The following is a 56,817-nucleotide window of genomic DNA, read 5'->3' on the forward strand; positions in this document are numbered from 1 at the left end:
TTGAGGATCTTCTGCTTGCTCTCGTCGGGGACGTACCAGAGCGCGTCCTTGACGTACATGTTGGTGACCAGCAGCTGGGGGCGGGCCTTGGCGTACTTCTCAAGGTCGAACTCGCCGAAGGCGTTGCCGATGATCTCCACCTTGGAGATGTCCAGGTCGCCCGCGATCACGTCCGGCTTGCCGTTCTTCTTCTTGGTCGGCCCGAAGACGCCCACGATCTTGTCGCCGACCCCGTAGTCGTGCAGCGCGGCGGCGGTGCCGGTGTAGGCGACGATGCGGTCGGGGACGGCCTTGAGGCTGACCTTCTTCTTGCGGCCGTCGGTGAAGGACCAGCCGTCGCCCTTGGAGTCGCCCGAGCCGGACCCGGAGTCCTCGCTCCCGCAGGCGGCGAGCAGCGCGCTGAGTCCTGCGGCACCACCCGCGGCCAGCAGACCACGACGGGAAAGACGGGGCATAGAGGACGAGCTGGGCATTTAGTGGCCTTCTCTCAACGCGCTGACGGGGCGACCATGGGGGTCGAAGTCGCAGTTAGGCTAACCTAACCAAAGTCGTTGTTGTCCAGTGGCCGGAAGCCAGCTCTTCCGGTCCCCGACCGGAGCCCGTACGTGACCCTCACCAAGTCCCCCCAGGTCCGCGGAGGTTCGGCGACCGGTCAGGAACAGTCCGCACGCGCTCGGCCCCCGCTCGCACGTGCCGCCGGCCTGATCGCCGCCCTGCTCCTGTTGCTGCTCGTCGTCTTCCTCAGCCTCGCCGTCGGCGCCCGCCAGCTCACGCTCGGCGAGGCGTGGTCGGGGCTGTTCGACAGCGGCTCGAAGGCCTACACCGTCGTCCACGAGATGCGCCTGCCGCGCACCTTCCTCGGGCTGCTCGCCGGTGTCGCCCTCGGTCTCGCGGGCGGCGTGATGCAGGCCCTCACCCGCAACCCACTGGCCGACCCGGGGCTGCTGGGCATCAACGCGGGCGCGGCAGCCGCCGTCGTCACCGCGATCTCCTTCTTCGGGATCAGCGGCTACAACGGGTACATCGGCTTCGCCTTCCTCGGCGCCGCCGCCGTCTCGGCGCTCGTCTACGCGGTGGGCGGCGGACGCGGCGCCACCCCGGCCCGGCTCGCGCTCGCCGGTACGGCGCTCAACGCGGCACTCGTCTCGTACGTGAGCGCCGTCCAGCTCCTGGACACCGCCTCGCTGGACCGCATGCGCTTCTGGCTGGTCGGCTCCCTCGCCCGCGCCGAGAGCTCCACCGTCCTCGGCGCGCTGCCCTTCATCGCCGCCGGGGGGCTCATCGCGCTGGCGCTGGCCCGCCCGCTGAACGCGCTCGCGCTCGGTGACGACGCGGCCCGCGCCCTCGGCTCCCGGCCCACCAGGACCCGCGCCGGAGCCATCGTCGCCGTCACGCTGCTGTGCGGCGCGGCCACGGCCGCCTGCGGGCCGATCGTCTTCGTCGGGCTGATGGTCCCGCACATGGTGCGGGCGCTGACCGGGCCCGACCAGCGCTGGATGCTGCCCTACTGCGCCGTCCTGGCCCCCGCCCTGCTGCTGGGCGCCGACGTGCTCGGCCGGGTGATCGGGCGGCCCAGCGAACTCCAGGTCGGCATCGTCACGGTGGTGCTGGGCGGTCCCTTCTTCCTCTACTTCGTACGCCGGCGGAGGGTGGCACACGCGTGAGCGTCATACGAACTGCCGGAGGTCTCTCCGTCACCTACCGCCCGCGCGCGGTGCTGGTGGGGGGCGCCTGTCTCCTGCTCGCGCTCGTCGCGGCCGTCTTCGCCATAGGCAGCGGCGAGTACCCCATGGCGCCGGGCGAGGTGATCCGCACGCTGATCGGCCAGGGCGACCCGGCCGACGCGTTCATCGTCAACGAACTGCGGCTGCCCCGCACCGTCACCGCGCTCCTCGTCGGCGCGGCACTGGGCCTGTGCGGCGCGGTCTTCCAGGCGGTCGTCCGCAACCCGCTCGGCAGCCCCGACATGCTCGGCTTCAGCAACGGCGCCGCCACCGGGGCCCTGGTCGCCATCGTCGTCGCGGGCGGCGGCAGCGCGCTCCTGGCGGGCGGTGCCGTCATCGGCGCCCTGGTCATCAGCGGACTGATCTACGCCCTTGCCTGGAAGCGCGGGATGCACGGCTACCGGCTGGTGCTCATCGGAGTCGGCGCCACCGCCATCCTGACCGGCGTCAACAGCTATCTGATCACCCGCGCCCAGATCACCGAGGCGTCCCGGGCCGTGCTCTGGATGACCGGCAGCCTCGACGGGCGCGGCTGGGGCAACGTCACGCCGCTGCTGTGCGGCATGGTCGTCCTCGTGCCCCTGGTGCTGTTCGGGTGCGCGCGCGCCTTGCGGATGATGGAGATGGGCGACGACGCGGCCTACGCGCTCGGCGTACGCGTGGAGCGCACCCGGCTCGTGCTGCTGGTCGCGGGCGTGCTGCTGGTGGCGCTCTCGGCAGCCGCCGCGGGGCCTGTCGCCTTCGTGGCGCTGGCGGCGCCGCAGTTGGCGCGACGGCTGACGAAGGCGCCGGGGCCCAACCTCCTGCCCTCCCTGTGCATGGGTGCCGCGCTGCTGGTGTGCGCCGACCTGGTCGCACAACGCGCCTTCGGCGAGCACCAGTTGCCCGTCGGTGTGATCACCGGTGTGCTGGGCGGCGGCTATCTGGTGTGGCTGCTGGCCACCGAGCGCAGGGCGGGACGGATATGAGCGGGTCCGGACAGCGCACCGGCGAGGCCGTGGACGGACAGCACAGCGACAGCCACCGGCACGGCCCCAGGGGCAGCGGCCACCACAGCGACACCCACAGGCACAGGCACAACACGGAGGCGGAAGCGACGATGAACAGCGCGACGAGCGCGACGGGCGCGGCGCCCACGGACGAGGCGCCCAAGGATCCCAAGGACGAGGCGCCCCAGGGTGCGGCCCCCAAGGACGCGCTCAAGGAAGAGGCGCCCAAGGGCACGGCGCTCAAGGGCGAGGCGTCCGAGAACAAGGGCACGGCGCCGGCCGGAGCGGGGCGGAACATGACCGCCTCGGATGCCGCCTCCGCACGGCTGACCGGCCAGAGCCTCACCCTCGCCTACGATCAGCGCACCATCGCGCGCGACCTGGACGTCCGCGTGCCGGACCAGTCCTTCACCGTCGTGGTCGGCCCCAACGCCTGTGGCAAGTCCACCCTGCTGCGCGCGCTCTCCCGGATGCTCAAGCCCGCACACGGCCAGGTGCTGCTCGACGGCGCCGACATCGCCGGCATGCAGGCGAAGGCGCTCGCCCGCACCCTCGGGCTGCTGCCCCAGACCTCCATAGCCCCCGACGGAATCACCGTCTCCGACCTGGTCGCCCGGGGCCGTTACCCGCACCAGGGCCTGCTGCGGCAGTGGTCGCGCGACGACGAGCGGGTCGTCGACGAGTCCATGGCGGCCACCGGGGTCGACGGCCTGGGTGACCGCTTCGTGGACGAGCTGTCCGGCGGCCAGCGGCAGCGCGTGTGGATCGCGATGGCCCTCGCCCAGCAGACGCAGCTGTTGCTGCTGGACGAGCCCACCACCTACCTCGACATCGCCCACCAGATCGAGATCCTCGATCTGTGCGCCCGCCTGCACGAGGAGGAGGGCCGCACCCTCGTCGCCGTACTCCACGACCTCAACCACGCGGCGCGCTACGCCACCCACCTCATCGCCATGCGCGACGGTGAGATCGTCGCCGAGGGCGTACCGGACGAGGTGGTGACCGCCGAACTGGTCGAGGACGTCTTCGGAATGCCCTGTCGCGTCATCGACGATCCGGAGACCGGCACTCCGCTGGTCGTGCCCGCCGCGAGGCGCTGACGTGGCCGCCCTGATCTGTCACACCGCCGATGTAGCGTCGGGGCATGAGCGAGTTCGAGCAGGGGCACGGGCCCGGACAAGACGCCGAGCAGCACGTCAGACCGCATGTCGTGGAGCAGCAGTACGCACACCCCGCGGGGCCGGAGGAGGCCCGGAACGGGCCCGGCTCTGAGGGCGAGGACGCGCGTGGGGACGAGGCGGCGGAAGCCGTGGGCCGGACACCGGAAGCCGTGGCCGAGGCGTCGGAGGGCGGGGAGGACGACGGCCCGCGCCCCCTGGGAGTCGGCGTGCGCCCGACCGGCCACGCGCCGGTCGACGCTCAGCTGAGGCGCCTGGAGGACGCCGACCACCTCGCTGTGTCCGGTCACCTGGAGGTGTACGAAGATGTCCACCGCGGTCTGCGCGAGACGTTGGCCGCGCTGGATCGCCCCCACACCCCCCGGAGCTGACACGTGGCACGACGCCGACTCGACGCGGAGCTGGTGCGCCGCAACCTCGCACGGTCGCGTGAGCACGCCGGTCAGTTGATCGCCGCGGGCCGGGTCACGGTCGGGGGCAATACGGCGGCCAAGTCCGCCACCCAGGTCGAGACCAGCGCGGCCGTCGTGGTCAAGGACGACGACGGAGACCCGGACTACGTCTCGCGCGGCGGCCACAAGCTCGCCGGAGCGCTGGCGGCCTTCGGCCCGCGAGGTCTGACGGTCACCGGCCGGCGCGCGCTGGACGCCGGGGCCTCCACCGGGGGCTTCACCGACGTCCTGCTGCGCGCGGGAGCCGGGCAGGTGGTCGCGGTGGACGTCGGCTACGGCCAGTTGGCCTGGTCGCTCCAGAGCGACCCCCGCGTCACGGTCAAGGACCGCACCAACGTACGGGAGCTGACGCTGGAGGCCATCGGGGGCGAGCCCGTCGACCTCGTGGTGGGCGATCTGTCCTTCATCCCCCTCGGCCTCGTGCTGCCCGCGCTGGTGCGCTGCGCGGCACCGGATGCCGATCTCGTGCTGATGGTGAAACCTCAGTTCGAGGTGGGCAGGGAACGGCTGGGCAGCGGCGGAGTCGTCCGCAGCCCGCAGCTGCGTGCCGAGGCCGTACGCACGGTCGCGGGCCACGCGGCCTCGCTGGGTCTGGGTGCGCTGGGTGTCACCGCGAGCCCGCTCCCCGGGCCCTCGGGAAACGTCGAATACTTTCTGTGGCTGCGGGCCGGGGCACCCGACCTCGACCCGGCCGAAGTCGAGCGAGCGGTGGCGGAGGGGCCCAAGTGACCCAGGAGAGCCGGATGACAGCGCCCGTGACGAACAGCGAGGGGAAAGCGCCCACGGGCGAGAAACGCACGGTCTTCCTCCTCGCGCACACCGGAAGACCGGCCGCCGTACGCAGCGCCGAGCTGGTCGTACAAGGCCTGCTGCGCTGCGGGATCGGCGTACGCGTGCTCGACGAGGAGGCGGTCGACCTGCCGCTGCCCGATCTGGTGGAGATCGTCCCGGCCACGGCGGAGGCGGCGGAGGGCTGCGAGCTGCTGGTCGTGCTCGGCGGCGACGGGACGCTGCTGCGCGGCGCGGAGTTCGCGCGCGCTTCGGGGGTGCCGATGCTCGGGGTCAACCTCGGCCGGGTCGGCTTCCTCGCCGAGGCCGAGCGCGACGACCTGGACAAGGTGGTGGACGGCGTCGTCTCGCGCTCGTACGGGGTCGAGGAGCGGATGACCCTCGACATCCTCGTGCGCAGCGGGGGTACCGCGGGCAACACAGGCGCCGGCGGTCACATCGTCCACACCGACTGGGCGCTGAACGAGGCGTCCGTCGAGAAGGCGGCCCGCGAGCGGATGCTGGAGGTCGTCATCGAGGTCGACGGCCGCCCGGTCTCCAGCTTCGGCGGCGACGGGGTGGTCTGCGCGAGCCCGACCGGCTCCACCGCCTACGCCTTCTCCGCCGGCGGGCCCGTGGTGTGGCCCGAGGTGGAGGCGCTGCTGATGGTGCCGATCAGCGCCCACGCGCTGTTCGCCAAGCCGCTGGTCACCGCGCCGGACTCGGTGCTGGCCGTCGAGGTGCAGCCGCAGACGCCGCACGGGGTGCTGTGGGCCGACGGGCGGCGCAGCGTCGAACTGCCCGCCGGGGCCCGGGTGGAGGTGCGGCGCGGCGCCGTGCCGGTACGGCTGGCGCGGCTCCACCACGCCTCCTTCACCGACCGGCTGGTGGCGAAGTTCGCCCTGCCGGTCTCCGGCTGGCGCGGGGCACCGCTGTAGGGACGGACGAGTCGTAGGGAGGCCGGGCCGGGCCGGGGGGAAGGCCGAGGTCGAGCCGTGGGCGAGATCGGGGCAGGGGACACCGGGTGAGGGGGCGGTTTACCGCGTGCTGGGGCTGTATGTCCCCCACGATCCGGCTACCACCCGGACCAGGGGTGTGGGGAGCACGACGGAACCTCGTATGGTCGTATCCGTGTTGGAGGAGATGCGGATCAGAGCCCTGGGCGTGATCGACGACGCCGTCGTCGAGCTGTCCCCCGGCTTCACCGCGGTGACCGGCGAGACCGGTGCGGGCAAAACCATGGTCGTCACGAGCCTCGGGCTGCTGCTCGGCGGAAGGGCGGACCCGGCACTCGTACGGGTCGGGGCAAAGTCGGCCGTGGTGGAAGGCAGGATCGTCGTGCCCCCCGACGCCCCGGCCGCACGCCGTGCCGAGGAAGCCGGGGCCGAGCTGGACGAGGGCGCGCTGCTGATCAGCCGCACGATCTCGGCCGAGGGCCGCTCCCGCGCCCACGTCGGCGGGCGCTCCGTGCCGGTGGGGCTGCTGGCCGAACTGAGCGACGACCTGGTGGCCGTGCACGGCCAGACCGACCAGCAGGGCCTGCTGCGCGCCGCGCGTCAGCGCGAGGCCCTGGACCGCTACGCGGGCGGCGCCGTCGCCGCCCCCCTGACCGCCTACGGCGAGGCGTACCGCCGGCTGCGCACCGTCGCCGCCGAGCTGGCCGAGCTGACCACCCGCGCCCGTGAGCGGGCGCAGGAGGCCGATCTGCTGCGCTTCGGCATCCAGGAGGTCGAGGCCGCCGAGCCCCAGCCGGGCGAGGACACGGAGCTGGCGGCGGAGGCCGAACGGCTGCGGCACGCAGAGGCGCTGGCCTCGGCCGCCACCACGGCACACAGCGCGCTGGCCGGCGATCCGGCCGACCTGGAGGCCGTGGACGCCGGCACCCTCGTCGCGGGCGCCCACCGGGCGCTGGAGAGCGTCCGCTCCCACGACCCGGCGCTCGCCACCCTCGCCGAACGCCTGGGCGAGGTGCACATCCTGCTGTCCGACGTGGCGGGCGAGCTGGCCGGATACGCCGACGACCTGGACGCCGACCCGCTGCGCCTCGCCGCCGTCGAGGAGCGCCGCGCCGCGCTCGGCCAGCTCACCCGCAAGTACGGCGAGGACATCACCGCCGTGCTGGAGTGGGCCGAACAGAGCGCGCAGCGGCTCGCCGAGCTGGAGGGCGACGACGACAGGATCGGCGAACTGGAGGCCGAGCGCGGGACGCTGCGCGGCGAACTCGCCACGATGGCCCGTACGCTCACCGAGGCGCGCGCGGATGCCGCGAAGAGGTTCGCCGACGCGGTCACCGAGGAGCTGTCCGAGCTGGCCATGCCGCACGCCCGGGTCTCCTTCGAGCTCAAGCACACCGAGGACCCCGAAGGTCTGGAGGTCGAGGGCCGCACCCTCGCCTTTGGCCCGCACGGCACCGACGAGATCGAGCTGCTGCTGACCCCGCACCCCGGGGCACAGCCCCGTCCCATCGCCAAGGGCGCCTCCGGGGGCGAGCTTTCGCGGGTGATGCTGGCGGTCGAGGTCGTCTTCGCCGGTTCCGACCCGGTGCCGACCTACCTCTTCGACGAGGTGGACGCGGGCGTCGGCGGCAAGGCGGCCGTCGAGGTCGGCCGCAGGCTGGCGCGGCTGGCCAGGTCGGCGCAGGTCGTGGTCGTCACCCACCTGCCCCAGGTGGCCGCGTTCGCCGACCGCCACCTCGTCGTCGAGAAGACCGACGACGGCTCGGTCACCCGAAGCGGAGTGCAGGCCATGGAGGGCGAGGACCGCGTGCGCGAGCTGTCCCGGATGCTCGCGGGCCAGGAGGACTCACAGCTGGCCCGGGCCCACGCCGAGGAACTGCTGGAGGCGGCGCGCGCCTCGACCTGAACCCCGACCGGGCCTCGCTCCGACCCGGCCTCAGCGCCTCGTCCTGGCTTGGCCCTCGCGCCCCGTCCTGACCCGGCCCCCGCGCTCTGTGATCCGGCTCGCGCCCCTCGCGCACGCCGTCACCCACGTGAGTGATACGCCCTGTCAGGTTCCGCGACGCGGGGCCCGGGAGCCGCACTGCGGTGCGACGGCACGCCGCCAACTGGCATCCTGGGCAGACCCCGTGTCCCCCACAGCTGATTCAGGGAGCCCGCCTGCCGTGAGCTTGAGCCGCACCGTCTCGTACCAGCCGTCCGTGGGCAGGGAGCCGCTGCACGCCGTCCAGGTGCTGGGGGGTGCCGTCTCCCCGTTCGGCGACGTCGCGCCCTCGGCGGGGACGTCGGCGCATGTGCGCTCCCTCACCGAGGGACTGGTCGCGCGAGGGGTGCGGGTCACGGTCTGCGCCGCCGCCCGGGACTCCGAGCTGCGCCACGCCTTCACCGCGGCCGGCGCCCACTTCGCCGCCACCGGAGGCCGCACCGAGCCGGAGGCGGTCGCCGTGCTGCGGGCCGTGTGCGCGGACGCCGACCTCGTGCACGCCCATGGGCTGCGCGCGGGCTTCCTGGCGTCGCTGGCGCTCGGCAGGCGGCGGCACGAAGTGCCGCTGATCGTCACCTGGCACACCGCGCCGCGCACCGGAGCCGAGACGGACCACGGCACGCGCGTCGAGGCGGCGCGCGAGCTGTTCGTCCGGCTGCTCAGGCGGCGGGTCGCACGCGCCGCCTCCGTCGTCCTGGGAGTCACCACCGACCTGGTCGACGCGGCCCGCCGCAGCGGCGCCCGCGACGCCCGGCTCGCGCCTGTCGCCCTCCCGGGCCCCCGCCGGCCGGAAAGTCCGCCGGGCAGCCTGCCGGGCGGATCGGCCGAACCCGGCACCCACGCCCCCGAGCCTCCGCCGCTGCCGGGCGGCAGCCGCACGGACCGGCCCCCGGGCACGGCTGCCGGAACGATGACCGGCGGCCCCGGCTGCCCAGCCGGCCCCGGCGAGTACGACGATGGCGAGGAGGCGCTCCGGCACAAGGCGCGCGCCGACATCGGCGCCATCGGGCGGCCCCTGCTCTTCGCCGTCGGCCGCCTCGACCGCCGCCAGGGCTACGACACGGTGCTCACCGCCTCCCGCGCCTGGCGCTGCCTCGACCCGCAGCCCCTGCTCGCCATCGCCGGTGAGGGCCCCGAGCGGGCGGCGCTCCAGGAACGGATCGAGCGCGAGGCGCTGCCCGTACGGCTGCTCGGCCGCAGGGACGACGCGCTCCGGCTGCTGGCCGGTGCCGACATCGCGCTGCTGTCGGCGCGCTGGGAGGGCCGCTCGCTGCCGGCCCAGGAGGCGCTGCGCACGGGGGTGCCGCTGGTGGCCACCGAGGTCGGCGGCATTCCCGAACTGGTCGGCGACGCGGCCGTGCTGGTGCCCTACGGCGACCCGGACTCCCTCGCCTCCGCCGTCGTCCGGCTGCTCGGCGACCCGGCTCACCGCGCCGCGCTCGCCGCAGCGGGGCGGGCACGTGCCGCCACTTGGCCGACGGAGGACGACACGGTCACGCAGGTCCTCAGCGTCTACGACGAGGTGACCGACAGCGGCACCGCCTCCGGCTAGGGCGTGCCCCGAAGGGGCGCGAGGCTGTGTCATATATGCGGCTGCGCCGTGTGGGCGCGATCAGCCCATGACTCGCCCGCACCCTGCGAAGCACAGCCGGGGGCACCTCCTGCTCAGCCACGGGGAAAGAGGGCAACGCACAGATCCGCAGGCCAACGAGGCCCCGGCCTCTCAGGCCGACTCCCGCACCACCAGCCGCGCCTCGGTGATCACGGGGGAGACGGTGCCCTCTTCCCCGTCGCCCGCCGCCCCGCCGCCGATCTGCCGCAGCACCAGCCGCGCCATGATCCGGCCCATGCCCTCGACATCCTGCCGCACCGTCGTCAGCGGGGGATCGGCCCAGGAGGCGGAGTCCAGATCGTCGAAGCCGGCCACCGCCACGTCCTCGGGCACCCGGCGTCCGGAAGCGCGCAGCGCGCGCAGCGCACCCACCGCCATCAGGTCGGATCCCGCGAACACCGCGTCCAGCTCCGGCTCGCGCTCCAGGAGCCGCGCCATCGCGTGCTCCCCGCCCTCCGCGGTGAAGCCCCCGTCGGCCACCGGGGCTTCGGAACGGGCCAGCCCCGCGGCCGTGAGCGCGTCGTGGAAGCCGTGCAGGCGGTCCTGGGCCGAGGTCTGGTCCGGGGGCCCCGTCAGCACGGCCGGCCGGCGCCGTCCGAGCCCCAGCAGATGCTCGGTCGCCAGCCGGGCCCCGCCCCGGTTGTCCGCGTCCACGTACACCAGCTCGGGGTCCTCGGCCGCGCCCGGCCATCCGGGCCGCCCGCCGAAGACGGTGGGCAGGCCCGCCGCCAGGGCCTCCGCGCCGGGGGGCGGGCCCTGGCCGTGCAGCGAGAACATCAGCACCCCGTCCACATGGCCGCCCGTCAGATATCTGCTGATGCGGTCGTGGTCCTCGGCGCGTTCCTGGAGCATCAGCAGCAGTTGGGTGTCGTGTGCGGCCAACTCCCGGCTGATACCGCGTAGTTGGCGGGAGAAGAACGGGTCGGAGAACACCCGGCTCTCGGGTTCGGCTATCACCACGCCGACCGCTCCCGTGCGCCGCGTGACGAGGCTGCGGGCTGCGATGTTGGGCGCGTAGCCGAGCACCCGTACGGAGTTGTGGACGCGTTCGCGCACCTCGGCACGGACGCCGGGGCCCCCGTTCACCACCCGGGAGACGGTGGCCCGGGAGACGCCCGCGTGCGCGGCCACGGCCTCCAGAGTGGGGCGTGGCGCGCGGTCCGGAAGCACTCGGTGAACTCCTTTTCATCGGTAGGCCCTTGACGCTACCCCCCAACAATCGGCAATGTGCAGGTCCATACCATGAGAGCGCTCTCAACCCCCCACACCGAGAGGCGCAACAATATGAGACGCACCAAGAAGCCGCCCGGGAAACCCCGGCGCGGGCTTCTCACCCTGCTGTCCGCGTTAGTGCTGACCGGCGCGGCGGCCGTCGTACCGGCGGTGCAGGCGTCGGGCTCCGAGACGGACGCGGCCGGCGGTGACGGTTCACGCCAGGAGGTCTGGCGCACGGATTTCGACGGGGCCGCGGGCAGCCTCCCGTCCTCGAAGGACTGGGTCATCGACACCGGCCACGGTTATCCGGGCGGGCCCGGCAACTGGGGCACGGGCGAGGTGCAGGAGTACACCTCCGATCCGTCCAACCTCAGCCTGGACGGCCAGGGCCATTTGAAGATCACCGCGCAGAAGAAGGGCAACGCCTGGACCTCGGCACGCATCGAGACCCAGCGCACCGACTTCGCGGCCCCCGAGGGCGGCACGATGCGCATCGAGGCGAGCCTGAGCATGCCCGAGGTCTCCGGTGACGAGGCTCTCGGCTACTGGCCCGCCTTCTGGACCCTCGGCGCCGACTACCGGGGCAACTACCAAAACTGGCCGGGTGTCGGCGAGTTCGACATCATGGAGAACGTCAACGGCCAGTCCGCCGCGCACGGAGTGCTGCACTGCGGGGTCAACCCCGGCGGCCCCTGCAACGAGACCCAGGGCCTCGGCAACCACGCCGAGTGCGGCGGCACCTGCAAGAGCGGCTTCCACGAGTACGCCGTGGAACTGGACCGCAGCGGCGCCACCGAGGAGCTGCGCTGGTACCAGGACGGGAAGCTCTTCCACACCGTCACCGAGAACCAGGTGGGCGCCGACGCCTGGCGGCAGGCCACCGGTCATGGCCACTTCATCCTGCTCAACCTCGCCATGGGCGGTGCGTTCCCCGACCGCGAGGCCGGCCGGGCCACCCCCACGGACACCACCAAGCCGGGCGCCTCGATGCTCGTCGATCACGTCTCTGTTGAAACCACTACTGGAGGTAGCGCCAAATGAGCCCGCTCAGCCGTAGGAACCTGCTCCGCAGCGCGGCAGCCGCCGCCGTCGCCGTCCCCGTCGGCGGATACATCGCCGCGCAAGCGAACGCCGGTGACACCAAGAACACCGCCGGTGAAGGGGCCGCAGGACTGTCCCTGAAGATCGTCAACAAGACCGGCAAGTACGAGAACAACGCGGTCTTCGTCTACATCGTCGGCAACGACGGCACCCGTCAGTGCCGCGTCACCCCCGAGGGCGAGCTCAAGCCCGTCGAACTGTCCGACAACGGTGGCGACGGCTTCACCGACTACGCCATCCCCCTCACCGGCACGGAGACCTCGCTCAAGCTGCCGGAGATGTCCGGCCGCATCTACGTCGCCTGCGGCGACAAGCTGAAGTTCAAGGCGGTGGACGGCGGTCAGGGCGCCGCACTGGCCTACCCGGCCGCCTGGGTCGAGTCGGACCCGAACTACCCGGTGGTGCACGACTGCGCGGAGTTCACCCACAAGTCCGGCGCCATGTACTGCAACACCACCATGGTCGACATGTTCAGCGTGCCGATGTCCATCCACCTCAAGGGCGCCAAGGACCAGACGACCGGCGCCCTCAAGCCCGGCGCGCGGAAGAAGGTGTTCGAACAGGTCCGCGCCGCACCGGGCTTCGGTGACCTGGTCATCGACGACAAGCGCGTGATCGCGCCCGGACACGGCCTGGGCGCCGGCAAGTTCGACGAGAACCATTTCGCGCCCTACATCGACGAGGTGTGGCGCGTCTACGAGAGCAAGGACCTGAAGGTCACCACCAACGCGGGCACGTTCACCGGCCGGGTCAGCGGCGGCAAGTTCACCTTCACCGGACCCGGCTCGGTCTCCTTCGACAAGCCTTCCACCAAGGACATGCTCTTCTGCGACGGAGCACTGGCCGCACCCAACGACGGCACCACGGGTCCGGTCGCCGCGATCCTCGGCGCCGCGCTCAACCGCACCACCCTGGCGGCGATAGCGGAGCAGCCCACCACGGACCCGTCGAAGTTCTACCAGGGCGACCTCGTGCACCACTACGTCAAGGCCATGCACGAGGCCACCGAGGACGGCAAGGCATACGGCTTCGCCTTCGACGACGTCGCCGGCTTCGCCTCCTACATCGAGGACAGCGCCCCTACCGAGATGACGCTGACCCTGACGCCCTTCGACTGACCCGGCCGAGGACATACGACGGCGCCCGGTGCGAGTTCCGCACCGGGCGCCGTCCCGTCCTGTCGGGCCCGGGAGCCGGTCTCAGACCCCGTAGGCCCCCGAGGCCGTCAGCCGCAGCGCCGTGTCGATCATCGGCACGTGGCTGAACGCCTGCGGGAAGTTGCCGACCTGCCGCTGCCTCGTCGAGTCCCATTCCTCGGCCAGTAGGCCCAGGTCGTTGCGCAGGGACAGCAGCTTCTCGAACAGCTTCCTGGCCTCGTCCACCCGGCCGATCATCGCCAGGTCGTCGGCGAGCCAGAACGAGCAGGCCAGGAAGGCACCTTCCTCACCGGCGAGCCCGTCCACGTTCTCCTGGGCCGCGCCGTCCTCGCCCACCTCGCTGCTGGTGGGGTACCGCAGCACGAAGCCGTCCTCGGTCGACAGCTCGCGCTGGATGGCCTCGATGGTGCCGATGACGCGCTTGTCGTCCGGCGGGAGGAAGCCCATCTGCGGGATCAGCAGCAGCGAGGCGTCCAGCTCCTTGGAGCCGTAGGACTGCGTGAAGGTGTTCCGTTCCTTGTCGTAGCCCTTCTCGCACACCTCGCGGTGGATCTCGTCGCGCAGGTCGCGCCAGCGATCCAGCGGGCCGTCCGCGTCCCCGGCCTCGATCAGCTTGACGGTGCGGTCGACGGCGACCCATGCCATCACCTTCGAGTGCACGAAGTGCCGCCTGGGGCCGCGTACTTCCCAGATGCCCTCGTCCGGCTCGTCCCAGTGGTTCTCCAGGTAGCCGATGAGCTTGAGCTGGAGGAGCTGCGCGTAGTCGTTGCGCGCCAGGCCCGTCATGTGCGCCAGGTGCAGGGCCTCGGTGACCTCGCCGTACACGTCGATCTGAAGCTGGTTGGCGGCGCCGTTGCCGACGCGCACGGGCGTGGAGCCCTCGTAGCCGGGCAGCCAGGACAACTCCGCCTCGGCCAGCTCCCGTTCACCCGCGATGCCGTACATGATCTGGAGGTTCTCCGGGTCGCCCGCGACCGCGCGCAGCAGCCACTCGCGCCAGGCCCGCGCCTCCTCCCGGTATCCGGTGCGCAGCAGCGAGGAGAGGGTGATGGCGGCGTCCCGCAGCCAGGTGAAGCGGTAGTCCCAGTTGCGGCTGCCGCCGATCTCCTCGGGCAGCGAGGTGGTGGGCGCGGCGACGATCCCGCCGGTGGGCGCGTAGGTGAGCGCCTTGAGCGTGATCAGCGAGCGGACCACGGCCTCCCGGTAGGGGCCGTGGTACGTGCACATCTCGACCCACTCGCGCCAGAAGTCCTCGGTGGTCCGCAGCGCTTCCTCGGGCTCGGGAAGCTGCGGCGGCTCCCGGTGCGACGCCTGCCAGCTGATGGTCAGCGCCACCCGGTCGCCGGGGCCGACGGTGAAGTCGGAGTACGTCGTCAGGTCCTTGCCGTGGGTCTCGGCCTCGGTGTCCAGCCAGACCGAGTCGGGCCCGGCGACGGCCACCGTGCGCTGGCCCACCTTGTGCACCCACGGCACGACCCAGCCGTAGGAGAAACGCATCCGCAGCGAGGAGCGCATCCGCACCCGCCCGCTGACGCCCTCCACGATCCGCACCAGCTGGGGCGCGTGATCCTCACGAGGGGGCATGAAGTCGATGATCCGTACGGTCCCCCTGGGGGTGTCCCATTCGGATTCCAGAACGAGGGAGTCCCCCCGGTAGCGGCGGCGGTCGGCCACCGGCGGATCGCCACCGCCGGCGTGTGCGGGTCCCACCCGCCAGAAGCCGTGCTCCTCGTTGCCGAGCAGTCCCGCGAACACCGCGTGGGAGTCGAACCGGGGGAGACATAGCCAGTCGACCGTGCCGTTTCTGCCGACAAGGGCCGCGGTCTGCATATCCCCGATGAGTGCGTAATCCTCGATGCGCCCAGCCACGTGCATCTCCAGTCGAACGAATTACGGCGACGCCCCCGTGGGACGTGCTGGATGACCTGTGAATTCCTGTGTCTTTCTGCCTGTCCCAGGCAAAGTGTCCGAGCAGGATACGACGCAGCGATCCCTTCCGCCCGACGGTCGGCTGACTCCGGCTGCGCCGATTAGGTGAGGTTCCTTACCGCCCTCACCTGGTGCGACACCGCCGTCACCTGGGGTGTGCGAGAGGAAGGCGACGGGTCGCGCGGAGACGGGCAGCGGCGGCCCCCCGACGGCACTGTTACGCTGGTAGCCCGTGGACCGGTGGGCATACGGACGCGATGTGTTCGACACGAAGGCCCCCCGAACCGCAGCGAAGGCACTGTAGGCACCAAAGCCAGGATGCCTCTTCGCACCCCACCAAGCGACCACGGGAGCCCCCTCTTGGCCATGCCGCCTACGTCCATGACGACCAAGCACCTCTTCGTCACCGGGGGTGTCGCCTCCTCGCTCGGCAAGGGGCTCACCGCCTCCAGCCTGGGCGCTCTGCTCAAGGCCAGGGGACTTCGGGTCACGATGCAGAAGCTCGACCCCTACCTCAACGTCGACCCCGGCACGATGAACCCCTTCCAGCACGGTGAGGTGTTCGTCACCAACGACGGCGCCGAGACCGATCTGGACATCGGCCACTACGAGCGCTTCCTCGACGTCGACCTGGACGGCTCGGCCAACGTCACCACAGGCCAGGTCTACTCCTCCGTGATCGCCAAGGAGCGGCGCGGTGAGTACCTGGGCGACACCGTCCAGGTCATCCCGCACATCACCAACGAGATCAAGCACCGCATCCGGCGCATGGCCACCGACGACGTGGACGTCGTCATCACCGAGGTCGGCGGCACCGTCGGCGACATCGAGTCGCTTCCCTTCCTGGAGGCCGTCCGCCAGGTGCGCCACGAGGTCGGCCGGGACAACGTCTTCGTCGTCCACATCTCGCTCCTGCCCTACATCGGCCCCTCCGGCGAGCTGAAGACCAAGCCCACCCAGCACTCGGTCGCCGCGCTGCGCAACATCGGTATCCAGCCGGACGCGATCGTGCTGCGCGCCGACCGCGACGTGCCCGTCTCCATCAAGCGGAAGATCGGGCTGATGTGCGACGTGGACGACGCCGCCGTGGTCGCCTGCAAGGACGCCCGCTCGATCTACGACATCCCCAAGGTCCTGCACACCGAGGGCCTGGACGCCTACGTCGTGCGCAAGCTGGACCTGCCCTTCCGCGACGTGGACTGGACCCAGTGGGACGACCTGCTGCGCCGGGTGCACGAGCCCGACCACGAGGTCACCGTCGCGCTGGTGGGCAAGTACATCGACCTGCCCGACGCCTATCTCTCGGTCACCGAGGCGCTGCGCGCCGGCGGCTTCGCCAACCGCGCCCGGGTCAAGATCAAGTGGGTCACCTCCGACGACTGCCGCACCCCCGACGCCGCCAAGCGCCAGCTCGGCGACTGCGACGCGATCTGCGTGCCCGGCGGCTTCGGCGACCGGGGCGTGGAGGGCAAGGTCGGCGCCATCACCTTCGCCCGCGAGAACAAGATCCCGCTGCTGGGGCTGTGCCTGGGCCTCCAGTGCATCGTCATCGAGGGCGCCCGCAACCTGGCGGGCATCAAGGACGCCAACTCCACCGAGTTCGACCAGGCCACCGCGCACCCGGTCATCTCCACCATGGAGGAGCAGCTCGACATCGTCGCCGGCGAGGGCGACATGGGCGGCACGATGCGGCTGGGCATGTACCCGGCCAAGCTCGCCGAGGGCTCCCTGGTGCGGGAGGCGTACGACGGCGAGCCCTATGTGGAAGAGCGCCACCGCCACCGCTACGAGGTCAACAACCACTACCGCACCGAGCTGGAGAAGAACGCCGGTCTCGTCTTCTCGGGCCTGTCGCCCGACGGCAAGCTCGTCGAGTACGTCGAATACCCGCGCGAGGTGCACCCCTACCTGGTCGCCACTCAGGCCCACCCCGAGCTGCGCTCCCGTCCGACGCGCCCGCACCCGCTGTTCGCCGGCCTGGTCAAGGCGGCCGTCGCGCGCCAGCAGGGGGAGTGAAGATGGCCACGCGTATCTACGACACTTCTGAGGAGTGGCAGGTCACCGCGACCGCCACCCCCTTCCAGGGGAACAAGACCGGGGTCCGCACCGACGACGTCGTCATGCCCGACGGCACCGTGGCGCGGCGCGACTACCAAACGCACCCCGGCTCGGTCGCCATCCTCGCGCTCGACGACCAGGACCGCGTCCTGGTCCTGAGCCAGTACCGCCACCCGGTCCGCGAGAAGCTGTGGGAGATCCCCGCGGGGCTGCTGGACGTCCCCGGCGAGAACCCGCTGCACGCGGCCCAGCGCGAGCTGTACGAAGAGGCCCATGTGAAGGCCGAGGAGTGGCGCGTCCTCGTGGACGTCTACACCACGCCCGGCGGCAGCGACGAGGCCGTACGCATCTTCCTGGCCCGTCAGCTCTCCGAGGCGGAGGGCGAGCGCTTCGAGGTCTCCGAAGAGGAGGCCGACATGGAAGAGGCCCGCGTTCCGCTGGACGAGCTGGTGCGCGGCGCGCTGGCCGGCGAGCTGCACAACAACTGCCTGGTCGTGGGCACCCTCGCGCTGAGCGCTGCCTTGGCGGGCGGCGGTGGCATGGGCGCCCTGCGGGGGGCTGACGCTCCGTGGCCCGCGCGCCCTTTCGACTCGCGGTAGGTCCGCGTGTGCTCAATCGCCGGACGGGGTGAAAACAGCCCGTCCGGCGATTGAGGACCGGGGGTGCGGGGGCAGCGCCACCATGAGCCGATGTGGTGATTTTCGGCCTGGTCACGGCACCCATTGTCCCGGGCGGACGCTACGCGGTGAACTACGCTCAAAGCACTTCGTACGCACACACGCAGGTGAACGGGAGCGTAGCCCGTGACAGATCAGGCGGTGCAGCCCACAGGAGCGGCGACCGGCCGGCACGCCTTCACGGGCCGCGACCGCGAACTACGCGCCCTGCGCGAGGACATCGGACGCGTCGGCCTGCACACCCTTTCGGGCCATCCCCTCCCGCACAGCCGCGTCCTGCTGATCGCCGGAGCCCCCGGCTCCGGACGCACCGCCCTCGCCGAGGAGTTCGTCCGCAGGATCCAGGACCGGTATCCCGGCGGCGTCCTGCGGGCCCGGCTCACCGATCCCGGCGGGCTGCCCGTCCCCACCGAACGCACCGCCCGCGACCTGCTCGCCGCGCTGGCCGGCCTGGGCACTCCGGCAGGCGCCCGGCGCCCCGCCGCCCCGCCTCCCGGCGCCGATGAGGAGGACCTCTCCGAGGCCGTGCGCACCGCCCTCGCCGTACGCGGCCCCACCGTGCTGCTCCTGGACGACGTGGCCGATTCCGACCAGGTGCTCGACCTGGTGCCGGACAGCAGGGAGTGCCTCGTCGTCGCGGTGGCCGCGGGCCCGCTGACCGGCGTGCCCGATGTGCGGCCCTGCGCGCTGGGCGGCCTCGACCGGGCCGCCGCCGTCGAGCTGCTGGCCCGCCGCGCGGGCGCCGCGCCCCGCATCGCGGTCGATCCGCGCAGCGCCGAGGCGCTGGCCGAGGCGTGCGGTGACCTGCCCACCGCGCTCGCGCTGATGGGCGGCTGGCTGGGTGCCCGCCCCAAGCTCTCGGTGCACGACGCGGGCACGCGCCTCGCCGCGCTGCCCGAGCAGCCGGAGCTGCCCGAACAGTCCCGCCCGCCGGAGGAGGACGACGAGGAGGCGGAGCAGGGGTATCGCAAGCCCCTCCGGCGCAGGACGCCGGTCCCGCTCCTGCGCACCTTCCGGCTCGTCGTCGACTCGCTGCCTCGCTCGTACGCGCGCACGCTGCGGCTGCTGGCGCTCGCGCCCGCCGGATTCGTCGACCCGCAGACGGCCTCCGCACTGGCGGGCTGCTCGGTCGCCGCGGCCCACGAGGCGCTGGAGGAGTTCGTCCAGCTGGGCCTGCTGCGCGAGCTGGGCGGGGAGCGCTACGAGGTGCCCGGCTGTCTCGACCCGCTGCTGCGCGCGGAGCTGGCGGCGCACGAGCGGCCCGCCGAGGCGCTGCTGGCGAGGGCCCGGATGCTGGAGCGCACGGTGCGGCGGCTCCAGGCGTGCCGCGCGGTGTGCGAGCCGTCCGGCTCCGAGGCACGCAAGCGGATGGCGGGGATGCCCCGCGCGCTGCGCTTCGCCGGGCAGGAGGAGGCCCGTGTCTGGCTGGCGGAGCGGCGCCCCGCGCTGCTGGCCGCGACCCGGATGGCCGTGGCCGAGGGCGACGGGGAGCTGGATACCCTCGCGCGCCGGCTGGTCTCCGCGCTGGCCCGCGCCTTCGACGCACACCGTGAGCCGGACGAGGCCGCGCCCGACCTGTACCGGCTGCACGAGCTGGTCCTCGCGGTCTCCGAGCGCTGCGGGCTGCACCGGGAGAGCGCGGCGGCGCTGCTCAACCTCGGCGACCTCGACGCGCACACGGACCGGCTGGAAGAGGCACTCGTCCGCTACCGCAGAGCCCTGGACGCGGCCCGCAAGGGCAGGGACGAGGCCGCCACGGCACGCGCCCTGGAGTCGCTGGCCGGCACCTACGCGGTGCTGGCCGACTGGGCGCGGGCCGCCGACTGGTACGGCAGGGCGCTGGCGCTGCGGCTCACCCGCGGCGGGCGGGCCGACCGTGAGGCCGTGGCGCGGCTGCACGGCCGTATCGGGGCCGTGCACACCCATGAGGGCCGCTGGGAGGAGGCTCTGCGCGCCTGGCGCGCCGCTGCCGCGGCCTTCCGCAGGCTGCGCGAGCCGGGCGAGAACGCGCGCGCCCTGGCGGAGGCCGCCCGGGTGCAGGAGCGGGCGGACCGCCCGTACGACGCGCTGCGCACCTACGGCCAGGCACTGGATGCCGCGCGGGACGCCGACGACGTACGGCTGGAGGGCGCGCTGCGGGAGCGGCTGGCCGACACCTGTGAGCGGGTCGGCGATCTGGCCGCGGCACGGACGCATCGCGCCGCGGCCTTCCGCAGGCTGCGCGAGGACCAGCCGCCGTACCGCCCGGACGAGGCGGCATACGACCAGGAGGCGGCCCGCACTCCGGCGGCCCCGCACGATCCGGCGGCCCCGCACGATCCGGAAGGCGCGGAAGACGCGGACAGCGCGGGGGAGAGGCTCGTCGTGCCACAAGCGGAAGCGGAGGCCGCACCCCTCCAGTGCGGCGAGGCGCGCCACTGAGCCCCTCACTTTCGCAACAGTGCGTCTAGACCTGCGAAACGCATAGCAATCTCGGAAAAGGTCGATGCTTTGTAAGGCTGGACAGCTCGGCTTCCTTCATTAGACTGGTCGAGCCGCGGTCACCCCGGGTGTCTCCGAGCATGCGCGACCCGGCCTCTTCTGCTTTCTGCACCCTGAGTGAAGGACCGTGATCGACGTGAAGGTCGGCATCCCCCGCGAGGTCAAGAACAACGAGTTCCGTGTGGCGATCACCCCTGCCGGGGTGAACGAGCTGGTGCGGAACGGCCACGAGGTGGTCGTGGAGAGGGGCGCCGGAGTGGGCTCCTCCATCCCCGACGACGAGTACACCGCCGCCGGTGCCACCCTCCTCGGCACCGCCGACGAGGTCTGGGCCACGGCCGACCTGCTGCTGAAGGTCAAGGAGCCGGTCGCCGAGGAGTACCACCGGCTGCGCAAGGACCAGACGCTCTTCACCTACCTCCACCTCGCCGCCTCCCGCGAGTGCACCGACGCGCTGCTGGAGTCCGCCACGACCGCCATCGCCTACGAGACGGTCGAGCAGGCCAACCGCGCGCTGCCCCTGCTCGCCCCGATGTCCGAGGTGGCCGGCCGCATCGCCCCGCAGGTCGGGGCCTACCACCTGATGGCCTCGGCCGGCGGCCGAGGCGTGCTGCCCGGCGGCGTCCCCGGCGTGAACGCGGGCCGTGCCGTCGTCATCGGCGGCGGGGTCTCCGGCTGGAACGCCACCCAGATCGCGGTCGGCCTCGGCTTCCACGTCACGCTGCTGGACAAGGACGTCAACAAGCTCCGCGAGGCCGACAGGATCTTCGGCAACCGCGTGCGGACCGTCGCCTCCAACGCCTACGAGCTCGAGCACGCCGTACTGGACGCCGACCTGGTCGTCGGTGCCGTGCTGATCCCCGGCGCGAAGGCGCCGAAGCTCGTGAGCAACGAGCTGGTGTCGCGGATGAAGCCGGGAAGTGTGCTTGTCGACATCGCGATCGACCAGGGCGGCTGCTTCGAGGACTCGCGCCCGACGACGCACGCCGAGCCGACCTTCCGTGTCCACGATTCGGTCTTCTACTGCGTCGCCAACATGCCCGGCGCGGTGCCCAACACCTCGACACACGCGCTGACGAACGCGACCCTTCCCTACATCGTCGAGCTGGCCAACCGTGGCTGGCGCGAGGCGCTGCGCCGGGACGCGGCGCTGGCCAGGGGCCTCAACACCCACGACGGCGAGGTCACTTACGGGCCCGTGGCCGAGGCACACGGTCTCGCCGTGCGCGACATCACCGAGCTGCTGGGCTGAGTCCGGCGAGCCGTCGCGGGGTCAACCCGTGACGTCAACGTCGGCAACGTCACGTCACCGGCCGGACCTTGAAGGAAGGGTCCGGCCGGTGATGTCGTCGTGTCGCCATGCGTGGCTCTCAACTCGCCGCTAACGTAACCGTCTAACCTTTTTGCGCACCCCGGAACCCGCTTCGAGAACACTCGTGGCCTCTTGACATACAGGTGCTCGGTTACCGACACATCGTGCCGTCTCCGGCGGATTGTGTTGCTGCGGACCGCCGACACGCCATAGAGTCGCCAACCGTCGGCATGGTGTCACGCTGACCTGTCTAGAAATTTCCTGGTCACCAAGGAGGTAGGACGACTTGTGAACGAGTCGACATTTTCTCCCGGGGGTGGTCAACCAGGAGCGCCTGTACGAGGCCAGGGGTCCTCGAATCCCACAGCGCCCGAGGGTGTCGGCTCCGTCGCTGTCCGCACCTTCGCAGCCCACCAGACCCCGACCCCCCGCATGACAGCCCACCAGAACATGGACGGCCACCACGTGAACGCCACGGCCGGCGACGCTACGAACGGTCAGTCCGCCGAGCGTTTCGCCGACTACAGTGATCCTCATTACGACCCCAACTACGGCGAACTGCCCGAGGGGCACTTCTACGACCCGGACGCGGAATACGAACCCGATCCGGAGTACGCCGCCACCCTCGCGCCCGACGCGGCCCGCCAGCGCCGTGAGCGCATCGGCCCCACGGGGCGGCCCCTGCCGTACTTCCCGATCCCCGGTCCCGTGAACGAGCACGGCCCGGCGAAGATCATCGCGATGTGCAACCAGAAGGGCGGGGTCGGCAAGACGACCTCGACCATCAACCTGGGCGCCGCTCTCGCGGAGTACGGACGCCGCGTGCTGCTTGTCGACTTCGACCCGCAAGGCGCCCTGTCGGTCGGCCTCGGGGTCAACCCGATGGAGCTGGACCTGACCGTCTACAACCTCCTGATGGAGCGCGGTCTCGCGCCCGACGAGGTGCTGCTGAAGACGGCGGTCGCGGGAATGGACCTGCTGCCCAGCAATATCGACCTGTCGGCAGCCGAGGTGCAGCTCGTCAGCGAGGTCGCCCGCGAGTCGACACTCCAGCGCGCCCTGGGCCCGCTGCTGAACGACTACGACTTCATCGTCATCGACTGCCAGCCCTCGCTCGGTCTGCTCACCGTCAACGCGCTCACAGCGGCGCACAAGGTGATCGTTCCGCTGGAGTGCGAGTTCTTCGCGCTGCGCGGGGTCGCGCTGCTCACCGAGACGATCGAGAAGGTCCAGGAGCGGCTCAACCCCCAGCTGGAGCTGGACGGGATCCTCGCGACGATGTACGACTCGCGCACCGTGCACAGCAGGGAAGTCCTCGCGCGCGTGGTGGAGGCGTTCGACGAAAACGTCTACCACACGGTCATCGGGCGTACCGTCCGCTTCCCCGAGACCACGGTCGCGGGCGAGCCGATCACGACCTACGCCTCCAACTCGGTCGGTGCCGCCGCCTATCGTCAGCTCGCCAGGGAGGTGCTCGCCCGGTGCCACGCCGAGTGAGTCTGCCGGCAGCCGACGAACTGTTCCGTACGACCGGGGGATCCGCCGTGCAGTCGTCGGCTCCCCAGCAGGGGCCGCCCGGACAGGGCGGTCAGGTGAACGGCGAGAGCGCGCCGTCGGCGCCGTCCCCCGCGCAGGCGCACACGCCCAAGGTGCCGGCCCCCGCCTCCGAACCCGAGCCCGACGCCGGGCACTCCGAGTACGCGGCGACGGACGAGGCCGAGGGCGAGGCGGCGCCCGGCGCCGGCGGCGAGCACGCCGGGCGTGAGCGCCGCGCCGCCACGGCGGAGCAGCCCGCCCCGCCCCAGCAGCGCGACCAGAGCGGCCAGGAGCGCACCTCGCAGCGCGGCTCCGCCAAGGGGCGTCAGGCGACGGCTGCTTCGTCGTCCGCCGCGCCGTCGAGGCGCGGGGGCCGCGCGGCCAACCGGCGCCCCAGCGGGCGCGAGCGGCACGACGAGAAGATCACGGTCTATGTCTCCGCCGAGGAGCTGATGGACCTGGAGCACGCGCGGCTCGTGCTGCGCGGCGAGCACGGACTCGCCGTCGACAGGGGGCGCATAGTGCGGGAGGCGGTCGCCGTGGTGCTGGCGGACCTGGAATCGCGCGGGGACGCGAGCATTCTCGTACGGCGGTTGCGCGGGCGCTGAGGGGCTTGCCAGTACGCTGCCTGCGATGCCCAGTCCTGACGACACACTCGCCCACCGGGGCTCCCGCCGAACGCTGGGGCGGGGGCCCGGTGTCGTTCCCGCGAACGAGACGGCCGACGAGGCAGCCGGGACGACCGAGGAGGCCGGCGGGACCGAGAGCGCCGAAGAGCCCGCGCCGTCCGTGCAGGTTGAGCCTCCGGAGCCCGAACAGCCCGTAACGGCCGAGGAGCCGCAGGAGTCGGTGCGGGACGACGAGGAGCCGCAGGAGGCCGACGACGGGCGCTTCCGGGTCGTGCTCGACAACTTCGAGGGCCCCTTCGACCTCCTCCTCCAGCTCATCTCCAAGCACAAGCTGGATGTCACCGAAGTAGCGCTCTCCAAGGTCACCGACGAGTTCATGGTGCACATCCGAGCCATGGGGCCCGCGTGGGACCTCGACCAGACGACGGAGTTCCTCGTCGTCGCCGCCACCTTGCTCGACCTGAAGGCCGCCCGGCTGCTGCCGCAGGCCGAGGTGGAGGACGAGGCGGACCTGGCGCTGCTGGAGGCCAGGGACCTGCTGTTCGCGCGGCTGTTGCAGTACCGCGCCTACAAGGAGATCGCCCAGATCTTCGCGGGCCGCCTGGAGGAGGAGTCCCGCCGGTTCCCGCGCACCGTCGGGCTGGAGCCGCACCACGCCGAGCTGCTGCCCGAGGTGGCGCTCAGTATCGGTCTGGAGGGCTTCGCCAAGCTCGCGGTGAAGGCGATGCGGCCCAAGCCCAAGCCGCAGGTCTACGTCGAGCACATCCACGCCCCGCTCGTCAGCGTCCGCGAACAGGCCGAGATCGTGGTGGCCCGGCTGCGGGAGCGCGGCGAGGTCACCTTCCAGGAGCTGGCCGCTGACGCCCCGGACACCCTCACCGTCGTCGCCCGCTTCCTGGCGCTGCTGGAGCTGTACCGGGAGCGGGCCGTGGGGCTGGAGCAGGACGAGGCGCTGGGCGCGCTGCTCGTCACATGGAGCGGCGCCGCGGGCACCGAACCGCTGGTGACCGACGAGTTCGACCAGGAGCCAGGGGAGCCCGGGGATGAGTGAGACCGACGTGAGCGAGGACACCTACGAGGTGCAGGAGGCCGCGGCCGAGGCGCCGCCCGGGGAGCGCCGGGAGCCCCAGGAAGCCGAGCTGGAGCCGGAGGGCGGGCCCGAGGCCGGGTCCGGGCCGCCGGCCGGGGCCTCGGGCATCGCCGAGCTGGAGCTGAAGCCGGCCCTGGAGGCCGTCTTGATGGTCGTGGACGAGCCCGCGACCCCCGAGCACCTGGCCAAGGTGCTGGAGCGGCGCCCCCGCGAGGTCTCCGACGCGCTGCGCGAGCTGGCCGACGAGTACACAGCGCAGGGCCGGGGCTTCGAGCTGCGGCTGGTGGCCGGGGGCTGGCGTTTCTACACCCGGGGCGACTACGCGGACGCGGTCGAGCGCTTCGTGCTGGACGGCCAGCAGGCGCGGCTGACCCAGGCGGCGCTGGAGACGCTCGCGGTCGTCGCCTACCGGCAGCCGGTCAGCCGCTCGCGGGTCTCCGCCGTACGCGGCGTGAACTGCGACGGCGTGATGCGCACCCTGCTCCAGCGCGGTCTGGTGGAGGAGGCGGGCACAGAACCCGAGACAGGTGCGATCCTTTACAGGACGACGCATTACTTCCTGGAGCGGATGGGCCTGCGCGGCCTGGACGAGCTTCCGGAGCTGGCACCCTTCCTTCCGGAGGCGGCGGCCGTCGAGGGGGAGACTCAGGAGAGCATGCCGTCGTTCGACGTAGACGACCTTTCCAGCGACTCCCAGACGGATCATTGATGCGAAGCAGCGGCAGGAACACCGGCGGAAACCGCAACGGCAAGCAGGGCGGCGGCCAGAGCGGCGGCGCCCAGGGAGGCCGCGGACAAGGAGCCCGCGGCGGGCAAGGAGCCCCCGGCTCCCGGCAAGGGGCCCAGAAGGGGCGCCGGGGGACCGGCCAGCCCCGCCCCGAGGAGCGCCGCTACAACCAGCCGGGAGGCGGCCAGGGGGGCGGCCAGGGCGGCGGCAGGCCCACGGGCGCCGGGTCCTCCGGGTCCACCGGAGGCACCGGGGGCAAGCCCAGGCCCGAGGGCAGGACGGGAGGCAAGCCGGGCACCGGCCGCCCCGCCGCCGGACGGCCCGGCACCGGTAAGCCGGGCACGGGCAAGCCCGGTGCGGGCAAGCCCGCCTCCGGCAAGGCACCCGGCGCGGGCAAGCCCGGCGCCAGGGGCGGCGGCAACGTACGCAAGGACGTGACCAAGAGCGGCGCCCCCAAGGCCCGCTCCCGCAACGCCTCGGCGCCCGCACGCCCCCGCGAGTACGAGGCGCAGATCGAGGAGCGCAACCGTGCGCGGCACACCAAGCCGCCGGTCAAGCTCCCCAAGACGTTCGGCGAGGTGGAGGGCGAGCGCCTCCAGAAGGTGCTGGCCCGGGCCGGCATGGGCTCGCGGCGCGCCTGTGAGGACCTGGTCGAGCAGGCCAGGGTCGAGGTCAACGGCGAGGTCATCCTCGAACAGGGCCTGCGCGTGGACCCCACCAAGGACGAGATCAAGGTCGACGGGCTGACCATCGCGGCCCAGTCCTACGTCTTCTTCGCGCTCAACAAGCCCGCGGGCGTCGTGGCCTCCATGGAGGACCCGGAGGGCCGCCAGTGCCTGGGCGACTACGTCCAGAACCGGGAGACCCGGCTCTTCCACGTGGGCCGGCTCGACACCGAGACCGAGGGCCTCATCCTGCTCACCAACCACGGCGAGGTGGCCCACCGCCTCACCCACCCCCGCTACGGCGTCACCAAGACCTACCTCGCCGCCATCCAGGGGCCCCTGCCGCGCGACCTGGGCAAGCGGCTGAAGGACGGCATCCGGCTGGAGGACGGGTTCGCGCGGGCCGACCACTTCAAGGTCGTGGAGAACACCGGCAAGAACTACCTGGTCGAGGTCACCCTGCACGAGGGCCGCAAGCACATCGTGCGCCGGATGCTCGCCGAGGCGGGCTTCCCGGTCGACAAGCTCGTCCGCACCCGCTTCGGCCCCATCGCCCTGGGCGACCAGAAGTCCGGCTGGCTGCGCCGTATGACCAACACGGAGGTCGGCATGCTGATGAACGAGGTCGGCCTGTAGGGCCGGCCCGTCCGCGGCGGCGGGGGCAGGGACCGGCTCAGGACCATACGGCCAGGGCCAGCGCTCTGCCCTCGTGATCGCGTTCGACCTCCAGCATGCCCGCGACGGCCGAGCGGTTGATCCGGCCGTAGATCTGGGGCGAGGGCTCCCAGCGCAGCCGGGCGTCCAGCCGGTGCTCGTCGATCATCAGTGTCATGACGGGGCCCACGGCCTCCCGGAAGCGGGTGTCGGCGATGGCCAGGGCCTGCGACTCGTACGCCGTGCACGGGATGAAGCCGCCCTCCGCCAGCACGCGCGGCGAGTACGGGCGGTCCGGGGCCAGCAGCCAGTCGTCGAGCGGGACCACATGGAAGATCATGTCTCCCTTGTACCGTCTCACTGGGCGGGCGGCCCGCACATCCGCGCGTGCGCGGTACCTACCCTGGCGCGGCAGACAGGCCAGGCAGCGGCGCGGCCACACGGCGGCGCGGAGGGGAGCGACAGGTGGCAGGACGAGCGGTACGCGCGGTCCGTGGAGCCGTCCAGCTGGACCGGGACGAGGCGGAGCACATGAACGAGCGGGTCTCCGAGCTGCTCACCACGGTGCTGGAGCGCAACGCGCTGTCCGCCGACGACCTGATCAGCATCTGGTTCACGGCCACCCCCGACCTGCACAGCGACTTTCCCGCGGCGGCGGCCCGCAAGCTGGGCATCGTGGACGTCCCGCTGATCTGCGCCCAGGAGCTGGAGATCGCGGGCGCGATGCCCCGGGTGGTCCGTATCCTGGCTCACACAGAGACCGAGCTGCCCAGGGCCGCCGTCAACCACGTCTACCTCGGCGCAGCCGCCGCACTCCGCAAGGACATCGCCCAGTAATGCGCACAGCCCTCGTGATCGGCACGGGACTCATCGGCACCTCCGCCGCGCTCGCCCTCTCGGCGCGCGGCGTGCGGGTCCACCTGGCCGACCGTGACCACGAGCAGGTCCGTACGGCGGCCTCGCTGGGCGCGGGAACCGAGGGCGAGCCGGCGGAGCCGGTGGACCTGGCGATCGTCGCCGTGCCCCCGGCCCACGTCGCCGCCGCCGTCTGCGACGTCCAGCGGCGCGGCCTGGCCCGGGGGGTCATCGACGTGGGCAGCGTCAAGGGCGGACCGCGCCGTGAGGTGGCCGAGCGCGGCGGGGACCTGACCACCTACCTGGGCAGTCACCCGATGTCGGGCCGGGAGCAGTCGGGCCCGCTCGCGGCCACCGCCGACCTGTTCGAGGGCAGGCCGTGGGTGCTCACGCCCACCCCGGGCACCGACACGGAGGTGCTCAACCTCGCGCTGGAGCTGATCGCGCTGTGCGGGGCCGTGCCCGTGGTGATGGACGCCGACGCGCACGACAGGGCCGTCGCGCTCGTCTCGCACACCCCGCAGCTGCTCTCCAGCCTGGTCGCCGCCCGGCTGGAGAACGCCGCCGAGACGGACGTACGGCTGTGCGGGCAGGGCATCCGTGACGTGACCCGGATCGCGGGCTCCGACCCCGCGATGTGGGTGGACATCCTCTCGGCGAACCCCGGCCCCGTCGCCGACGTCCTCGCCGAGGTCGCCTCCGACCTGGAGGGCACCGTACGGGCGCTGCGGGAGCTGGACTCGGCCGACGAGTCCAAGCGCACCTCGGGCGCCGGAGGCGTCGAGGCGCTGCTGCGCCGGGGCAACGCGGGCCGGGCCCGGGTCCCGGGCAAGCACGGCCAGGCACCCACCGCCTACGAGGCGGTGATCGTGCTGATCAGCGACCAGCCCGGGGAGCTGGCGCGGATCTTCGCGGACGCCGGAGTCGCCGGGGTCAACATCGAGGACGTACGCATCGAGCACGCCACCGGCCAGCAGGCCGGTTATGTGCAGCTCATGGTGGTGCCCGGCGCGGTGCGCCCACTCGAGAAGGCCCTGCGCGAGCGCGGCTGGTCGCTGCGCCAGCAGTAGGGCGGACGGGCCCCGTGGGGGAGCCGGTAGCCTTGTGCGGGAGCCCTGCTCGCCGTGGCGGTATTCCCGAGTTTCCGAGTTTCCACGCGCCGTGCTCCGAGAACCCCGAGATTCACGAAAGGTGCCCACCACCGTGTCTGCAACCCCGGCAGCAGTGATTGTCGCCATCGACGGCCCCTCCGGCACGGGCAAGTCCAGCACCTCCAAGGCCGTCGCGGCCCGCCTGGGGCTGCGCTACCTCGACACCGGCGCGCAGTACCGCGCGATGACCTGGTGGATGCTGAGCAACGGCATCGACGTGAACGACCCGGGCGAGATCGCCGCTGCCGCGGGCAAGCCCGTCATCGTCTCCGGCACCGATCCGCAGGCCCCCGCCATCTCCGCCGACGGCGCCGACGCCTCGGCTCCCATCCGCTCCGAGGAGGTCACGGCCGCCGTCAGCGCCGTCAGCGCGGTGCCCGAGGTCCGGGCCCTCATCACCGAGCTCCAGCGGACCATCGCCGCCGGGACGGACCTGCCCGAGGGCGCGGTGGCGGGCATCGTCGTCGAGGGCCGCGACATCGGCACAACCGTGCTGCCCGACGCCGACCTGAAGGTCTTCCTCACCGCCTCGCCCGAGGCGCGCGCCGCCCGCCGCAGCGGGGAGCTGAAGGCCACCGACGGCGAGGCCACCGCCGACCTGGCCACCACCCAGCAGGCGCTGACCGAGCGCGACAAGGCCGACTCCAGCCGGAAGACCTCGCCCCTGAAGAAGGCCGACGACGCCGTCGAGGTGGACACCACCGAGCTGACCCTGGAGCAGGTCATCGAGTGCGTGGTCACCCTCGTCGAGAAGGCGGCGGCGGACAAGGCCGGGCGGATGGAGAAGGCTGCCAGGTGACAGATTCCGACTCCGTCCCCGGCGAGCGGGGAGCCACGGTCGGGCGCCGTATCGGCATCGGGCTCATGTACGGCATGTGGAAGCCTCGCGTGCTGGGTGCCTGGCGGATGCCGCCGAGCGGGCCCGTCATCCTCGCGGTCAACCATTCGCACAACATCGACGGACCCATGCTGATGGGTACGGCGCCCCGGCCGGTGCACTTCCTGATCAAGCAGGAGGCGTTCATCGGCCCGCTGGATCCGTTCCTGCGCGGCATCGGCCAGCTCAAGGTCGACCGCAGCTCCGCCGACCGCACGGCCATAGGCAACGCGCTGGGCGTGCTGGAGCGCGGCGGAGTGCTCGGCATCTTTCCCGAAGGCACGCGGGGCGAGGGCGACTTCGCCTCCCTGCGCTCGGGCCTCGCCTACTTCGCGCTCCGCTCGGGCGCACCCGTCGTGCCCGTCGCGGTGCTGGGCAGCGCGGAGCGCTCCAGCCGGGTGATACGGGCACTGCCGCCGCTGCGCAGCCGGGTCGACGTGGTCTTCGGTGACCCCTTCACCGTCGGCGACGGGAGCGGGCGCCGCACCAGGAAGGCCCTGGACGAGGCGACGGTGCAGCTCCAGGAGCGGCTCACCGGGCATCTGAGCGAGGCCAGGCGGCTCACGGGCAGGCCCACCGGCGCGGGCGCCGAGGCCGGCGGCTGAACCGGCCGCCCACGGCCGGTCCGGGCACCGCAGGGCCGAAGGCCGCACCCACCCCAGACCTGAACGCAGAATGACAGGACGAGACGTCATGAACGACCAGATGCACCCCGCCGACGACGGCCACGAGCACGGGCACGGTGAGCTGGGTGACGCCGAGTTCGCCGAGTTCATGGAGCTGGCGGCGGAAGAAGGCTTCGACCCGGAGGACGTGGAGGGCGCGCTCGGCGAGGCCGGGCACGGGCCGCTGCCCGTCCTCGCGGTCGTCGGCCGCCCGAATGTCGGCAAGTCGACGCTGGTGAACCGCATCATCGGCCGCCGCGAAGCCGTTGTCGAGGACCGCCCCGGCGTCACCCGGGACCGGGTCACCTACGAGGCGGAGTGGGCGGGCCGCCGCTTCAAGCTGGTGGATACCGGGGGCTGGGAGCAGGACGTGCTCGGCATCGACGCGTCCGTCGCGGCACAGGCGGAGTTCGCCGTCGAGGCGGCCGACGCCGTCATCTTCGTCGTGGACGCCACCGTCGGCGCGACCGACACCGACGAGGCCGTCGTCAAGCTGTTGCGCCGCGCGGGCAAGCCCGTGGTGCTGTGCGCCAACAAGGTCGACGGCCCCTCCGGCGAGGCCGACGCCACCTACTTGTGGGCGCTCGGCCTCGGCGAGCCGCACCCCGTCTCGGCGCTGCACGGGCGCGGCACCGGCGACATGCTGGACGAGGTCCTCAAGTCCCTCCCGGAGGCGCCGGAGCAGTCCTTCGGTGCCGTGCTGGGCGGTCCCCGCCGGGTCGCGCTCATCGGCCGCCCCAACGTCGGCAAGTCCTCGCTGCTGAACAAGGTGGCGGGCGAGGACCGCGTCGTGGTCGACGAGACGGCGGGCACCACCCGCGACCCGGTCGACGAGCTGATCGAACTCGGCGGCAAGACCTGGAAGTTCGTCGACACGGCGGGCATCAGGCGGCGCGTCCACATGACCGAGGGCGCCGACTACTACGCCTCGCTGCGCACGGCAGCCGCGCTGGAGAAGGCCGAGGTCGCGGTGGTGCTGGTCGACGTGAGCGAGTCGATCAGCGTTCAGGACCTGCGCATCATCACCATGGCCGTCGATTCGGGCCGCGCGGTGGTGCTGGCCTACAACAAGTGGGACACGCTGGATGAGGAGCGCCGCTTCTACCTGGAGCGGGAGATCGAGCGCGACCTCGTACAGGTGCGCTGGGCACCCCGGGTCAACGTCTCGGCGCGCACCGGGCGGCACATGGAGAAGCTGGTCCCCGCGATCGAAACCGCGCTGGCAGGCTGGGAGACGCGGGTGCCGACGGGGAAGCTGAACTCCTTCCTCGGCGAGATCGTCGCCTCGCACCCGCACCCGGTGAGGGGAGGCAAGCAGCCGCGCATCCTCTTCGGCACCCAGGCGGGCACCAAGCCGCCCCGGTTCGTGCTGTTCGCCTCGGGCTTCCTGGAGGCCGGATACCGCCGCTTCGTGGAGCGGCGGCTGCGCGAGGAGTTCGGCTTCGAGGGCACCCCGATCCAGATCTCGGTGCGGGTGCGGGAGAAGCGCGGACGCAAGAAGTAGGCGCCGAAGCGGGGCCCCGGCGGCGGCCGTTGCCCCGGCCCCTCAGTGGTGGCCGTTGCGCGGGGCCGGGGGGAGCGCGGGGACGTGCCAGGAAGAGGTGTGCCAGGAGGCCGCCGACGGCTCGTGGCCGCCCCAGGCGCCCGTCCCCGTGCCGTGCACCGTGCCGAACCCCTCGAAGCGCAGTTCCTCCTCGCCCGAACGGTCGCCGGGCAGGGCCTTGAAGAGCCTGCGCCACTCGGCGTAGAGGGAGTCGTAGATGGGGGTGCCCGAGCCGTCGGGCGAGGCACCTCGCGGGGGCCGCATACCGGGGATCTGGCCCTGGTTGAGGTGGATGTTCTGGGCGCGGAGAGGTTCGTAAGGCTGCACGACTGCCCAACGAACCGGCGGCGCGGCGGATGCGGCCCCGTGCGTCGAATGACCTGATCGCACAGTCCGCCGCGCGTTCGCGAAGTGGCCCCTGTGTGCCGCCCCGCCGCCGGTCCGACGTCGCTTCGGGGCCGGTGCGGCTCAGGTGCCGGCGAGCGGCATCGCGGCGGCCACCAGCACGCCACGGGTCGCCGCCTTCTCCAGCGCCTCGCGCAGCAGGTCCTCGCGGGGCTGCTGGCCGATGGAGCCGGCGGGCGCCGCGTAGACCATCACCGTGTGGCTCTTGGCCGCCGCCATGCGATAGCCGTCGGTGACCGCGAGCGGCTGGTGCGCCTGCCACCACGCGACGGGCTGCCCGCCGGGTCCGGGCGGGGGCTGGAGGATGGCGTGGAGCTGTCCCATGGCGAGCAGCACCGACCAGCCGGCGACCGGCGAGGGGCGGCGCGCGACATCCGTGACGGGCATGAAGCCCTGCTCGATCAGCAGCGGCAGGAAGTCGTCACCGGGCCCCTCGGAGCCGGGGCGCGCGATCGGGCCCGTGGGCTCGACGACGATGGCCGGGTACAGGGAGTCCTGGATGAGGACCTGGCCGCAGGTGACGCCCAGGACCGCCTGACGCGGCCCGGATTCGGCCGTGGCGGGCGCGGGGGACGCGGCCGGTGCGGGGGGTGCGATCGGAGTGGCCGGCGCCAGGGACGGGGCGGCGGAGGGGGCGGGAACCTGTGCGGCTCCGTTCGCTTCGTTTGCCGCGATGGTGCGTACGGCCCCCTGGAGCTGGTCCTCGGAGACGGTCACCACCTGGGAGGGGATGCAGGTGGCGTGGGCGAAGGCGAGGACGGCCGTCTCCTCGCCGACGAACAGCACGGTGCTGGTCCGCTCCTGGCTGGTGTGGCCCGGGGTGCGGCACGAGGTGCAGTCGTAGTTTCCCGGGGCGTTCTCTCCGGCGAGCAGCCTGTCGGCTTCTGCTTCACCGATCTCGGCGCGTACGGCGTCGCTGACATCGAGCATGGGGGACACGGAGGCTCCTGGCTTTCGGTTCCTGTTCGTGTGGACAACGGGCGATCTGTGGTGACGGTCACGCGTCCGTGGCCGCGAGGTCCCCGGGTCGGACGCATGCGGTCACCTGACAGGCCGAACAGCTCACGCTCCGTCAACAAATGGAGGGGGCACGCGAGTTCGACCGGTGACGCCGGTCACAGATCCCGGCGGAGCCGGGGAGGTACTGCCCTGTTTGGGCTGCTATGTGGGGTGTCCTGAAGTCGCCGTTATAGCGAGTAACCGGCAACTGGCCTGGAACGACAAGGATCCGGTTGAAAGTCGGGCGAGAGCCTCCATACATTCCTCGCGGTGCACCGAGCACCACCTGGGACAGGCGGATCAGAGTGCGGGCGCCAGATGTGCCAACGCCGTCATCCGCTCGGGGGAGAACAACGGGGGTTCCTGGGTTCGTGGAGAGGGTTTCCTTTGTCCAAACGTCGTACAGCAGCGGTGCTCGCGGGTGCCGGTATCGCCGCCCCGTTCGCGCTGCTCGCCGCCACCGCCCCTACGGCCTCGGCGGCGCCGAACGACGGAGTGTGGGACCGCATCGCCCAGTGCGAGAGCGGTGGGAACTGGCAGATCAACACCGGCAACGGCTACTACGGCGGGCTCCAGTTCTCCGCCGGCACCTGGCGGGCACACGGCGGCGGGGCGTACGCGCCGACCGCCGACGAGGCCAGCAAGGCGCAGCAGATCGCCGTCGCCACCAAGGTGCAGCGGGCACAGGGCTGGGGAGCGTGGCCGAACTGCTCGGCCAAGGCCGGAGCTTCCGGCACCCCGCCGAAGGCCGGCGCCGCACCCGCCCCGCAGCAGGCGCAGCCCAAGCCACAGGCCAAGCCGAAGGCCGCGCAGCCGAAGACCGACGAGCGGGCCGCCACGCGCGCCAACCGTGGCTCCGAGCGCGGCTCCGGCAACTACACCGTCAAGGCCGGTGACACCCTCGGCTCGATCGCGAAGGCGCACCACAAGAGCTGGCGCGCCCTCTACTCCGCGAACCAGAGCCTCGTCGGGGGCGACCCGGACCTCATCATGCCCGGACAGCGTCTTCACGTCTGACCCGTGAACCCATGGGTCTGCGAGCCCGTGGGTCTGCGAGTTCGTGAATCCGCGAGTTCGTGAGTCCGCGAACCCGCGAGGCATCAGCGGCCCCGTCAGGTCACAGCGCCTGGCGGGGCCGTCGCCGTTCGCCCGCTTCACCGCTGAAGACCACCGCACCCCTGCCCGGCTCGTAGACCGCCGTGGTGGCCCCGTCGGGCGGCGGGGTGGGCGCGGGCAGCCGCTGCTCCTGCCCGCCAGTGTGCGGGTCCGTCGCGAGGGCGCGGGCCAGCTCAAGACGGCGCAGCGTGGCCGTGTCCAGCCCGGCGACGGGCTTCGCCGAGGTGCTCCAGCTCGAACAGGCGCAGCGCCGGGGCCCGCGCCTACTTCGACCGGCTCAACGCCCGGGGCGGCCTCAACGGCCGCAAGGTGGAGGTCGTCACCTGTGACGACGGCGGCAGCGGCGTGGGCAGCAAGGAGTGTGTACAGCGGCTGCTGGACAAGGACCCAGCGAAGCGGGTGTTCGCGCTCGTCGCCGGAGCCTCGCTGGATTACGCGGGCGCCAAGCGGGTCTCCGAGGCGGGGGTGCGGGACATCGGCGGCCGGCCCGTCGGTCCCGCGTACGACACCTATCCGCATCTGTACGGCATCTACGGCAGTCTCGCGCCGCGCGACGGACGGCGGCCCGGCTGGGGCGGGAAGGTGCACGGCGGCACCGAGGTCTACCGCTGTTTCAAGCGGGAGCAGGGGGCGAGCAAGGCCGCCGTCGTCTCCTACGACCAGTCCGCTTCGACGGGTTACGCCAGGCTTGTCACGCGGGGCCTGAAGGAGGAGGGTTATGACGTGATCGAGGAGCAGGGCGACTTCGCGCTGCCGAACTTCCGCGCCGTCGCCGCCGATCTGCGCGCGCAGAAGGTCGATCTCGTCACCTTCGACGCCATGGAAACCCACGGCAACGCGCAGTTGTGCGAGGCGATCGACGGGGCCCGGGGTGCGGCTGACCGCCAAGGTCACCAACAGGAAGGCGATGAAGCGCACGGAAGCCGGCCGCGAGCGGCTCTCCCCGCGGCAGTTCGAAGGGTGGGCCGCGGCGATGTGGTTCAGCGACGCGGCGAAATCGTGCGGCGACCGGCTCACCCGTCCGTGTGTGGAGCGCTTCATGGAGAGGGGCAGGCCCTATGCGACGCGCGGACTGCTGCTTCCCGTGACCTTCGGGCACCGTGCCCGACCGCCGAAGGAGCGGCGCACCTGTCTGTCCGTCGCGCGCTGGCGGGACGGCAAGGGCCGGCAGGGGCCGACAGGGGCAGAGTCGCGACATGACGGACACCTGCTTCACCGTGCCGCAAATCGGCTACCGCCCCTGAGCGCGCCACCGGAGGCCAGAGGCAGGCGAGGACGAGTCGGAAGTAGGAAAAATTCCCAACTCTCCATCACAATAGCGAAACCGTTCGGGCACGTTTCTGAAATAAGATGCTCCGTCCATCCAACCCTTGCGTGCTGAAATCCGTCTAGGAAGGTGACAGGCGGACAGAGGGGGACTGACCGCGAGGTTTTCGTGGGACTCGGGGAAAATGCACATTTCGTTCTTACTCCACAATGGGTACGCCATCGGGGGAACGGTGCGTACTACTTATAACCTCGCCCGGAGCCTCGCGGAACACCACGAGGTCGAGGTGGTATCGGTGTTCCGCAGCCGGGACCGGCCGGTGTTCGATCCGGGGCCGGGGGTGAGGCTCCGGCACCTCGTGGACGTCCGCGACGTGCGTGCCGAGGCCGGAGAGGGCGGCGAGCACACACGGCCCGCCGAGATCTTCCCGCCGGAGGACGGGAAGTACCCGATGTACAGCGCGCTGACCGACCGCCTCATCGGGGAACACCTGGGCAGCACCGAGGCCGACATCGTCATCGGCACCCGCCCCGGCCTCAACACCCATATCGCGCGCCAGACCCGCCGCGGACCGGTCCGCATGGGTCAGGAGCACCTCACACTCGCCACCCACTCCCGTCGGCTCAAGCTCGTGCTGCGCAGCGCCTATCCCCGCCTCGACGCGCTGACCACCGTCACCGAGGCCGACGCCGCCGACTACCGCAACAGGCTGCGGCTGCCGGGCGTACGGATAGAGGCCGTACCCAACAGCGTGCCCGAGCCCGGCGTCACCCCGTCCGACGGCAGCAGCAAATGGGTCGTCGCCGCCGGCCGTCTCGCCCCGGCCAAGCGCTACGACGTGCTCATCCGCTCCTTCGCGAAGGTGGTGGCCGAGCGCCCCGACTGGCGGCTGCGGATATACGGCGGCGGACGCGAGCGGCCCGTCCTGCGCGCCCTCATCAACGAACTCGGCCTCTACAACCACGTCTTCCTCATGGGACCCACGCACCCCATCGAGCCCGAGTGGGCCAAGGGCTCCATCGCCGCCGTCACTTCCAGCCTGGAGTCGTTCGGCATGACCATCGTCGAGGCCATGCGCTGCGGGCTGCCCGTCGTGGCCACCGACTGCCCGCACGGGCCCGGCGAGATCATCCGCTCCGGAGTGGACGGCCGCCTGGTGCCCACGGGCGACGAGAGTGCCGTCGCCGAGGCGCTGCTGGGCCTCATCAACGACGACGGAATGCGCCGGCGCATGGGCCGGGCGGCCCTGACCGACGCCGCGCGCTTCGACCCCTCGCGGGTGGGAGCGCGCTACGAATCCCTGATGCGGGAGCTGACCGGCCGCGGTACCCGCGGCCTGCACCGCACGCGCGGCTCGCTCCTCAGCGGAGCCTATGCCGTCAAGGACGCCCTCAGGGACACGGCTCACGGGGCGCTTCAGGGAGGACGCACAGCATGAACGGCAGCACCACCGAGACCGTCCCGACCGCGGGGCCCGCGCGACCCCTCACCGGGCCCGGCACAGTGCCGGGGACACGTAGGACCAGGGACGGCGCCCGGCCCGCGACCCCCGGCGAACCCGTGCGCCGCAGGCAGCAGGGGCAGCGCGGCCCCACCGCAGACTGCACGGCCGACATAGCGGGCGGCCTCACCTTCGACGTCCGATTGCCCGCGAGCGTCGCAGACAAGGATCCCGGCCTGCTGCTGCGCCGCCGTCCGGGCCCCTCGGGGGAGATCGAGGAGGTGCGGCTGCCCCTGATGCCCCTGGAGAACGCGGCGGACACGGCGGCCGGGACGGACGCCACAGCCACGACGGACGCCACGGCCACCCCCGGCACCGGCGACGACCTCGTCCTGCGTGCCGCGCTGCCCAGCACCATGCAGCTCACCGAAGGCCGCTGGAACGTCTTCCTCGCGCTGGAGGGCCAGGGGCCGCGGCGGCTGTCGCCAGGTGTCAACGACCTGCGCTCGCTGGTCGACCGCACACCGAGCGAGGGCCGCACCTGGCTCGGAGTGCGCATCCCCTACTCCACCGAGCACGGCAACCTCAGCGTCCGCTCCTGGCTGCGCTGGCCGCACGCCGAGGCCGGATCGCTGCGGGTCATGGACGGCGGGCTGGCGCTGCGCGGGCGTCTCTACGGTGCCGAGGTCACCCCGACGGCACGGCTGGAGGCGTGGCCGCGCAGGGGCGAGGACCCTCCCGTACCGGCGGAAGTCGCCTCCGACGGGGAGGACTTCACCGCCGTGCTGCCCTACTCGCCGCTGGCGGAGCACCAGCTGTGGGATCTGTGGCTGCGGCCCGCCGCAGGTGCGAAGGCCGTGCGGGTGGCCCGCATCCTGGACGACATCCCGGACAAGAAGCGGATCTTCACCTTCCCCGCCTGCTCCCTCACCCCGCCCCCGGAAGGAGAACAGGCCGCCACGGCGGACGGCACCACGGCCGACAGCACCTCGGCGGACGGCGAGCAGCCCGAAGTCCCCGAGCCGCGCAGGGGGGCGGTGACCGCGAAGCCGTACTACACCCTCAACAACGACCTCGCTGTAAGGGTCGACCGAGGACACTAGCTGTCCGCGAGGGCTGCGAGACTCGACCGCATGCTGGAGACCTCGGCGCGGCTGCTACGGCTGCTCTCACTGTTGCAGACCCACCGCGACTGGTCGGGAGGCGCTCTCGCGGACCGGCTCGGCGTCAGCCCGCGCACCGTGCGCAGGGACGTCGACCGGCTGCGCGAGCTGGGCTACCCCGTTCACTCCACGAGCGGGACGGCGGGCGGCTACCAGCTCGGCGCCGGAGCCGAACTGCCGCCGCTGCTGCTGGACGACGAGGAGGCGGTGGCCGTCGCCGTCGGGCTGCGCGGCGCGGCCGGCGGCGCGATCGAGGGCATAGCCGAGTCCTCGGCCCGCGCCCTCGCCAAGCTCGAACAGGTGCTGCCGCACCGGCTGCGCCGCCGGGTTGGCGCGCTCACCGAGTACACGGTGCCGATGCAACGCGAATACCGCGGCCCGGGGGTCGGCGCCGAGGTCCTCACCGAGCTGGCGCACGCCTGCCGCGACCACGAGCGGCTCCGCTTCGAGTACGAGGCCCACGGCGGCGCCTCCTCCCGCCGCCGCGTCGAGCCGCACCGGCTGGTGACCACCCACCGCCGCTGGTACCTGGTCGGCTGGGACCTGGACCGCGAGGACTGGCGCACCTTCCGGGCCGACCGGATCACCCTCACCCCGCCGCACGGCCCGCGCTTCACCCCGCGCACCCCGCCCGCCGAGGACCTGGCCGCCTGGGTGTCCGAGGGGGTCTCCAACCGGGTCTACCCCGCCCGGGCCACCGTGCTGCTGCACACCCCCATGGAGCGGGCCGCCGAGTACATCTCGCTCTCCAGCGGCACCCTGGAGGCCGTCGACGAGCACACCTGTCTGCTGCGGTCCGGCGCGCCCTCGCTGGAGGGGATCCTCGTGCATGTGCTGATGCTCGGCGTCGAGTTCGAGGTGCGCGAGCCCGAGGAGCTGACCGAGTACGTCAGCCGGCTGCGGGACCGGCTGGCCCGCTCTGTGGAGCGGGCTCGGAACGGGCCCTCTCCAGCTGGTTCTCCAACGTCGTGACGATCTCCGGGTGGTGCAGGTCGAAGGCGGGGGACTCGGAGCGGATGCGCGGCATGGTCACGAAGTTGTGGCGCGGCGGCGGGGACGAGGTAGCCCACTCCAGCGACCGCCCGTAGCCCCACGGGTCCTCCAGCTCGATCCGCTTGCCGTACTTGTGGGTCTTCCACACGTTGTAGAGGAACGGCAGCGTGGACATGCCCAGCAGGAAGGCGCCGATGGAGGAGAGGGTGTTCAGCGCGGTGAACCCGTCGGCCGCCAGGTAGTCCGCGTACCGCCGGGGCATGCCCTCCACGCCCAGCCAGTGCTGCACCAGGAAGGTGAGGTGGAAGCCGGTGAACAGCGTCCAGAAGTGGATCTTCCCGAGCCGCTCGTCGAGCATCTTCCCCGTGAACTTGGGCCACCAGAAGTAGAAGCCTGCGAACGTCGCGAACACGACGGTGCCGAAGACCACGTAGTGGAAGTGCGCCACCACGAAGTACGAGTCCGTCACGTGGAAGTCCAGCGGCGGCGCGGCGAGCAGCACGCCGGTCAGACCGCCGAACAGGAAGCTGACCAGGAAGCCGACCGACCACAGCATGGGGGTCTCGAAGGAGACCGAGCCGTGCCACATCGTGCCGATCCAGTTGAAGAACTTCACTCCCGTGGGCACCGCGATCAGGAACGACATGAAGGCGAAGAACGGCAGCAGCACGGCACCCGTGGCGAACATGTGGTGCGCCCACACCACCACGGACAGCCCGGTGATGGCCATCGTGGCGCCGACGAGCATCACATAGCCGAAGATCGGCTTCCGGGAGAAGACGGGGATGATCTCGGTGATGATGCCGAAGAACGGCAGCGCGATGATGTAGACCTCCGGATGCCCGAAGAACCAGAACAGGTGCTGCCACAGCAGCGCGCCCCCGTTCTCCGGGGCGAAGACCATCGCCCCGAACCTGCGGTCCGCCTCCAGGCACAGCAGCGCCGCCGCCAGCACGGGGAAGGCGACCAGCACGAGGATCGAGGTGAACAGGGTGTTCCAGGTGAAGACCGGCAGCCGGAACATCGTCATGCCCGGGGCGCGCATCCCGATGATGGTCGTCAGGAAGTTCACGGAGCCCAGGATCGTCCCGAAGCCCGCCAGGGCCAGCCCCATGATCCACAGGTCCGCGCCCACCCCGGGGGAGCGCGTCAGGGAGTTGAGCGGCGCGTAGGCGAACCAGCCGAAGGAGGCCGGCCCGGTCGGCACGAGCAAGGAGCCCAGCACGATCAGCCCGCCGAAGAGGAACAGCCAGTACGACAGCATGTTGAGCCGGGGGAAGGCCACATCGGGCGAGCCGATCTGAAGCGGCATGATCTCGTTGGCGAAGCCCGCGAACGTCGGCGTGGCGAAGAGCAGCAGCATGATCGTGCCGTGCATCGTGAACGCCTGGTTGAACTCCTCGTTCGTCATCAACTGAAGCCCCGGGCGGGCCAGTTCGGCGCGCATCAGCAGCGCCAGCACCCCGCCGACCAGGAAGAAGGCGAAGGAGGTGATGAGGTAGAGGTGGCCGATCTTCTTGTGGTCGGTGGTCGTCAGCCAGTCCACCATCAGCGCCCCGGGGCGGCGTACGCGCGGGGCGGCGCCGCCTCCCTCCTCCGTCACCTGGGCGGTGTCCGTCGCCATGCTGCCCCCTCGCTTCCGTCCATACGGCGATGCGTCCGGGCGCTGCGTCAGGCCGTGCCTGCCGTCCGGGCACAGGCCATGATGCGGCAGGGCACGGGTGGGCGCGAGGGTGCGCGCCGATGACTTTCAGCCCTCTGGTGCACGGGAGGGCGCGGGCAGCCCGCCCCGCGACCACCGTCCGGCGTCGGCTCTTCCGTGGGCGCGGCTCCTGGCAGGCGCCGTACGCGGAAGGGGAATTGGGCGGCGGCGAGCAGTTCTTCAGCAGCTCTTCCGACTGTCTTAAGGTGTCCTTGGGGCGCCGTTCCGGAATTTGTGCCTCGGGTGGTCGTCCCGCTATTTCCAGGTCGTAATCCGGAATGCGGAGCCGGTGAAATTACTGCTGGGGAACAGCCACGTACGAGTGACGCGTGCAACGCCGGATCGTGCACCGAGCGTTGTGACACAAGCGTGACTCGGCCGCAGACAGGCCAAGACTTCCGGCCGTCACTCCCCGCGCCTACGGTGGCCGCATGGCACCCGAAACACCGGACCCTCAACTGTCCGACGACGACCCTGAGACCTACGTGGGCATGAGCCCCCAGGACGCCGAACGGCGTGCCCGGGAGCAAGGCTGGACCACCGTGCGTCAACTGGCGCCGGACGCGCTCGTCACCATGGAGTACCTCTCCGGGCGGATCAACCTCGCGGTCCAGGACGAGCAGGTGGTGCGCTGCTGGAAGGGCTGAACTCCGCTGCTGGAAGACCGAACTCCAGTGCCCGCTGAGCCCGCAGCGGGCGGGACAGGTGGGACCGGGTGAGGAAGGGCTGTGCGTACCGGCTTCCTCGCCCGGACGTCACCGGTGCCGTCGTGGCTCCAAAGCCGCGGCGGTCGCGGTCAGTAGCGCCGCGAGGAGGCCCAGGGGCTGCCCGAGGAGGACGAGGAGCCCCCGCGTCCGGCGCCCGCCCCCACGGTGTCCGCGGCGCGTGCCTCCTCGGTGCTGCGCGGCACCGGCGTACGCGCACCCGTGGCGGTCTCCTGCGCGGGAACGGTGCGCGGGGTGACCAGGGCCTGCCGTGCCGTGACGGGCGGCGCCGGCGCCTGCTTGGGGGCCAGCGGGGACCCGGCGGTGAGGAACCGTTCACGCAGCGCGAAGATCAGCGCCTCCGCACGGGCGATGGCCGGCTCGCACCAGGGCAGACCCAGCAGGATCAGCAGCCCGGCGGCCCAGCCCAGCAGCACATCGCTGACCCAGTGCGTACCGAGATAGACGGTGGTGGCGCCGACACCGAGCGCGAAGACGGCGCCGACGACGGACAGCCATCGCCGGGCGAGCGGCGTCGTGGCCAGATAGGCGAGGATTCCCCAGGTCACCACGCCGTTGGCGGTGTGGCCCGAAGGGAATATATCGCCGCCGGCGAAGAGTTCGGGCGAGCCGATGGAGGTCGCGTAGTGTGGCCCGAGGCGCCCCAGGCCGATCTTGACGGCACCGACCGTCGTGTTGAGCAGCAGCAGCGAGAAGCCCAGCGCGAGCAGCGGGCGCAGCGTGCGCTGCCGCCAGGAGCGCCAGCCCAGCCATGCGGCCACCAGCACAGCCGTCGGCCCGCGTTGTCCCAGCACCACGAAGGCGTCCAGGAACCCGTGGATCTCGGGCCACTGCTTGTACGGGCGGAAGAGCATGACCTGCCAGTCGAGCTGGACGAGCCAGGTCGAGCCCAGAACCGCGACCACGATGGCCACATAGAAGGCGACCGTGGTGCTGAACAGACCCAGCCGGATCCGGCTCATCCGCGGGGCCGGGCCGCAGGGGCGGTGAGGCTCCTGCTCCAGCCTGGAGAAGATTCGGTCGGTACGCACTCAATCGAGATTACCGCGCGTGAAGAGTGCCTTCGGCGATGGCGGGCTCTTCGTGATGCCGATGTGATGTGCAAAAGTGCCCCGCACTCGCTTAGGTGAAGTTTATGTCGGGTCGATTCGGCGGCTCCTTCATTGCCGGGAAGTGACTGCGAAGCGACTTCGGTCACACGGCCGTTGAGGAGCATTTCCGCATTTCCCCTGCCGGCCTGGTGTTTTCACCGGGCAACGGCTCACGGCGGCCCCGAGCCGTGCAGCCACCACGCGCCGTACGCGGCCGACAACACCGCGATCCGGCCCAGCAGCAGCGCCGCCCGCGAGGGCCGCCACCGCGCCAGCGCCGCGGCAAGCGGCAGCAGCAGCGGGAAGGCGGGCATCAACAGCCGTGGCTTGGACCCGAAGTAGCCCTTGGCGCACAGTGCGAGCACCAGCACGATGCCCGCGTACACCAGCAGCGGCAGGGGCTGCCGCTGTCGTACGCACAGCACGTACAGCCAGATCACCAGCGCCACGCCGGCTATCAGGCCGAGGCCGCCGATGACCGTTCCTGTCAGGTTTTTCCCGATGAATCCGAGAAACGCCCAGCCCCCGTCGAAGCCGTTTCCCCACTGCCCCTGAATGTCCAGATATCCAGTGACACTGCCGGTCCGGACTCCCACCCATACGAAGTACCCGAACCAGCCCAGCGGTGCCAGTGCCAGCCCCAGCGTCATCCGCACCGTCGGCCGGCGCCGCTCCCGCCACAGGCCCGCCAGCGCCGCGATCCACACCGCGGCCACCACGGCGGCGCCCACCGGACGGGTCAGCCCCGCCAGTGCCGCCAGCGTCCCGGCCCACACCCAGCGGCCCGTCAACACCGCGTACAGCGACCAGGCGGCCAGCGCGGTGAACAGTGACTCGCTGTAGGCCATCGACTGCACGATGCCGACCGGCAGCGCCGCCCACAGCACGGCCAGACAGATTCCGGCGGACCGCCCGTACAGCCGCTCCCCGGTCAAGTAGAGCGCCCACGCGGTGGCCAGCGAGGAGATCCAGCTCACCAGCATCCCGGCGTCGGCGGGAGAGAGCGGCGAGATCTCCGCGAACAGTCGCTCCAGGCCCGGGAGCAGCGGAAAGAACGCCAGGTCCGAGTGCACCCCGCCGTCCGGCAGCCTGACCTCGTAGCCGTACCAGCCGTCGGCGACCCGCGTGTACCAGAGGGAATCCCAGCGCCGCGTCAGCAGCTGGTGCGCGCTCTCGACCGACGTGCCCCAGGCCGCCAGCACCAGCAGGCCCAGCAGCCGCACCCCCGCGAACGCCAGCAGCGCGGGCGCGGCGCGGCGCGGGGCGCCCGCGCGGGTGCCGGTATCGGCGTGGGGGGAGCCGGAGGCGGCGAGGTCGGTCATCCGGAGATTATTGGCCACCGCTTCCCGCCTCCCGATACCGGGGCGAAGCACCGCCGTCTACGCAGTCATAGCCGCGCGCATCCCGGGCATACGAACGCCGGGACGTCCGTCCGTTGGACGGGGGCACGATAGACGAACGCGTCGGCTCGCGTACGCTAACGGCCACTCGCCCCTCTGCAACGGGCCGAAAATCGACCGGCCGCCCGGTCTCCTGGTGGCCTTGCCCACTCCCCGAACGGCCCGCGGGTGCGAGAGCAAGAGGAGGTGCGTACATGACCGGGACGACCACGGCCGCATCGCGAGAGGCGGCGGACGTCCCCGGGCACGGAGCGGACCCGCGCCATGCGGGCGGGAGCGCCAACCGCTGGACCGTGCTCGTCGTCCTCTGCTCGAGCCTGTTCCTGGTGGCCGTCGACGCCACCGTGCTGCACGTCGCCGTGCCCGCCGTGTCCGAGGACCTGCGGCCCGGCTCGGCCCAGCTGCTGTGGATCGTCGACGCCTACCCGCTCATGTGTGCCTCGCTGCTCATCCTCTTCGGCACCCTCGGCGACCGGGTGGGCCGCCGCCGGGTGCTGCTGTTCGGGTACGCGCTCTTCGCCGTGGCCTCCGGCGTGGCCGCCTACGCGCAGTCCGCCGGCGTACTGATCGGGGCTCGTGCGCTGCTCGGCGTCGGCGGCGCCATGATCATGCCGGCGACGCTGTCGATACTGCGGCAGGTCTTCCCCGACCGCCGCGAGCGCGCGCTGGCCGTCGGCATCTGGAGCGCGGTGGCGGCGGTGGGCGCCGCTGTCGGCCCGCTGGTGGGCGGGCTGCTGCTGGAGCACTTCTGGTGGGGCTCGGTCTTCCTGATCAACATTCCGCTGATGGCCGCCGGCCTGCCGCTGGGCCGCTGGCTGCTGCCCGAGTCCGTCAGCGGGGGCGAGGGCCCCTGGGACGTGCTCGGCGCGGTCCTGGCAGCCGCCGGACTGTGCGGGGCGATCTTCGGGGTCAAGCGCGCCGGCGGCGGCGAGCTGTACTCGGCGGGCACCTGGCTGCCGCTGCTGGCCGGTGCCGCCCTGCTGGTGGTGTTCGTACGCCGCCAGCGCAGGCGCCCCCACCCGCTGATCGACTTCGGCACCCTGACCCGCGCCGCCTTCGGTACCTCGGTCGGCTGCATCGTGCTGACGGTGCTGGCGCTGGTCGGTCTCGCGCTGATCGCCGCGCAGTACCTCCAGCTCGTGCTGGGGCTCTCCCCGCTCCAGACCGGGATGCGGCTGCTGCCGCTGTCCGTCGCCGCCATCGCCGCAGGCCTCGTCGGCTCCCGGCTGCTGGCCCTGCTGGGGCCGCGCACGATGGTGGCGCTCGGCTTCCTGGTCACGGCCGTGGCCGTGCTGTGCCTGACGGGACTGGACGAGCAGGACAGGCCGGGCCTCCTCATCGGCGGCTTCGTGCTGCTGGGCTTCGGCCTGGAGACCACCTTGTTCGGCTGCTACGAGTCGATGCTGAGCGAGGCACCCCCCGAGCAGTCGGGCGGTGCCGCCGCCGTCGGCGAGACCGCCTACCAGCTCGGCGCCGGCATGGGCATCGCCCTGCTCGGCAGCGTCATGAACGCCGCCTACGGACCGGGCGTGCGCGGCGTCGCGGGCCATTCCGGGGTGTCGGACGCGGCCAGCGCCGACGCCAGCAACTCGCTGGGCGAGGCGTACGAGGTCGCCGCCCACTTGGACGGCCCGGCCGGCCACGCGCTGCGGGAGGCGGCCCGCGCCTCCTTCGTCTCCGGACTGCATGTGACGCTGCTGGTCAGCGCGGGCTTGCTGCTGCTCGGCGCGGTGGCGGCGCTGCGGCTGCCCCGCCACATGGAAGGCACCCAGGGGCGCGGCGACGAAGAGTGCTCCGGCGGGCCGAAGGAGCAGGACAGCGGCACGGGGAGCCTCTTGTCGAGGGGCATTACCCGGTCGTAGCGTCAGGCGCGTATCCGTGATCGTTCCACCGCCGGAGGCGCCTGCCATGAGCCCGACGTCAGCGAAGTCAGCGTTCGACGCGCACGACCCGCTGGGGATCGACGACCTGCTCAGCGACGAGGACCGTGCCGTGCGCGAGACCGTGCGCTCCTGGGCCGCCGACCGCGTCCTGCCCGGTATCGCCGACTGGTACGAGCGCGGCGAGCTGCCCGGCGTCCGCGAGCTGGCCCGCGAGCTGGGCGGCATCGGCGCGCTGGGGATGCAGCTCTCCGGCTACGGCTGCGCGGGCGCCAGCGCCGTGCAGTACGGGCTGGCCTGTCTGGAGCTGGAGGCCGCCGACTCGGGCATCCGCTCCCTGGTCTCGGTGCAGGGCTCCCTGGCGATGTACGCCATCCACCGCTTCGGCAGCGAGGAGCAAAAGAGCACCTGGCTGCCCCGGATGGCCTCCGGCGAGGTCATCGGCTGCTTCGGCCTGACCGAGCCGGACCACGGCTCGGACCCCGGCGGGATGCGCACCTACGCCAAACGCGAGGGCTCGGACTGGGTGCTGACGGGCCGCAAGATGTGGATCACCAACGGCTCGGTCGCGGGGGTGGCCGTGGTGTGGGCCCGCACCGACGACGGCATCCGCGGCTTCGTCGTCCCCACCGACAGCCCCGGCTTCTCGGCGCCGGAGATCCGGCACAAGTGGTCGCTGCGCGCCTCGGTCACCAGCGAGCTGGTCCTGGACGAGGTGCGGCTGCCGGCCGACGCGGTGTTGCCGGAAGGCGGCGGGCTGCGCGGCCCGCTCAGCTGTCTGAGCCACGCCCGCTACGGCATCGTGTGGGGCTCTATGGGCGCTGCCCGCTCCTGCTTCGAGGCCGCGCTCGGCTACGCGAAGGAGCGCGAGCAGTTCGGCAGGCCGCTGGCGGGCTTCCAGCTCACCCAGGCGAAGCTCGCGGACATGGCCGTCGAGCTGCACAAGGGCGTGCTGCTGGCCCACCACCTGGGGACGCGGATGGACGCGGGACGGCTGCGGCCCGAGCAGGTCAGCTTCGGGAAGCTCAACAACACCCGCGAGGCGATCGAGATCTGCCGCACGGCCCGTACGATCCTGGGCGCCAACGGGATCTCGCTCGAATACCCCGTGATGCGGCACGCGACCAACCTGGAGTCCGTGCTCACCTATGAGGGCACGGTCGAGATGCACCAATTGGTGCTCGGCAAGGCCCTGACGGGCCACGATGCCTTCCGGGGCTGACCCTTCGGCCCCCCGGAGCAGCGGAGGGTGTGGGGCACGGCGCCCCACACCCTCGCGCTAACTCTGGTTGAAGAAGCCGCCAGGGTCGCGGCGGTCCTCGTTGCTGACGATCTTGTAGTCGTTGGGAGTGAGCAGGAAGACGCGGGTCGCCACTCGTTCGATGGACCCCCGCAGTCCGAAGGTCAGCCCCGCGGCGAAGTCGACGACGCGCTTGGCGTCGGCGGACTCCATCGCCGTGAGGTTGACGATGACCGGAACGCCGTCCCGGAACAGCTCACCGATGCCCCGGGCATCCCGGAAGCAGTCCGGGGTGACCGTCGCGATCTTGGTCCCCTGATCCTGTGCCGTTTCCGCCGTGACGCGGACTCTGGGGTCCGTCACCCACGACTCACGGGCGGCGTCTGAGGGCTCCGGCCCTTCGGACGGCCCGTCTTCCGGCCCGTCGGCGTAGTCGTAGTAACGCATCTCGCTGTCGTCGACGAGGCCCAGCCAGGCACTCGCCTTGCGCACCGATCCCATGGACGCCTCCTCTCCTCGCGCGGGTCCCACTTGTTCTCAGCTCTCCGCCGCGGGTCCGCAACCCCTATGGTCGTCCATGATGCTGATGATGCGCCAAGCGGATACCCATCCCGCACGGTATTCGTGACGTTTCTGGTGCAGAACATGTGGCGCTCGATCAGGAATCTTGCCCTGTGCGGCGGGTGACGGAGCGCAAGATGAGGCGTATTGCCCCGTTCCCGCCGGATGGGTGGCCTTCAGGGACATCCGAGTGAGGGATCGCCTCACGCTCTACACCCGTCCGTTGGGAGCATTCCGGACACTCGCGGATTGACCGGTATGACTTCCGGCACACGCGAGGGGAACAGTGGAAGAACTTCCGGGGCGGTCCTGAGAGGGCGAAGCCGGGAGCCGCGGGGCGCAAGACGCGGCTGTGACAACTGAGGCTCCCCCGGCGGGATCTGGACCCTAGGAGTCCGAAAGCGGGCCTTGCGATTCCGGAAAATCACTGTGAATACTCCATGCAGCGTTTGTCAGGAGCACGCTTGATTTTCCCTGATCGGGAGGAAAAGTGACGTTCAAGCGCACTACAGCCAGCGACACCTCGGCACGCCGCAGACGTAACCGGCTGATCGCCGTCGCGTCCGGCATGGCGGCGGCCGGGGCGCTCATGGTGCCCGCGACGGCGTCCGCCGAAGCTCCGTCTCCCCACACCTACACCGCGAGCCAGCTCGGCGACGCAAGCGACGCCGTGCGCTCGGCCGACGTGGCAGGCACCGCCTGGCACGTCGACAAGAAGAGCAACAGGCTGGTCGTGACCGCGGACAGCCGCGTCTCGAAGTCCGAACTGACCAGCATCAAGCGCGAAGCGGGCAGCAGTGCGGGAGCGCTGGACATCGAGCGCACCAAGGGCACGTTCAAGAAATTGCTGTCGGGCGGCGACCCGATCTACGCGCAGGCAGGCTGGCGCTGCTCGGTGGGCTTCAACGTCCGCAGCGGCAGCACCTACTACTTCCTGACCGCCGGTCACTGCACCGACGGCGCGGGCAACTGGTACACCAACTCCGGGCTCACCACCCTCATCGGCCCCACGGCCGGCTCCAGCTTCCCGGGCAACGACTACGGCTTGGTGCGCTACAGCAACTCCGCCATCGCCCATCCGGGAACGGTCGGCAACGTCGAGATCACCGGCGCGGGCAACGCCTCCGTCGGCCAGACGGTCACCCGGCGCGGCAGCACCACCGGCACCCACAGCGGACAGGTCACCGCGCTCAACGCGACCGTCAACTACGGCGGCGGCGACATCGTCAACGGGCTGATCCGCACCACCGTCTGCGCCGAGCCCGGCGACAGCGGCGGGCCCCTCTACTCCGGCAGCACCGCACTGGGCCTGACCTCGGGCGGCAGCGGCAACTGCTCCAGCGGAGGCACGACCTTCTTCCAGCCGGTCCCCGAAGCGCTCAGCGCCTACGGCGTCAGCATCTACTGACCCTGACGCGTACTTCGGCACCACCCGTACTGCTTGCCCGCGCACGTCCCACGGCGTGCGCGGGCAGGCGCGCAGCGGGTCTCGACCGGGTGACCTGTCCCGGTTACGGTGAGGGATACCTCTCTACTGCATTCCCCCGGAAATCTCCCTGAACATCCCGGGGTTCGCCCCCGCGCCGCGTGCGTCGGCAGGAGGCCGTCATGGTCGTGGAGCTGGTGGCGACAGGACTCTCCCTGGGGGCGCTCTACGTCCTCGCGGCGGCGCGTGTGGTCCGGCAGTACGAACGCGGCCTGGTCTTCCGGCTCGGCCGGCTGCGGCCCGAGGTCAAGAGTCCGGGGTTCACGATGATCCTGCCGGGGGTCGACCGCCTCCAGAAGGTCAGCATGCAGATCATCACGGCGCCGGTGCCCGGCCAGGAGGGCATCACCCGCGACAACGTCACGGTGCGGGTGGATGCCGTGGTCTACTTCCGCGTCGTCGATCCGGCGCAGGCGATCGTGCACGTGGAGGACTACCGCTTCGCGGTGAGTCAGATGGCCCAGACCTCGCTGCGCTCCATCATCGGCAAGAGCGAGCTGGACGACCTGCTCTCCAGCCGCGAGAAGCTCAACCAGGGCCTGGAGCTGATGACCGACAGCCCCGCCGTCGAGTGGGGCGTGACCGTGGACCGTGTCGAGATCAAGGACGTCTCGCTGCCGGAGACGATGAAGCGCTCGATGGCCCGTCAGGCGGAGGCCCAGCGCGACCGCAGAGCCCGGATCATCAACGCCGACGCGGAACTGGAAGCCTCCAAGAAGCTCGCCGAGGCGGCCGAGCAGATGGCGGACACCCCCGCCGCGCTCCAGCTGAGGCTGTTGCAGACGGTGGCCTCGGTGGCGACGGAGAAGAACTCCACGCTGGTACTGCCCTTCCCCGTCGAGCTGCTCCGCTTCCTGGAGGGCCCGCGCGAGGAGCGGCCGGCCGCGCGCGTCCGCGGTCCCGCCCGTGGAGAGCTCCGCGCCGGGCGGAGCCGCGCCGGAGGCCCCCGCGCCGGGCGGAGCCGCGCCGGACACGTCCGCGGCGCGTGAGCGGGAGCGTGCGGTGGAAGGGAAAGCTTCCGTCGAACTGCCTGATTTGCCGCCGGAATCTGGCCGCTGAGGAGCGATTACCAGACAGGACTAATCCTTACGGCGGGAACACGCGACGTCGCTACGCGTGTCCGTATGGTGGGACGACGTGCGAGAGGACGGGACGTTCGGCCCCTTGACCCCGCTCCCGAACTTCCGGTCGGGTGACGCGATCTGAGTCTTGTGAGTCAACCGGCGCGCTCGCAATACTCGGCGGCGAGTTGGCATGGACGCGACGGCCTCGTGGGTAAGAGGCCCGTGTCCGTACTTCCTCCTGGACCGCCCCATCCTCGGGCGGCCCAACCCCCCACTGGAGGTTCTCAGTTGTCACACCGTCGGATATCCAAGCGGCGCGTCATCATCGCCGGCGCCGGAGTCGCCGCACTCGCCGCCGGCACGCTCACGGTCACGACCGCCAACGCCTCGCCTGACACCCCCGCCCTCAAGAGCCTGTCGCAGTCCTCGGCTTCACAGCTCGCCTCGAAGCTCACCTCGGACCTCAAGGGCGACGCGGGCGCCTACTACGACGCCAAGGCCAAGAAGCTCGTCGTGAACGTCACCGACAGCGACGCCAAGAAGAAGGTCGAGGCCGCCGGCGCCCAGGCCAGAGTCGTCAAGCACTCGCTGGCCCAGCTGGACTCGGTCAAGGACACCCTGACCAAGAAGAACGTCACGGGCACCGCCCGCGCGGTCGACGTCAAGACCAACAAGGTCGTCATCACCGCCGACAAGACGGTCAAGGGCGAGAAGCTCGCCCAGCTCAAGCGGCAGATCAAGGAGCAGGGCGGCAAGGCGGAACTCAAGCGCACCAACGGCAAGTTCACCACCAAGATCGCCGGTGGCGACGCCATCTGGGGCGACGGAGGCCGCTGCTCGCTCGGCTTCAACGTCACCGTGGGCGGCAAGGCCGGCTTCCTGACCGCGGGGCACTGCACCACGGCGATCTCCGCGTGGTCCGACAGCCAGGGCGGCGAGCCCATCGCCGAGAGCGGCGACGGCAAGTTCCCCGGCAACGACTACGGCATCGCCATGTACACCGGCGACACCGACCACCCGAGCGAGGTCAACCTCTACGACGGCGGCACACAGGCCATCTCCGGCGCCGCCGACGCCGAGGTCGGCCAGAAGGTCACCCGCAGCGGCAGCACCACCCAGGTGCACGACGGCTCGGTCAAGGCCGTGGACGCCTCCGTCACCTACCCGGAGGGCACCGTCGACGGGCTGATCCAGACCGACGTCTGCGCCGAGCCCGGTGACAGCGGCGGCTCGCTCTTCGCGGGCGACAAGGCGGTGGGCCTCACCTCCGGCGGCAGCGGTGACTGTTCCTCGGGTGGCGAGACCTACTTCCAGCCGGTGCCGGCCGCGCTGGACGCGTTGGGCGCCGAGATCGGCTGAGTCCGCACCATGTGAGGCCGGCAGCGGGTCCACCCGTGAGGTGGGCCCCACAACCCCCACAGCGGAACCCCCCGGACGGTGTCCGGGGGGTTCCGTGGGTTTCGTGCCCCGGAGGGGGAGTGGGTATCAGCTCTTCTCGGCCGCCACCAGCTCCGCGATCTGTACGGCGTTCAGTGCCGCGCCCTTGCGGAGGTTGTCGTTCGACAGGAACAGCGACAGGCCGTTCTCCACCGTCTCGTCGCTGCGGATCCGGCCCACGTAGCTGGAGTCCTTGCCCGCCGCCTGGAGCGGGGTGGGGATCTCCGAGAGCGCGACACCCGGCGCCGAGGCCAGCAGGCGGGCCGCCCGCTCGGGGTCGAGGGGGCGCGCGAAGCGGGCGTTGATCTGGAGCGAGTGACCGGTGAAGACGGGCACGCGGACGCAGGTGCCGGAGACCTTCAGCTCGGGGACGGCCAGGATCTTGCGGCTCTCGTTGCGGAGCTTGTGCTCCTCGTCCGTCTCGCCCAGCCCGTCCTCGACGATCGAGCCGGCCAGCGGCAGGACGTTGAAGGCGATCGGCCGCTTGAACTTGTCGGGCGCCGGGAAGTCGACGGCCTCGCCGTCGAACGTCAGCCGTGTCGCGTCGCCCTCGACCGCCTTGCGTGCCTGGCCGTCCAGTTCGGCGACGCCGGCCAGGCCGCTGCCGGAGACCGCCTGGTACGTCGAGACGACCAGCGCCACCAGCCCCGCCTCGTCGTGCAGCGGGCGCAGCACCGGCATGGCCGCCATGGTGGTGCAGTTGGGGTTGGCGATGATGCCCTTGGGGCGCCGGAGGGCCGCCTCGGGGTTCACCTCGGAGACCACGAGCGGTACGTCCGGGTCCATGCGCCAGGCCGAGGAGTTGTCGATGACGACGGGCCCCTGGGCCGCGACGCTCTCGGCGATCGCCTTCGAGGTCGCGCCGCCGGCGGAGAACAGGACGATGTCCAGGCCCGAGTAGTCGGCCGTCGCCGCGTCCTCGACCGTGACGTCACCGCCCTTCCACGGGATCGTCCGACCGGCCGAGCGCGCCGAGGCGAACAGCCGCAGCTCGTCGACCGGGAAATCCCGCTCCGCCAAGATCTCGCGCATCACGCTGCCGACCTGGCCCGTGGCTCCGACGATCCCGATCTTCATGGGGCTCCTTCTGCTGATCGCGCGGCCCGGTCCTTGTCCGGCCGCGCTGGTCTGTGCTTGTCCCGTTTGGCCCCTACCCTGCCCCCAGCCGGGTACGGGGCACCAATCCTTTGATTTGGGTCACAGCCGGGGTGGGTCAGGGCTTCGGGGGCCGTGCGGAGTGGTCCCCCTGGGCGCGGGGCGTACGCAGGCCCGCTGTCAGCCCTCGCAGACAGCGTACGGCGAGCGCCGCCGGACCCCGCTCGGGGTCGTCGGGGGGCACCTCGTCCGTGGCCCAGGTCTCCATCGCGATCCGCATCGCCGTGTTGGCGGCAGCCGCCGTCAGCCGCAGGTCGAGGGGGTCGGTGCCCTCGCGCGCCAGCCTCGTCAGTACCGGGACCAGCGCCTCCTCGGTCTCCGCGTGCACCCGCAGCCACACCGAGCGCAGGGCGGGATCGCCCGGCACGGCGCGCAGCAGGCCCCGGGTGCTGAGGAGGGCCTCGGCCTGGGCCGTCGCGTGCGGGCCGCCGGGGGTGAGCGCCGCGCGGACGGCGCGCTCCAGCGCCGCCTCGACGGACAGGTCGCCGGGCGCCGCCGCGAGGTCGGCGAGCCACTGGCGCACCCCGCCGGTCAGCAGCGGGGTGACGGCTTCCTCCTTGGTGCGGAAGTAGCGGTAGAAGGTGCGCAGGGAGATCCCGGCCGCCCGGGCGATGCCCTCGGCGGTGACACCGGCGGCGCCGCGCTCGGAGAACAGCTCGGCGGCATGCCGGGCGATCTCCCGCTCGGTCTCCGTCTTGCGGCGCTCGGTGAGGGAGGGGCGGGAGGACGGCCGGGAGAGGGGTCCGGACGAGGGGGAAGCGGAGGATGGGGACGCTGCGGCCATGGGGGAAGGGTACGTCGCGTCAGTGCGCGTGATGCACGCTGCGCCGTCCTGGCATGTTGTGCCAAGTGGGCGTACGGTGGCAAACCCGGGCCACGGGGCCCGGGTCCCCACAGAAACGGAGCCCCTCATGAACCGCTCCGAGACGGACCGCTCCGAGACGAATCGCTTCGAAGGGCGCAAGGTCCTCATCACCGGCGGTGGCTCCGGCATCGGCCAGGCCACCGTGGCGCGGATCCTGGCCGAGGGCGGCACGGTCGCGGCCGCCGACATCGTCGAGGCCGGGCTGGAGAAGACCCGCGCACAGGCGGCCGAGGCGGGCGCCGTGGCCCGGCTGTCCACGGTCACCGTCGACATATCCGACGAGGAGTCCGTACGGGAAGGCGTCGGCGGGGCTCTCGAAGGGCTCGGTGGTCTGGATGTCCTGGTCAACGCCGCCGGGATCCTGGACTCCAGGCACACCGAGACGATGACGCTGGAGTTCTGGAACCGGATCATCGGCGTCAACCTCACCGGTACCTTCCTGGTGACCCGGCAGGCCCTGCCCGCGCTGCTGGCCACCGGCCAGGGCGTGATCGTCAACTTCAGCTCGACCTCGGCGAGTTTCGCGCACCCCTACATGGCCGCCTACGCCGCGACCAAGGGTGGCATCCAGTCCTTCACCCACGCCATCGCCGCCGAGTACGGCAAGCGGGGGCTGCGCGCGGTCTGTGTCGCACCGGGCTCCATAGCCTCCGGCATGACCCGTGACCCCGGGCTGCCGGACGACGCCGACTTCAGCTTGTTCGGGAAGCTGACCCCCGTCCTCGGGAAGGGCTTCGCGGGCCCGGAGACCGTCGCGGGCGCCATCGCGATGCTCGCCTCCGACGACGGAGCCTTCATCACGGGCACCGAGCTGCGCATCGACGGTGGCACCCACATGTGAGGGCGGTGGACGGCGGGCCCCGCCGGGTGGTGTACGGGAGTTGTAGCGTGCCGACCCATGAGTACCAGTGCCGCACTCCCGTACACCGTCCGCGCCGCGCGGCCCGAGGACTACGACACCCTCGTCGCCGTCGTCGACGACTGGTGGGGCCGCCCCGCCTCCCGCGATCTCACCCGGGTCTTCCTGGACCACTTCCATGCGACGAGCCTCGTCGCGGAGGGGCCGGACGGGAGCCTGGCGGGCTTCGTCGTCGGCTTCCTCTCGCCCTCGGACCCCGACTGCGCCTACATCCACTTCACCGGCGTCGCACCGGCCAGACGTAAGACGGGCCTGGCCCGTGACCTGTACGAGCGCTTCTTCGCGCGGGCCCGCGCCGACGGCCGCACGGTGGTCAAGGCCATCACCTCCCCGGTCAACACCCGCTCCGTCGCCTTCCACACCGCCCTCGGCTTCACCGCCTCGGACCCGCTCCCGGACTACGACGGCCCCGGGCTGGACCGGGTGACTCTCCGGATGGAGCTGTAGAAGAACGCGGTTGAACGGAGCTGTAGGAGAACCCGGCGACCGAGCTCAGTCGCCGGCCGGCTGTTCGCGCAGCACCGCGTCCAGGGTGAGGGGGGCGCGGCCGAGCAGGGTGGAGAGTGTCGGGTCGACGGCGGCGAATTCGCCGGCGCGGCCGGCGGCGAACATGCCCAGCAGCTGCTCCACCGCATTGTCGGGGACGCCCCGCTCCCCCAGCTGCTTCCGGAACTGGTCCTCCGGCGCGGTGATCCTCTTGATGGTGCGGCCCGTCACCTCGGTGGCGAGGGCGGCGATGTCGTCGAAGGTGAGCGCCCGCGCCGCGGTGAGCGGCGGCGTGGGGCCGTCGAAGCGGCCTTCGTCGGCCAGGACGGCGGCGGCTGCGTCGGCGAGGTCGGCGTGCGCGGTCCAGCTGACCGGCCCGTCCGCGGGGAGTGCGACCTGGCCGGATTCCAGGGCGGGACCGAGGAACCGCACCGCGCTTGCGGCGTAGAAGCCGTTGCGCAGCGACGTGAACGGCACACCCGAGGCGCGTAGCGCTTCCTCGGTGGCGGCGTGGTCGCGGCAGGGCTGGAAGCGCGACGAGGCGTCGGCCCCCATATGGCTGGTGTAGAGGATGCGGCGGGCACCCGCCGCGACGGCCGCGTCGATCGCGGCGCGGTGCTGCCGCACGGCCTCTTCGCCCACCTTGTCGACAGAGACGATGAGCACCTGGGAGGCGCCCTCGAAGGCATGCCCGAGGCCGGCGGCGTCGGTGAAGCTGCCGTGCCGCACCCGTACCCCCTGGTCGGCGAGCGCCTGTGCTTTTCGCGGGTCGCGGACGCTGACGCCGACCTGGTCGGCCGGCCTGCGGGTCAGCAGCCTCTCGACGATCTGGCGTCCGAGCTGTCCGGTGGCTCCGGTCACGATGATCATGACTCACTCCCGATCTGTTTCCGATGTAATCATGTTTAGCATAACAGTGTTACTAACGATGGAACCGTTCGGGCTATATCGTTGATGCATGCCACCTCGTTCACGCAGCAGGAGCGGCGCTGCCGCCGCCGAACCCGATACCGCCGCCCCCACGGGCCGCGAGCAGACCCGGCAGCGGATCATCGAGGCCGCTGTCGACCTGCTGGAGCGCGAGGGCGGCGACGCGGTCACCACCCGCGCGGTGGCGGTCGCGGCAGGTCTTCAGCCGCCGGCCATCTACCGGCTGTTCGGCGATAAGGACGGACTGCTCGAAGCGGTGGCCGAGCACGGCTTCGCCGCGTTTCTCGCGGCCAAGCGCATCGACTCCGCCCCGCAGGACCCGATCGAGGATCTGAGGGCGGGCTGGGACCTGGCGGTCGAGTTCGGGCTGGCTCATCCCGCGCTGTACACGCTGATGTACAGCGAACCCGCGGGTGCCACGTCCGCCGCCTTCAAGGCGGGTATGGAGATCTTGAGGGGCCGTATCCGGCGCCTCGCCGAAGGCGGCTGGCTGAGGGTCGACGAGGA

At 71.7% G+C, this 56,817-nt stretch carries 50 protein-coding genes and 1 pseudogene (2 of these 51 only partly in view); 38 read left to right on the forward strand and 13 right to left on the reverse strand.

Going from position 1 to position 56,817, the window contains the following annotated elements; translation table 11 throughout:
* Positions 1–455, reverse strand: partial view of an ABC transporter substrate-binding protein gene (locus OHB04_RS33400; protein WP_326808910.1) — the 5' portion only. Its footprint begins 553 nt before the window's first position; the window shows 455 of its 1,008 coding nt (coding positions 1–455); it begins with the start codon at positions 453–455; its stop codon lies off the left edge, out of view.
* A 150-nt stretch (positions 456–605) separates the two neighbouring features.
* On the opposite strand from OHB04_RS33400, the gene OHB04_RS33405 reads away from it, so the two are divergent.
* The 8 genes from OHB04_RS33405 (at position 606) to OHB04_RS33440 (ending at position 9,603) form a co-directional block, all read left to right on the forward strand.
* Positions 606–1,664 carry a FecCD family ABC transporter permease gene (locus tag OHB04_RS33405; protein WP_405803144.1) on the forward strand — a complete coding sequence of 353 codons (1,059 nt, stop codon included), beginning with the start codon at positions 606–608 and terminating at the stop codon, positions 1,662–1,664.
* Complete coding sequence (locus OHB04_RS33410) at positions 1,661–2,692, forward strand: FecCD family ABC transporter permease (RefSeq protein WP_326691368.1); 1,032 nt, start codon at positions 1,661–1,663, stop codon at positions 2,690–2,692. Before OHB04_RS33405 ends, OHB04_RS33410 begins: the two co-directional genes overlap by 4 nt.
* A 317-nt stretch (positions 2,693–3,009) precedes the next feature.
* Positions 3,010–3,813, forward strand: coding sequence for an ABC transporter ATP-binding protein (locus OHB04_RS33415; protein WP_326693040.1), 804 nt, complete (start codon positions 3,010–3,012; stop codon positions 3,811–3,813).
* A gap of 44 nt (positions 3,814–3,857) precedes the next feature.
* Entirely contained in the window at positions 3,858–4,262 is a 405-nt protein-coding gene (locus tag OHB04_RS41990) for a hypothetical protein (protein ID WP_442815012.1), read from the forward strand.
* A gap of 3 nt (positions 4,263–4,265) precedes the next feature.
* Entirely contained in the window at positions 4,266–5,072 is an 807-nt protein-coding gene (locus OHB04_RS33425; RefSeq protein ID WP_326691369.1) for a TlyA family RNA methyltransferase, read from the forward strand.
* A gap of 14 nt (positions 5,073–5,086) precedes the next feature.
* Entirely contained in the window at positions 5,087–6,049 is a 963-nt protein-coding gene (locus OHB04_RS33430) for an NAD kinase (RefSeq protein ID WP_326691370.1), read from the forward strand.
* Positions 6,050–6,230: 181 nt separating this feature from the next.
* Positions 6,231–7,973: a DNA repair protein RecN gene (gene recN / locus OHB04_RS33435; RefSeq protein ID WP_326691371.1), complete on the forward strand. Its 1,743-nt coding sequence runs from the start codon at positions 6,231–6,233 to the stop codon at positions 7,971–7,973.
* Between the two features lie 259 nt (positions 7,974–8,232).
* Positions 8,233–9,603, forward strand: coding sequence for a glycosyltransferase family 4 protein (locus tag OHB04_RS33440; protein ID WP_442815013.1), 1,371 nt, complete (start codon positions 8,233–8,235; stop codon positions 9,601–9,603).
* 171 nt (positions 9,604–9,774) lie between these two features.
* Here the strand turns inward: OHB04_RS33440 and OHB04_RS33445 are convergent, their stop codons facing one another.
* On the reverse strand, positions 9,775–10,833 hold the full coding sequence (locus tag OHB04_RS33445; RefSeq protein ID WP_326808911.1) for a LacI family DNA-binding transcriptional regulator: 1,059 nt from the start codon (positions 10,831–10,833) through the stop codon (positions 9,775–9,777).
* Positions 10,834–10,947: 114 nt separating this feature from the next.
* On the opposite strand from OHB04_RS33445, the gene OHB04_RS33450 reads away from it, so the two are divergent.
* Together OHB04_RS33450 and OHB04_RS33455 are read left to right on the forward strand one after the other, a co-directional pair.
* On the forward strand, positions 10,948–11,919 hold the full coding sequence (locus tag OHB04_RS33450) for a glycoside hydrolase family 16 protein (protein WP_326808912.1): 972 nt from the start codon (positions 10,948–10,950) through the stop codon (positions 11,917–11,919).
* Complete coding sequence (locus OHB04_RS33455) at positions 11,916–13,097, forward strand: beta-1,3-glucanase family protein (protein WP_326691374.1); 1,182 nt, start codon at positions 11,916–11,918, stop codon at positions 13,095–13,097. Before OHB04_RS33450 ends, OHB04_RS33455 begins: the two co-directional genes overlap by 4 nt.
* Positions 13,098–13,178: 81 nt before the next feature.
* Here OHB04_RS33455 and OHB04_RS33460 read toward each other — a convergent pair whose 3' ends face one another.
* Positions 13,179–15,011 (reverse strand): glycoside hydrolase family 15 protein, encoded by a 1,833-nt coding sequence (locus tag OHB04_RS33460; RefSeq protein ID WP_326691375.1) that lies wholly within the window; start codon positions 15,009–15,011, stop codon positions 13,179–13,181.
* A 420-nt stretch (positions 15,012–15,431) separates the two neighbouring features.
* On the opposite strand from OHB04_RS33460, the gene OHB04_RS33465 reads away from it, so the two are divergent.
* From OHB04_RS33465 to OHB04_RS33505, 9 genes are all read left to right on the forward strand, one after another.
* Positions 15,432–17,081, forward strand: a complete 1,650-nt coding sequence (locus OHB04_RS33465) for a CTP synthase (RefSeq protein ID WP_326691376.1) — start codon at positions 15,432–15,434, stop codon at positions 17,079–17,081.
* Positions 17,082–17,083: 2 nt separating this feature from the next.
* Positions 17,084–17,722 (forward strand): NUDIX hydrolase, encoded by a 639-nt coding sequence (locus OHB04_RS33470; protein ID WP_326691377.1) that lies wholly within the window; start codon positions 17,084–17,086, stop codon positions 17,720–17,722.
* Between the two features lie 204 nt (positions 17,723–17,926).
* Complete coding sequence (locus OHB04_RS33475; RefSeq protein ID WP_326808913.1) at positions 17,927–20,221, forward strand: tetratricopeptide repeat protein; 2,295 nt, start codon at positions 17,927–17,929, stop codon at positions 20,219–20,221.
* Between the two features lie 196 nt (positions 20,222–20,417).
* Positions 20,418–21,533 carry an alanine dehydrogenase gene (gene ald, locus OHB04_RS33480; RefSeq protein WP_326693043.1) on the forward strand — a complete coding sequence of 372 codons (1,116 nt, stop codon included), beginning with the start codon at positions 20,418–20,420 and terminating at the stop codon, positions 21,531–21,533.
* Between the two features lie 510 nt (positions 21,534–22,043).
* The gene (locus OHB04_RS33485) at positions 22,044–23,090 is read left to right on the forward strand and encodes a ParA family protein (RefSeq protein WP_405807269.1); all 1,047 of its coding nucleotides are present in this window, start codon (positions 22,044–22,046) and stop codon (positions 23,088–23,090) included.
* The gene (locus tag OHB04_RS33490) at positions 23,087–23,737 is read left to right on the forward strand and encodes a hypothetical protein (protein ID WP_326691380.1); all 651 of its coding nucleotides are present in this window, start codon (positions 23,087–23,089) and stop codon (positions 23,735–23,737) included. Before OHB04_RS33485 ends, OHB04_RS33490 begins: the two co-directional genes overlap by 4 nt.
* A 25-nt stretch (positions 23,738–23,762) precedes the next feature.
* Positions 23,763–24,809 carry a segregation and condensation protein A gene (locus tag OHB04_RS33495; RefSeq protein WP_326808914.1) on the forward strand — a complete coding sequence of 349 codons (1,047 nt, stop codon included), beginning with the start codon at positions 23,763–23,765 and terminating at the stop codon, positions 24,807–24,809.
* Positions 24,802–25,557: an SMC-Scp complex subunit ScpB gene (gene scpB, locus OHB04_RS33500; RefSeq protein ID WP_326691382.1), complete on the forward strand. Its 756-nt coding sequence runs from the start codon at positions 24,802–24,804 to the stop codon at positions 25,555–25,557. Before OHB04_RS33495 ends, scpB begins: the two co-directional genes overlap by 8 nt.
* Positions 25,557–26,876 carry a pseudouridine synthase gene (locus OHB04_RS33505; RefSeq protein ID WP_326691383.1) on the forward strand — a complete coding sequence of 440 codons (1,320 nt, stop codon included), beginning with the start codon at positions 25,557–25,559 and terminating at the stop codon, positions 26,874–26,876. Before scpB ends, OHB04_RS33505 begins: the two co-directional genes overlap by 1 nt.
* Before the next feature lie 37 nt (positions 26,877–26,913).
* On the opposite strand, the gene OHB04_RS33510 is transcribed toward OHB04_RS33505, so the two are convergent.
* Positions 26,914–27,234, reverse strand: coding sequence for a DUF952 domain-containing protein (locus OHB04_RS33510; RefSeq protein ID WP_326691384.1), 321 nt, complete (start codon positions 27,232–27,234; stop codon positions 26,914–26,916).
* A 125-nt stretch (positions 27,235–27,359) separates the two neighbouring features.
* Here OHB04_RS33510 and aroH point away from each other — a divergent pair, with 125 nt between their 5' ends.
* The 5 genes from aroH to der all read left to right on the forward strand — a co-directional run bounded on the left by aroH (position 27,360) and on the right by der (position 31,946).
* Positions 27,360–27,731 (forward strand): chorismate mutase, encoded by a 372-nt coding sequence (gene aroH / locus OHB04_RS33515; RefSeq protein WP_326808915.1) that lies wholly within the window; start codon positions 27,360–27,362, stop codon positions 27,729–27,731.
* A complete protein-coding gene (locus tag OHB04_RS33520) occupies positions 27,731–28,819 on the forward strand; it encodes a prephenate dehydrogenase (RefSeq protein ID WP_326808916.1) in 1,089 nt (362 codons plus the stop codon). Before aroH ends, OHB04_RS33520 begins: the two co-directional genes overlap by 1 nt.
* Positions 28,820–28,940: 121 nt before the next feature.
* Positions 28,941–29,699, forward strand: coding sequence for a (d)CMP kinase (gene cmk, locus OHB04_RS33525; protein WP_442815015.1), 759 nt, complete (start codon positions 28,941–28,943; stop codon positions 29,697–29,699).
* Positions 29,696–30,382 (forward strand): lysophospholipid acyltransferase family protein, encoded by a 687-nt coding sequence (locus OHB04_RS33530; RefSeq protein WP_326808918.1) that lies wholly within the window; start codon positions 29,696–29,698, stop codon positions 30,380–30,382. Before cmk ends, OHB04_RS33530 begins: the two co-directional genes overlap by 4 nt.
* Before the next feature lie 88 nt (positions 30,383–30,470).
* Positions 30,471–31,946, forward strand: coding sequence for a ribosome biogenesis GTPase Der (gene der, locus OHB04_RS33535; protein ID WP_326691389.1), 1,476 nt, complete (start codon positions 30,471–30,473; stop codon positions 31,944–31,946).
* A gap of 42 nt (positions 31,947–31,988) precedes the next feature.
* Here the strand turns inward: der and OHB04_RS33540 are convergent, their stop codons facing one another.
* Positions 31,989–32,249 carry a hypothetical protein gene (locus tag OHB04_RS33540; RefSeq protein WP_405807267.1) on the reverse strand — a complete coding sequence of 87 codons (261 nt, stop codon included), beginning with the start codon at positions 32,247–32,249 and terminating at the stop codon, positions 31,989–31,991.
* Positions 32,250–32,453: 204 nt separating this feature from the next.
* Positions 32,454–33,320: a hypothetical protein gene (locus OHB04_RS33545; RefSeq protein ID WP_326693044.1), complete on the reverse strand. Its 867-nt coding sequence runs from the start codon at positions 33,318–33,320 to the stop codon at positions 32,454–32,456.
* Positions 33,321–33,776: 456 nt separating this feature from the next.
* Here OHB04_RS33545 and OHB04_RS33550 point away from each other — a divergent pair, with 456 nt between their 5' ends.
* The 5 genes and pseudogenes from OHB04_RS33550 (at position 33,777) to OHB04_RS33570 (ending at position 39,348) form a co-directional block, all read left to right on the forward strand.
* Positions 33,777–34,406 carry a LysM peptidoglycan-binding domain-containing protein gene (locus OHB04_RS33550; protein WP_326691391.1) on the forward strand — a complete coding sequence of 210 codons (630 nt, stop codon included), beginning with the start codon at positions 33,777–33,779 and terminating at the stop codon, positions 34,404–34,406.
* Positions 34,407–34,757: 351 nt separating this feature from the next.
* A pseudogene (locus tag OHB04_RS33555) lies at positions 34,758–35,749 on the forward strand (ABC transporter substrate-binding protein); the annotation flags it as partial.
* 207 nt (positions 35,750–35,956) lie between these two features.
* Positions 35,957–37,210, forward strand: coding sequence for a glycosyltransferase family 4 protein (locus OHB04_RS33560; protein WP_326691392.1), 1,254 nt, complete (start codon positions 35,957–35,959; stop codon positions 37,208–37,210).
* A complete protein-coding gene (locus OHB04_RS33565; protein WP_326808919.1) occupies positions 37,207–38,316 on the forward strand; it encodes a hypothetical protein in 1,110 nt (369 codons plus the stop codon). Before OHB04_RS33560 ends, OHB04_RS33565 begins: the two co-directional genes overlap by 4 nt.
* Before the next feature lie 30 nt (positions 38,317–38,346).
* Positions 38,347–39,348 (forward strand): helix-turn-helix transcriptional regulator, encoded by a 1,002-nt coding sequence (locus OHB04_RS33570; RefSeq protein WP_326691394.1) that lies wholly within the window; start codon positions 38,347–38,349, stop codon positions 39,346–39,348.
* Here OHB04_RS33570 and ctaD read toward each other — a convergent pair.
* Positions 39,266–40,993, reverse strand: a complete 1,728-nt coding sequence (gene ctaD, locus OHB04_RS33575; protein WP_326691395.1) for an aa3-type cytochrome oxidase subunit I — start codon at positions 40,991–40,993, stop codon at positions 39,266–39,268. The two genes, OHB04_RS33570 and ctaD, sit on opposite strands and share 83 nt — an antisense overlap.
* 509 nt (positions 40,994–41,502) lie before the next feature.
* Here ctaD and OHB04_RS33580 point away from each other — a divergent pair.
* Complete coding sequence (locus OHB04_RS33580; protein WP_326691396.1) at positions 41,503–41,718, forward strand: hypothetical protein; 216 nt, start codon at positions 41,503–41,505, stop codon at positions 41,716–41,718.
* Positions 41,719–41,867: 149 nt separating this feature from the next.
* On the opposite strand, the gene OHB04_RS33585 is transcribed toward OHB04_RS33580, so the two are convergent.
* Complete coding sequence (locus OHB04_RS33585) at positions 41,868–42,827, reverse strand: phosphatase PAP2 family protein (RefSeq protein ID WP_326691397.1); 960 nt, start codon at positions 42,825–42,827, stop codon at positions 41,868–41,870.
* Positions 42,828–43,057: 230 nt separating this feature from the next.
* Entirely contained in the window at positions 43,058–44,209 is a 1,152-nt protein-coding gene (locus OHB04_RS33590; RefSeq protein ID WP_326808920.1) for a glycosyltransferase family 39 protein, read from the reverse strand.
* A gap of 272 nt (positions 44,210–44,481) precedes the next feature.
* Between OHB04_RS33590 and OHB04_RS33595 the strand changes: the two genes are divergently transcribed.
* Both OHB04_RS33595 and OHB04_RS33600 read left to right on the forward strand, forming a co-directional pair.
* Entirely contained in the window at positions 44,482–46,149 is a 1,668-nt protein-coding gene (locus tag OHB04_RS33595) for an MFS transporter (protein ID WP_326691399.1), read from the forward strand.
* Between the two features lie 46 nt (positions 46,150–46,195).
* Complete coding sequence (locus OHB04_RS33600; protein WP_326808921.1) at positions 46,196–47,389, forward strand: acyl-CoA dehydrogenase family protein; 1,194 nt, start codon at positions 46,196–46,198, stop codon at positions 47,387–47,389.
* Between the two features lie 57 nt (positions 47,390–47,446).
* On the opposite strand, the gene OHB04_RS33605 is transcribed toward OHB04_RS33600, so the two are convergent.
* On the reverse strand, positions 47,447–47,908 hold the full coding sequence (locus OHB04_RS33605) for a cell division protein SepF (RefSeq protein ID WP_326691401.1): 462 nt from the start codon (positions 47,906–47,908) through the stop codon (positions 47,447–47,449).
* 550 nt (positions 47,909–48,458) lie between these two features.
* Between OHB04_RS33605 and OHB04_RS33610 the strand changes: the two genes are divergently transcribed.
* The 3 genes from OHB04_RS33610 (at position 48,459) to OHB04_RS33620 (ending at position 51,877) form a co-directional block, all read left to right on the forward strand.
* Positions 48,459–49,376, forward strand: a complete 918-nt coding sequence (locus tag OHB04_RS33610) for a S1 family peptidase (RefSeq protein ID WP_326691402.1) — start codon at positions 48,459–48,461, stop codon at positions 49,374–49,376.
* Between the two features lie 200 nt (positions 49,377–49,576).
* Complete coding sequence (locus OHB04_RS33615) at positions 49,577–50,443, forward strand: slipin family protein (RefSeq protein WP_326808922.1); 867 nt, start codon at positions 49,577–49,579, stop codon at positions 50,441–50,443.
* Positions 50,444–50,806: 363 nt separating this feature from the next.
* On the forward strand, positions 50,807–51,877 hold the full coding sequence (locus tag OHB04_RS33620) for a S1 family peptidase (RefSeq protein WP_326691404.1): 1,071 nt from the start codon (positions 50,807–50,809) through the stop codon (positions 51,875–51,877).
* A 126-nt stretch (positions 51,878–52,003) separates the two neighbouring features.
* Here OHB04_RS33620 and OHB04_RS33625 read toward each other — a convergent pair whose 3' ends face one another.
* Positions 52,004–53,032, reverse strand: a complete 1,029-nt coding sequence (locus OHB04_RS33625) for an aspartate-semialdehyde dehydrogenase (RefSeq protein ID WP_326691405.1) — start codon at positions 53,030–53,032, stop codon at positions 52,004–52,006.
* Positions 53,033–53,168: 136 nt separating this feature from the next.
* Positions 53,169–53,894, reverse strand: coding sequence for a TetR family transcriptional regulator (locus OHB04_RS33630; RefSeq protein ID WP_326691406.1), 726 nt, complete (start codon positions 53,892–53,894; stop codon positions 53,169–53,171).
* Positions 53,895–54,021: 127 nt separating this feature from the next.
* Between OHB04_RS33630 and OHB04_RS33635 the strand changes: the two genes are divergently transcribed.
* Positions 54,022–54,816 (forward strand): SDR family NAD(P)-dependent oxidoreductase, encoded by a 795-nt coding sequence (locus OHB04_RS33635; RefSeq protein ID WP_326691407.1) that lies wholly within the window; start codon positions 54,022–54,024, stop codon positions 54,814–54,816.
* Positions 54,817–54,873: 57 nt separating this feature from the next.
* Positions 54,874–55,341 (forward strand): GNAT family N-acetyltransferase, encoded by a 468-nt coding sequence (locus tag OHB04_RS33640; protein WP_326691408.1) that lies wholly within the window; start codon positions 54,874–54,876, stop codon positions 55,339–55,341.
* A gap of 45 nt (positions 55,342–55,386) precedes the next feature.
* Here the strand turns inward: OHB04_RS33640 and OHB04_RS33645 are convergent, their stop codons facing one another.
* A complete protein-coding gene (locus tag OHB04_RS33645) occupies positions 55,387–56,250 on the reverse strand; it encodes an NmrA family NAD(P)-binding protein (protein ID WP_326691409.1) in 864 nt (287 codons plus the stop codon).
* Between the two features lie 88 nt (positions 56,251–56,338).
* Between OHB04_RS33645 and OHB04_RS33650 the strand changes: the two genes are divergently transcribed.
* A protein-coding gene (locus OHB04_RS33650; RefSeq protein ID WP_326691410.1) for a TetR/AcrR family transcriptional regulator crosses the window boundary here: on the forward strand, positions 56,339–56,817 show its 5' portion. Its footprint extends 271 nt past the window's final position; only the first 479 of its 750 coding nucleotides appear in the window; it begins with the start codon at positions 56,339–56,341; its stop codon lies beyond the right edge, outside the window.

It is taken from the genome of Streptomyces sp. NBC_01775 (assembly GCF_035917675.1).
In the GTDB taxonomy this organism is placed as follows: Bacteria; Actinomycetota; Actinomycetes; order Streptomycetales; family Streptomycetaceae; genus Streptomyces.

Excerpts from the sequence above, each read along its gene's own strand:
- OHB04_RS33540 (WP_405807267.1), bottom strand. The coding sequence starts at position 32,249 with ATGCGGCCCCCGCGAGGTGCCTCGCCCGACGGCTCGGGCACCCCCATC.
- OHB04_RS33560 (WP_326691392.1), top strand. The coding sequence starts at position 35,957 with ATGCACATTTCGTTCTTACTCCACAATGGGTACGCCATCGGGGGAACG.
- OHB04_RS33570 (WP_326691394.1), top strand. The coding sequence starts at position 38,347 with ATGCTGGAGACCTCGGCGCGGCTGCTACGGCTGCTCTCACTGTTGCAG.
- scpB (WP_326691382.1), top strand. The coding sequence starts at position 24,802 with ATGAGTGAGACCGACGTGAGCGAGGACACCTACGAGGTGCAGGAGGCC.
- OHB04_RS33605 (WP_326691401.1), bottom strand. The coding sequence starts at position 47,908 with ATGGGATCGGTGCGCAAGGCGAGTGCCTGGCTGGGCCTCGTCGACGAC.
- OHB04_RS33415 (WP_326693040.1), top strand. The coding sequence starts at position 3,010 with ATGACCGCCTCGGATGCCGCCTCCGCACGGCTGACCGGCCAGAGCCTC.
- OHB04_RS33635 (WP_326691407.1), top strand. The coding sequence starts at position 54,022 with ATGAACCGCTCCGAGACGGACCGCTCCGAGACGAATCGCTTCGAAGGG.
- OHB04_RS33485 (WP_405807269.1), top strand. The coding sequence starts at position 22,044 with ATGGACGGCCACCACGTGAACGCCACGGCCGGCGACGCTACGAACGGT.
- der (WP_326691389.1), top strand. The coding sequence starts at position 30,471 with ATGAACGACCAGATGCACCCCGCCGACGACGGCCACGAGCACGGGCAC.
- OHB04_RS33545 (WP_326693044.1), bottom strand. The coding sequence starts at position 33,320 with ATGCTCGATGTCAGCGACGCCGTACGCGCCGAGATCGGTGAAGCAGAA.
- OHB04_RS33640 (WP_326691408.1), top strand. The coding sequence starts at position 54,874 with ATGAGTACCAGTGCCGCACTCCCGTACACCGTCCGCGCCGCGCGGCCC.
- OHB04_RS33460 (WP_326691375.1), bottom strand. The coding sequence starts at position 15,011 with ATGCACGTGGCTGGGCGCATCGAGGATTACGCACTCATCGGGGATATG.
- OHB04_RS33615 (WP_326808922.1), top strand. The coding sequence starts at position 49,577 with ATGGTCGTGGAGCTGGTGGCGACAGGACTCTCCCTGGGGGCGCTCTAC.
- OHB04_RS33520 (WP_326808916.1), top strand. The coding sequence starts at position 27,731 with ATGCGCACAGCCCTCGTGATCGGCACGGGACTCATCGGCACCTCCGCC.
- OHB04_RS33470 (WP_326691377.1), top strand. The coding sequence starts at position 17,084 with ATGGCCACGCGTATCTACGACACTTCTGAGGAGTGGCAGGTCACCGCG.
- OHB04_RS33625 (WP_326691405.1), bottom strand. The coding sequence starts at position 53,032 with ATGAAGATCGGGATCGTCGGAGCCACGGGCCAGGTCGGCAGCGTGATG.
- OHB04_RS33595 (WP_326691399.1), top strand. The coding sequence starts at position 44,482 with ATGACCGGGACGACCACGGCCGCATCGCGAGAGGCGGCGGACGTCCCC.
- OHB04_RS33430 (WP_326691370.1), top strand. The coding sequence starts at position 5,087 with ATGACAGCGCCCGTGACGAACAGCGAGGGGAAAGCGCCCACGGGCGAG.
- OHB04_RS41990 (WP_442815012.1), top strand. The coding sequence starts at position 3,858 with ATGAGCGAGTTCGAGCAGGGGCACGGGCCCGGACAAGACGCCGAGCAG.
- OHB04_RS33580 (WP_326691396.1), top strand. The coding sequence starts at position 41,503 with ATGGCACCCGAAACACCGGACCCTCAACTGTCCGACGACGACCCTGAG.
- OHB04_RS33495 (WP_326808914.1), top strand. The coding sequence starts at position 23,763 with ATGCCCAGTCCTGACGACACACTCGCCCACCGGGGCTCCCGCCGAACG.
- OHB04_RS33450 (WP_326808912.1), top strand. The coding sequence starts at position 10,948 with ATGAGACGCACCAAGAAGCCGCCCGGGAAACCCCGGCGCGGGCTTCTC.
- OHB04_RS33600 (WP_326808921.1), top strand. The coding sequence starts at position 46,196 with ATGAGCCCGACGTCAGCGAAGTCAGCGTTCGACGCGCACGACCCGCTG.
- OHB04_RS33645 (WP_326691409.1), bottom strand. The coding sequence starts at position 56,250 with ATGATCATCGTGACCGGAGCCACCGGACAGCTCGGACGCCAGATCGTC.
- OHB04_RS33565 (WP_326808919.1), top strand. The coding sequence starts at position 37,207 with ATGAACGGCAGCACCACCGAGACCGTCCCGACCGCGGGGCCCGCGCGA.
- OHB04_RS33505 (WP_326691383.1), top strand. The coding sequence starts at position 25,557 with ATGCGAAGCAGCGGCAGGAACACCGGCGGAAACCGCAACGGCAAGCAG.
- OHB04_RS33510 (WP_326691384.1), bottom strand. The coding sequence starts at position 27,234 with ATGATCTTCCATGTGGTCCCGCTCGACGACTGGCTGCTGGCCCCGGAC.
- recN (WP_326691371.1), top strand. The coding sequence starts at position 6,231 with ATGGTCGTATCCGTGTTGGAGGAGATGCGGATCAGAGCCCTGGGCGTG.
- OHB04_RS33630 (WP_326691406.1), bottom strand. The coding sequence starts at position 53,894 with ATGGCCGCAGCGTCCCCATCCTCCGCTTCCCCCTCGTCCGGACCCCTC.
- OHB04_RS33590 (WP_326808920.1), bottom strand. The coding sequence starts at position 44,209 with ATGACCGACCTCGCCGCCTCCGGCTCCCCCCACGCCGATACCGGCACC.
- OHB04_RS33455 (WP_326691374.1), top strand. The coding sequence starts at position 11,916 with ATGAGCCCGCTCAGCCGTAGGAACCTGCTCCGCAGCGCGGCAGCCGCC.
- OHB04_RS33465 (WP_326691376.1), top strand. The coding sequence starts at position 15,432 with ATGCCGCCTACGTCCATGACGACCAAGCACCTCTTCGTCACCGGGGGT.
- ctaD (WP_326691395.1), bottom strand. The coding sequence starts at position 40,993 with ATGGCGACGGACACCGCCCAGGTGACGGAGGAGGGAGGCGGCGCCGCC.